The sequence below is a fragment of the Pseudomonas sp. Y39-6 genome, assembly GCF_023651955.1.
GTDB lineage: Bacteria > Pseudomonadota > Gammaproteobacteria > Pseudomonadales > Pseudomonadaceae > Aquipseudomonas > Aquipseudomonas veronii.
The window spans coordinates 1,083,780-1,138,317 of the sequence record NZ_CP069594.1; the positions used below are offsets into that span (position 1 = coordinate 1,083,780).

The following is a 54,538-nucleotide window of genomic DNA, read 5'->3' on the forward strand; positions in this document are numbered from 1 at the left end:
TCAGTGGCGTGGAGCAGATGAGCGTCAGCACCGACGACATCGCGCGCCGCTTTATCAACATGGTCGACGAGTTCTACGACCGCAACGTCAAGTTGATCATCTCGGCGGAAGTCGAGCTCAAGGACCTCTACACCGGCGGTCGCTTGAACTTCGAATTCCAGCGCACCCTGAGCCGCCTGCTGGAGATGCAATCCCACGAGTTCCTGTCGCGGGCGCACAAACCCTAAGCACGACGCAGTAAAAAGTGTGGGAGGGGGCTTGCCCCCGATAGCGGTGTATCAGTGCCAGATGTACTGACTGATACACCGCTATCGGGAGCAAGCTCCCTCCCACATTTTGTCTCTGTACAGCCCTGATTACGCGGCTTGCTGGAATTGCTGGCGGTACTGGTTCGGTGACAGCTCGGTGTGCTGCCTGAACAGCCGCGCAAAGAAGCTCGCATCGTCGTAGCCCACCTCATAACTGATGGTCTTGATGCTCTTGCGGCTGCCCGAGAGCAGCCCTTTCGCCGTCTCGATGCGCAAACGTTGCAGGTAATGCAGCGGCTTGTCGCCGGTGGCGGTCTGGAAGCGGCGCATGAAGTTGCGGATGCTCATGCCGTGCTCCCGGGCCACGTCCTCGAAGCGGAACTTGTCGGCGAAATGCTCTTCGAGCCAGTGCTGGATCTGCAGGATGATCACATCCTGGTGCAGCTTCTGCCCGCCGAAACCGATCCGTCCCGGCGAATAGTTGCGCTGCACTTCGTAAAGAATATCGCGGGCCACGGCCTGGGCGATGTTGGCGCCGCAGAAGCGTTCGATCAGATAGATATAGAGGTCGCAGGCCGAGGTGGTGCCGCCGGCGCAGTACAGGTTGTCGGCGTCGGTCAGGTGCTTGTCCTGGTTGAGCTGGACCTTGGGGAAGCGCTCGCTGAAGGCAGTGAAGAAACGCCAGTAGGTGGTCGCCTCCTTGCCATCGAGCAGCCCGGCTTCGGCCAGCCAGAACACCCCGGTCGCTTCGCCGCAGAGCACCGCGCCGCGGGCGTGCTGTTCGCGCAGCCACGGCAGCACTTGCGGGTAGCGCGTACTCAGGGCATCGAAGTCATCCCAGAAGGCCGGCAGCACGATGATGTCGGCGTCTTCCAGGCCGCCGTCCACCGGCATGATCACATCACTGAAGCTGCGCACCGATTGCCCGTCGGGGCTGACCAGGCGCGTTTCGAACGCGGGAGTCAGGCCCAGGCCTTGTTGTTTGCCGTAACGCAGGCTGGCGAGGTGGAAGAAATCCTTGGCTTGCATGAGGGTGGAAGCGAACACCCGATCAATGGCCAAAATGCTGACGCGCCGCAAGGGCGTGGAGATTTGGTTAGACATAATTTCATTTATTCTTATAGGGGAAAGTGGTCACCAGACGGCTGGATCGTCTTATTTTTTGTCGCATGTGTCCAGTGTCCTGTGACGCCTTCGCGGCATAGGCTCTGTGGTTCGTCTTTGTCCGACAATCCACGCAGGTGACCTCATGATCCCCAGAACGTTGTTCAGCCCGGAACACGAACTCTTCCGCCAGAGCGTGCGTACCTTCCTTGAAAAAGACGCTGCGCCGTTCCATGCACAATGGGAGAAGCAGGGCTATATCGACCGTGCGCTGTGGAACAAGGCCGGCGAGGCGGGGATGTTGTGTTCCCATCTGCCGGAGGAGTACGGCGGCCTGGGCGCGGACTTTCTCTACAGCGCGGTGGTGATCGAAGAGATCAGCCGCCTGGGCCTGACCGGCATCGGTTTCTCCCTGCATTCGGACATTGTCGCGCCGTATATCCTGCATTACGGCAGTGAAGCGCTGAAGCACCAATACCTGCCCCAATTGATCTCCGGCGAGAAGGTCACGGCCATCGCCATGACCGAGCCGGGCGCCGGGTCCGACCTGCAAGGGGTCAAGACCACGGCGGTGCTGGACGGCGATGAGTATGTGATCAACGGCTCCAAGACCTTCATCACCAACGGCTTTCTCGCCGACCTGGTGATCGTGGTCGCCAAGACCGACCCCAAGGCCGGCGCCAAGGGCACCAGCCTGTTCCTGGTGGAGGCCGCTACGCCGGGCTTCGACAAGGGCAAGCGCCTGGAAAAGGTCGGCATGAAGGCTCAGGACACCTCGGAGCTGTTCTTCCAGGATGTCCGTGTGCCCAAGGAAAACCTGCTGGGCCAGGCGGGCATGGGCTTCGCCTACTTGATGCAGGAGCTGCCCCAGGAGCGCTTGACCGTGGCGATTGGCGCGCTGGCGTCAGCCGAAGCGGCGCTGCAATGGACCCTCGACTACACCCGTGAGCGCAAGGCCTTCGGCAAGGCGATTGCCGACTTCCAGAACACCCGCTTCAAATTGGCGGAGATGGCCACCGAGATCCAGATCGGCCGCGTGTTCGTCGATAAGTGCCTGGCGTTGCACCTGGAGGGCAAGCTCGACGTGCCCACCGCCGCCATGGCCAAGTACTGGGCCACGGACCTGCAATGCAAGGTGCTCGACGAGTGTGTGCAATTGCACGGCGGCTACGGCTTCATGTGGGAATACCCGATCGCCCGCGCCTGGGCGGATGCGCGGGTGCAGCGGATTTATGCGGGGACCAATGAGATCATGAAGGAGATTATTGCGCGGGCGCTTTGATTTCGATGGTGTGGCTGAGGGCCTCATCGGGGGCAAGCCCCCTCCCACGTTTTACTGGGTTCACACGGCTAAGTGTGGGAGGGGGCTTGCCCCCGATAGCGGTCTAGAGATCAATCAAGGTGCTGGATTAGGATGATCCTTCTGAATCGCCTCAATCCCCTCCAGCACCTCTTTCGACAGTTTCAGGTCAGCGCTGGCAAGGTTGCTGTCCAGTTGCTCCAGGCTCGTCGCACCAATGATGTTGCTGGTCACGAACGGCTGCTGCGTGACGAACGCCAACGCCATCTGCGCCGGGTCCAGGCCGTGTTTGCGGGCCAGGGCCACATAACGGCTGCACGCTGCTTCCGACTGCGGGTTGAAATAGCGGCTGAAGCGGCTGTATTCGGTCAGGCGGGCTTTTGCCGGGCGCGCACCGCCTTCGTATTTGCCGCTGAGCATGCCGAATGCCAGGGGCGAATAAGCCAGCAGACCGCACTGTTCGCGAATGGCGATTTCCGCCAGGCCCACTTCAAAGCTGCGGTTGAGCAGGTTGTAGGGGTTCTGGATCGACACCGCGCGGGTCCAGCCGCGGGCTTCGGCCAGGGCGAGGAACTTCATGGTGCCCCACGGCGTTTCGTTGGACAGACCGATGTGGCGGATCTTGCCGGCCTTCACCTGCGCGTCCAGCGCTTCGAGGGTTTCCTCCAGCGGCGTCAGGTCGTCTTCGTCCTTGTGCTTGTAGCCCAGCTGGCCGAAGAAGTTGGTGCTGCGCTCCGGCCAGTGCAACTGGTAGAGGTCGATCCAGTCGGTCTGCAGGCGCTTGAGGCTCGCATCCAGGGCTTCGACGATGTGCTGGCGGTTGTGGCGCAGGTGGCCGCCGCGGATATAGTCGATGGTGTTGCCGGGGCCGGCGATCTTGCTGGCGAGAATCCAGTCGGCGCGGTCGCCGCGGCTTTTGAAGTAATTCCCGATGTAGCGCTCGGTGGTGGCATAGGTGTCGGCCTTGGGTGGCACCGGGTACATTTCCGCCGTGTCGAGGAAGTTGATCCCCGCGGCCTTGGCCCGTTCGATCTGCGCGAAGGCCTCTGCCTCGCTGTTCTGCTCGCCCCAGGTCATGGTGCCCAAGGCTATCGCGCTTACGTGCAGATCGGTACGGCCCAGCTGTCGATAATCCATCGGGTGCTCCTTCGGGGAAAACAATCATAAAAGCAGGTTGAATTTTTTTTCGCAATCTGCATAATTGCCCACCTCTTTCTGCAGTGGAAGTGATGCGCCGCCTGCCGAAGAATCTTGCCGTTGAACGGACGCGCCGACCCGAGCCCCCGATAGCGTCTGTATCCGGCTGCCTTTGACTTGTCAAAGTACGCACTATTCAGTAAGATCCGCCGTCTAATTTACAGGGCGGCCCCTGAGGCTATTAAAGAATGACAACTTTTACTGCAAAACCGGAAACAGTTCAGCGCGACTGGTTTGTCGTCGACGCCGCTGGTCAGACTCTGGGTCGTCTGGCCACTGAAGTCGCCAGCCGTCTGCGTGGCAAGCACAAGCCTGAATACACCCCTCACGTTGACACCGGTGACTACATCGTGATCATCAACGCTGAGCAGGTACGTGTTACCGGCAACAAAGCGCAAGACAAAATGTACTACCGTCACTCCGGTTTCCCAGGCGGCATCAAGTCTTCCAATTTCGAAGGTCTGATCGCCAAGAAGCCTGAGGCCCCGATTGAAATCGCGGTTAAAGGCATGCTGCCGAAGGGCCCACTGGGTCGCGATATGTTTCGCAAGCTGAAAGTCTATGCGGGCGCTGCTCACCCTCATGCTGCTCAGCAGCCCCAAGAACTGAAGTTTTAACGGAATAGTTCATTATGTCGGCGACTCAAAATTACGGCACTGGCCGTCGCAAAACCGCAACCGCACGCGTTTTCCTGCGTCCGGGCACTGGTAACATCTCGATCAACAACCGCACTCTGGACAACTTCTTCGGCCGCGAAACTGCCCGCATGGTAGTTCGTCAGCCGCTGGAATTGACCGAGACTGTTGAAAAGTTCGACATCTACGTCACCGTTATCGGTGGCGGTGTAAGTGGTCAAGCTGGCGCAATCCGCCACGGTATCACTCGCGCTCTGATGCAGTACGACGAAACCCTGCGTGGCGCTCTGCGCAAAGCTGGCTTCGTGACTCGTGATGCTCGTGAAGTTGAACGTAAGAAAGTCGGTCTGCGTAAAGCGCGTAAGCGTCCGCAGTACTCGAAGCGTTAATTCGCTTTACGTTCCACAAAAACGCCCAGCCTCCTTACGGAGCTGGGCGTTTTTTATTGCCTGCTATTTATGCATAAATTTCGGCGTGACAACTTGCCACAGCCGTAGACCCCCTATACTACAAGGCTTGGAGCTGGAGCTCCGGGTAATTCCCTTGTCAGGGGTGGGGCTTTTCATTACCATTCGGCAAAATTTTTATAAGTTCAGATTTAATACTTAGTAGACGCCTGATTTAACAGGCCAAAAAGCTGATGGGAGAGGACTGAATGAGCAATGACGGCGTGAATGCAGGCCGGCGTCGCTTCTTGGTAGCAGCCACATCCGTGGTGGGTGCTGCAGGAGCGGTGGGGGCTGCGGTCCCGTTCGTGGGGTCATGGTTTCCCAGTGCCAAGGCGAAAGCCGCAGGTGCACCGGTGAAGGTGAATATCAGCAAGATCGAGCCAGGCCAGCAGATGATTGCTGAGTGGCGCGGTCAGCCGGTCTTCATTGTTCGTCGAACGGAGGAAATCCTGGGAAATCTGAAAAAGATCGAAGGCCAGTTGTCTGACCCCAAATCTGAGTTTTCCGACCAACCCGCCTACGCCAAAAACGAAGCACGTTCGATCAAGCCAGAGATTCTGCTGCTGGTCGGGCTGTGTACCCACCTGGGATGCTCACCTACTTTCCGCCCTGAAGTGGCGCCGGTCGACCTGGGCAAAGATTGGGTCGGCGGCTATTTCTGCCCCTGCCACGGTTCGCACTACGACCTGGCCGGACGCGTCTACAAGTCGCAACCTGCTCCACTGAACCTACCCGTGCCTCCGCATAACTACGAATCTAACGACATCATTGTCATTGGCCTCGACAAGGAGAACGCGTGATGAGTAAGTTCATGGATTGGGTGGATGCGCGCTTCCCCGCCACCAAAATGTGGGAAGACCATCTCAGCAAGTATTACGCGCCAAAAAACTTCAACTTCTTCTACTTCTTCGGCTCCCTGGCACTGCTGGTGCTGGTCAACCAGATCGTCACCGGCGTCTGGCTGACCATGAGCTACACCCCTTCGGCGGAGGAGGCATTCGCTTCCGTCGAATACATCATGCGTGACGTCGAGTACGGCTCGATCCTGCGCCTGTTGCACTCCACCGGCGCCTCGGCGTTCTTCATCGTGGTCTACCTGCATATGTTCCGTGGTTTGCTCTACGGTTCGTACCAGAAGCCTCGTGAGCTGGTGTGGGTGTTCGGCATGCTGATCTACCTGGCGCTGATGGCTGAAGCCTTCATGGGCTACCTGCTGCCGTGGGGCCAGATGTCGTACTGGGGCGCCCAGGTGATCATCTCGCTGTTCGGTGCGATCCCGGTGATCGGCAACGACCTGACGCAGTGGATCCGTGGTGACTACCTGATCTCGGGCATCACCCTGAACCGCTTCTTCGCCTTGCACGTAGTGGCCTTGCCGATCGTGATTCTCGGTCTGGTGGTGCTGCACATCCTGGCGCTGCACGAAGTGGGTTCCAACAACCCCGACGGTGTGGACATCAAGAAGCACAAGGACGAGAACGGCATCCCGCTGGATGGCATCCCGTTCCACCCGTACTACACCGTGAAAGACATTGTCGGTGTCGTCGTGTTCCTGTTCGTGTTCTGCTCGATCGTGTTCTTTTTCCCGGAGATGGGTGGTTATTTCCTGGAAAAACCTAACTTCGAACAGGCCAACGCCTTCAAGACACCTGTGCATATTGCCCCGGTCTGGTACTTCACGCCGTTCTACGCGATCTTGCGGGCGATCCCCGACAAGCTCATGGGCGTAATCGCCATGGGTGCGGCCATCGCGGTGCTGTTCGTGCTGCCTTGGCTCGACCGAAGCCCGGTCAAGTCCATGCGCTACAAGGGCTGGCTGAGTAAGATCTGGCTGTGGGTGTTCTGCATTGCGTTCGTGATCCTGGGTGTACTGGGCGTACTGGCGCCAACCCCTGAGCGCACGTTGCTGTCGCAGGTCTGCACCTTCCTGTACTTCGCCTACTTCATTCTGATGCCGTTCTATACCCGGCTAGAGAAGACCAAACCGGTTCCGGAAAGGGTGACTGGCTGATGAAAAAATTATTCGTTGCATTGATGCTTGCGGCGCTGCCGCTACTGTCCTTCGCTTCCGAGCAAGGCCCTGAGTTGGAAAAAGTCGCTATCGACGTGTCTGACAAAGCGGCCATGCAGGACGGCGCACGCACGTTCGCCAACTATTGCATGGGTTGCCACAGCGCCAAGTTCCAGCGTTACGAGCGTGTTGCCGATGACCTGGGCATCCCGCACGAGGTGATGCTCGACAAGCTGGTGTTCACCGGCGCCAAGATTGGCGACCACATGAATATCGGCATGCAGCCAGCGGACGCCAAGAACTGGTTCGGCGCTGCGCCGCCCGACCTGACTTTGGTGGCGCGGGTTCGCGGCACCGATTGGCTCTACGGCTACCTGAAATCCTTCTACGAAGACCCTGCGCGTCCATGGGGCGTGAACAACGTGGTGTTCCCGAACGTCGGTATGCCTAACGTTCTGGTCGGCCTGCAGGGTCGCCAAGTGATAGGATGCAAGCAGGTTCAGGTAGTCGAGGGCGGCAAGAAGCAATTTGACCCGTTGACCGGCACGCCGCTGACACATGAAGCGTGCGATCAACTGACCATCGTGCCCAAGTCCGGCGCGCTGAACGAAGAGCAGTTCGACGAGAAGGTCAAGAATCTCGTGACCTTCCTGGCCTACTCGGCCAACCCGGTCAAACTGCAGCACCAGCGCATTGGTACGTATGTCTTGCTGTACCTGGCTTTCTTCTTCGTATTCGCTTATCTGCTCAAGCGCGAATACTGGAAGGATGTGCATTGATCCAACCGTAAGCAATTGCTGTTAATCTTGCGCGCCCAGCGGCATCTCTAACCCGTAGCGACCTGGTCATCAGGTACTACTGAGATGCTCTCTGGGCGCGCTCGTTTTTGAGCTTTCGATAATTTCAACAAGCGAGGAGGACCGCCATGGGCGTGACCAATCGGTTGGCCTGTTACTCCGACCCCGCCGACCACTATTCCCACCGAGTACGCATCGTGCTCGCAGAGAAGGGTGTCAGCGCCGAGATCATCAGTGTGGAGGTGGGTCGTCACCCGCCGAAGCTGATCGAAGTGAACCCTTACGGCAGCTTGCCCACCCTGGTCGATCGTGACCTGGCGTTGTGGGAGTCAACCGTGGTGATGGAATATCTGGATGAGCGTTACCCGCATCCGCCTTTGCTGCCGGTGTACCCGGTGGCGCGTGCCAACAGCCGCCTGCTGATCCATCGGATTCAGCGCGACTGGTGCGGGCTGGTGGATTTGATTCTGGATTCGCGCAGCAAAGAGGCGGCCCGTGTCGTGGCGCGCAAGGAATTGCGCGAGAGCCTGACGGGCGTTTCGCCATTGTTCGCCGACAAGCCTTTTTTCCTCAGTGAGGAACAAAGCCTGGTGGATTGCTGCCTATTACCCATACTCTGGCGCTTGCCGATTATGGGCATTGAACTGCCGCGGCCGGCCAAGCCGCTGCTTGATTACATGGAGCGCCAGTTTGCGCGTGAGGCTTTCCAGGCGAGTCTGTCTGGTGTCGAACGCGATATGCGCTAAGGCTTAAGGAGCCGTTGATGAACTCCAGTCGACCCTACCTGGTTCGCGCGCTCTATGAGTGGATTGTGGACAACGATTGCACCCCGCACATGCTGGTCAATTCCGAGTTTCCTGCGGTTCAGGTTCCGCAGGGTTTTGCCAGCGACGGGCAGATTGTGCTGAACGTATCGCCCAGCGCAGTGCGCCACCTGCACATGGACAACGAGGCAGTCAGCTTCGAAGGGCGTTTCGGCGGTGTGCCGCATACGCTGTACGTGCCGATTGGCGCCATCCTCGGGATCTACGCCCGGGAAAATGGCCAAGGCATGGTGTTCGATCTGGAGTCGCCTTTCGAGGATGACGAAGCGATCGACGGGGAAGACGGCGATGATGTGCCGCCACCGGATACCGAGCCACCGCGTCCAAGCGGCCGGCCGAGTCTGAAAGTGGTGAAGTAAGCGGCTTTTGCCTTCGGGCGCGGCTGAAAAATGCCTCGGCGGTTGCCGGGGCATTTTTTTGCCTGGCCGTTGTAGATGAAAGTCATGCCTGGAACGGTGATCGTACAACCGCCATGGGCTATGATGCCTGTTCAGTTCACCAAGAAAGATGACCCAACATGGAAAACACCAACACCGCCCCTCGTCTTCCCCGCAAGCGCCGCAGCCTTGCCCAGGAATTGGTCACGGTGTTGTCCGAGCAGATCCGCGACGGCCAACTCAAGCGTGGCGACAAACTGCCTACCGAATCGGCGATCATGGACGCCCATGGCGTCAGCCGCACGGTGGTGCGTGAAGCCATCTCACGCTTGCAGGCGGCGGGGCAAGTGGAAACCCGCCACGGTATCGGCACCTTTGTCTTGGATACGCCAAGCCCCAGCGGTTTCCGCATTGACCCGGCCACCATCGTGACCCTGCGCGATGTGCTGGCGATCCTGGAGCTGCGTATCAGCCTGGAAGTGGAATCCGCGGGCCTGGCCGCGTTGCGCCGCAGCGACGAACAACTGGCCGGCATGCGTGCCGCCCTCGACGCCTTGAATGAAAGCGCCGCCCATGCTGGCGATGCGGTGGCGTCGGACTTCCAGTTCCACCTGCAGATTGCCCTGTCCACCGGCAACCGCTACTTCACCGACATCATGACGCACCTGGGCACCAGCATCATTCCGCGTACCCGCCTGAACTCGGCACGCCTGGCCCAGGATGACCAGCAGCACTACATGAAGCGCTTGAGCCGCGAGCACGAAGAAATCTACGAAGCGATCGCGCGCCAGGATTCGGATGCGGCGCGGGCGGCGATGCGCTTGCATTTGACCAACAGTCGCGAGCGGCTGCGCCATGCTCACGAAGAAGCAGAGGCGCAGCGGGGTTAAGGGTAGGTCACGACCTCAAGCGCCACATCAGTGATGGGCTCGTTAAGATCGAACGGGACGGTGAGGAATCGTTTAACTACCTCGTATTGGGTAGCGGCACCTTCAAATTCGAGAATGTCTCCTTTGTAAATCACGCCATCAAAGGTGATCTGCTGTTTTTTGCCGTCCGGCATATTGAGCTCGTATTTCATGGTCTTCACACGCCAGTGTTGGAGGGTGGAGTGTTGCTTTATCTGCATGCGCAAACGGCCGTGAATACCGGTCCAGATACGTCCCCGGGGCAGGTCTGGTGCCTGCGACGAGAGCGATGCGGTGCGGATAAGCGCTGTGTCACTGCGAGACCGTTATCATCAACGGATCAGAATAGAACCTTCCCGATTCGCTGTTTATCGCGTATCGCACCTGCACCGTTTGGTTGACGAATTTCTTCAAGTCATCGGCAGCGATATCGAGCTTGAGATTCGACTCCTTCACGTAATCTTCCTTGTTGGGGTCGTACTGTCCGGCGTTCTTTTCCTGCCCTTCGGCTTCCGGGGACTCGGGGTCCGGTCCTACGATGATAGATACCTGGGCGCTTGCGGAAACCTCATTGGGCTCGGGGATGGAAAACTCTATGCGTGCGCCGCTTGCCAGGCTCACTTGAGCCGGGCAAGAAGCGTCGCCGCCGACAAGGCTCGGGGCTTTAATGGCCATGATTGAGTGCTCCTTTGCACAGAAGCCAGAGAGCCTGGCTCCTATGCGGGGTTATCGCCCTCGTTGAAAATCGGCGTAACTGTTAGAAATCACAGTCACGACAAACGGTACGGCTCAAGCCGGCGTATTGGGTGTGTAGTCCTTCAGCAGCAAGTACGTACTCCACCCCCACCAATCAGCGGTCCAGTGTTTGTCGTTCAGGTCATTCACGTCCTTGCGTCGCAGCACCTTGTCGCCTTCCATCTTGAACAGCGGCGAAAAGTTATTCGCCGGGTTCTGTGCTGCATTCAGGTCCGGCACATACAGCGGCGCCTTGAAGGTGGCCGGGGAGGGCGCGACACCGCTGATAAACGCGTCGAAGACCTCATCGGCCGACGCCTGCACGGCGCGTTTGACCTGCGCCCGGTTGGCCGCGTCGCCGGCGTCGAAATAGCGTTTATCGCCGTAGGCATGCCATTCGTCACCGACTGCATTGCGCACCTTGAGCCCGAACTTGCTGTCTTCATCGTGCATGAAGCGACTGATCAGCGAGCCCAGCTCCCCAGGCGTCACCACGGCGGCCAGCTGTTTGCGCGGCACGCGCAGGTGGCCGGCGGAAAACAGATCGGTCAAGAAGTGATCGGCAAAACTGTTCATCGCATAGGCCAGCTCCAGCGCCTGGTCGGTGCCGCTTTGATGGGCGATGACGGCTTGTTGCAGCGCCGCCGTATGCCCGGCCAGGTAAGCCGACAACGCCCATTCGCCAAAGTGGTCGGCGTTGTCCGCCGCCAGCTTCAAGTAGCGGCCCAGGGGGAACAGTGCCGAGACCGCGCTGCCGCCGCCGGTGATGCGGTTCCACTCTTCAGACAACGTATCTCCGAGCAAGGCGTAGGCGTCGTGGGCGGATTTGCCGTCCTTGATCGCCTGGTTGACCGCGTTGATCTCCTTTTGCATCACCGCCAGGATCTTGTGTGCTTCCTCCCGTGACGCCGGCAGTCCTGCCAGTGAGTTGAATGCGGCGTTAAAGCGTTGCACGCGTTCGGCAGGCGAGGCGCCATCACTGATGGGTTGGCCCGGGATGCCATAAAAGTCACCGCCCAGGGCGATCACTTGCCCGTAAGTCAGCGCCAGGCCGTTGGGCAGGTGCAGCTCGACGAGTCGGGCGGCAATCGCCGGGGCGTCTTTGGCGAAGCGCAACAGTGTGTCGTCGCCGATGGCAGTGTGTTCACCGCCTTCGAAACGCAGGGAGGGTAGGTTTTTTGCGGGTGCTGCGGGTGCTGCGAGTTCAAGACCGGACATGTTAGCTCCTTGCTATGTCGTAGGAATCTTCCTTTATTACTGTATGTATATACAGCTATTCGAGCATAGAGGAAAAAACTCCTACGTCAATGCGCTCTCTCTCAACAGGCGGTTCGATGAATTGCAGTTGACGAAATATTTTATAGTTGTACGATGACGTATGACATAAGCAAAACCAACAACAACCTTTCGCCAGAAAGTCTTTGCCCAGGGTGTTCGAATAATGAATCCACAAGAACTGAAGTCCATCCTCTCCCACGGTCTGCTGTCTTTTCCCGTGACCGATTTCAACGCCCAGGGTGATTTTCACCAGGCCGGCTATATCAAACGTCTGGAGTGGCTGGCCCCCTACGGCGCCACTGCGTTGTTCGCCGCCGGCGGCACCGGTGAGTTTTTCTCCCTCGCGGCCAGCGAATATTCTCAGGTTGTGAAGACCGCGGTGGATACCTGCGCCACCAGCGTGCCGATCCTCGCCGGTGTCGGCGGTTCGACCCGCCAGGCCATCGAATACGCTCAGGAAGCCGAGCGTCTCGGTGCCAAAGGCTTGCTGCTGCTCCCGCACTATTTGACCGAAGCCAGCCAGGACGGGGTTGCCGCCCACGTGGAAGCGGTGTGCAAGTCGGTCAAGATCGGCGTGGTGGTTTACAACCGCAACGTCTGCCGCCTGACTGCGCCTTTGCTGGAGCGCCTGGCCGAACGTTGCCCGAACCTGATCGGCTACAAGGACGGCCTGGGTGACATTGAATTGATGGTGTCGATCCGCCGTCGTCTGGGCGACCGTTTCAGCTACCTGGGCGGCCTGCCGACTGCAGAGGTTTACGCCGCTGCCTACAAGGCCCTGGGCGTGCCGGTGTATTCCTCGGCGGTGTTCAACTTCATCCCGAAAACCGCGATGGATTTCTATCACGCCATCGCCCGCGACGATCACGCCACCGTCGGCAAGATCATCGATGACTTCTTCCTGCCGTACCTGGACATCCGTAACCGCAAGGCCGGCTACGCGGTGAGCATCGTCAAGGCGGGCGCCAGAATCGTCGGCTATGACGCCGGCCCGGTTCGCACGCCACTGACCGATCTGCTGCCGGAAGAATACGAAGCCCTGGCCGCGCTGATCGACAAGCAAGGCCCGCAATAACTTATCTATAAGGCCGCTGAGCAATCAGCGGCCTTTTGCGTCAGGAGAAGATTCGTGTCCCAAGCCAAACGTTTTGAAAACTACATCAACGGCCAATGGGTGGCTGGCGCTGATTATTGCGTCAACCTCAACCCGTCGGAGTTGTCCGATGTCATTGGCGAATATGCCAAGGCGGATGTCGCCCAGGTCAACGCTGCCATCGATGCCGCCCGCGCTGCGTTCCCGGCCTGGTCGACGTCCGGTATCCAGGCTCGCCACGACGCACTCGATAAAGTCGGCAGCGAAATCCTCGCCCGGCGCGAAGAGCTCGGCACGCTGCTGGCTCGGGAAGAGGGCAAGACCCTGCCTGAAGCCATTGGCGAAGTGACCCGCGCCGGTAATATCTTCAAGTTCTTCGCCGGCGAGTGTCTGCGCCTGTCCGGCGACTACGTGCCGTCGGTGCGACCGGGCGTCAATGTCGAAGTCACCCGCGAAGCCCTCGGCGTGGTCGGCCTGATCACCCCGTGGAACTTCCCGATTGCCATCCCCGCGTGGAAAATCGCTCCGGCCCTGGCCTACGGCAACTGCGTGGTGATCAAGCCGGCGGAGCTGGTGCCGGGCTGTGCCTGGGCCCTGGCAGAAATCATCTCCCGCGCCGGTTTCCCCGCCGGTGTGTTCAACCTGGTGATGGGCAGCGGGCGGGTAGTGGGCGATGTGTTGGTCAACAGCCCGAAAGTCGACGGCATCAGCTTCACTGGTTCGGTCGGCGTCGGGCGTCAGATCGCGGTCAGTTGTGTCTCGCGCCAGGCCAAGGTGCAGTTGGAAATGGGCGGCAAGAACCCGCAGATCATTCTCGATGACGCCGACCTCAAGCAAGCCGTCGAGCTGTCGGTACAGAGCGCGTTCTATTCCACCGGCCAGCGTTGCACCGCCTCCAGCCGCTTGATCGTCACCGCCGGTATTCACGATCAGTTCGTCGCGGCCATGGCCGAGCGCATGAAGTCGATCAAGGTCGGCCACGCGTTGAAAAGCGGCACCGACATTGGCCCGGTCGTCTCCCAGGCCCAGTTGGACCAGGACTTGAAATACATCGACATCGGCCAGAGCGAAGGTGCGCGGCTGGTGAGCGGTGGCGGCCTGGTGACCTGCGACACCGAAGGCTACTACCTGGCGCCGACGCTGTTCGCCGACAGCGAGGCGGCCATGCGGATCAGCCGCGAAGAGATCTTCGGCCCGGTGGCCAACGTGGTGCGCGTGGCGGACTACGAGGCGGCGCTGGCCATGGCCAACGACACCGAGTTCGGTTTGTCGGCGGGCATCGCCACCACCTCGCTGAAATACGCCAACCACTTCAAGCGCCACTCCCAGGCCGGGATGGTGATGGTCAACCTGCCGACTGCCGGCGTGGACTATCACGTTCCGTTCGGTGGGCGTAAAGGTTCATCCTACGGTTCGCGCGAGCAAGGTCGCTATGCGCAAGAGTTCTACACCGTGGTGAAAACCAGCTACATCGGTTCGTAACACTGTAGGAGCGAGCTTGCTCGCGAAAAATCTCAACGAATACGCAGGCATTCAGGGGGCACGCGGTGCCTTTGAGTTTTTCGCGAGCAAGCTCGCTCCTACAACGTTCCGTTCGGTGGCCGTAAAGGTTCATCCTACGGTTCGCGTGAGCAAGGTCGCTATGCGCAAGAGTTCTACACCGTGGTGAAAACCAGCTACATCGGTTCGTAACACTGTAGGAGCGAGCTTGCTCGCGAAAAATTTCAACGAATACGCAGGTATTCAGGGGGCATGCGGTGCCTTTGAGTTTTTCGCGAGCAAGCTCGCTATGCGCAAGAGTTCTACACCGTGGTGAAAACCAGCTACATCGGTTCGTAACACTGTAGGAGCGAGCTTGCTCGCGAAAAATTTCAACGAATACGCAGGTATTCAGGGGGGCACGCGGTGCCTTTGAGTTTTTCGCGAGCAAGCTCGCTCCTACAGGGGCGGCGTCCAGCAACACATAAATATCACCCGCAAAAAAAATAATTAGTGGGAGTACTTCTACATGCAAGCGACCAAACCGACCCATGTCCGCTATTTGATCCTGCTCATGCTGTTTCTGGTGACCACGATCAACTATGCCGACCGGGCCACCATCGCAATTGCGGGTTCCAGCCTGCAAAAAGACCTCGGCATCGACGCGGTCACCCTCGGTTACATCTTCTCTGCATTCGGTTGGGCCTACGTGGCCGGGCAAATCCCCGGCGGCTGGCTGCTCGATCGGTTCGGCTCGAAAAAAGTCTATGCCCTGAGCATCTTCACCTGGTCACTGTTCACCATATTGCAAGGCTATGTCGGTGAGTTCGGTGTCTCCACGGCAGTCGTGGCGCTGTTCATGCTGCGCTTTATGGTGGGCCTGGCCGAAGCGCCATCCTTCCCGGGTAACGCGCGCATCGTGGCCGCCTGGTTCCCCACCGCCGAACGCGGCACGGCCTCGGCGATCTTCAACTCGGCGCAGTACTTCGCCACGGTGCTGTTCGCGCCGCTGATGGGCTGGATCGTCTACAGCTTCGGCTGGCAGCACGTGTTTATCGTGATGGGCGTGATCGGCGTCCTGTTCTCGCTGGTCTGGCTGAAAGTTATCCACAGCCCGCGCCAGCATCCGCTGATCAACGAAGCCGAGTTCAATCACATCGCGGCCAACGGTGCGATGGTCGATATGGACCAGGACAAGGGCAAGGGTAAGAAAACCGACGGTCCGAAGTGGGATTACATCCGCCAGTTGCTGACCAACCGCATGATGCTCGGCGTGTACCTGGGCCAGTACTGCATCAACGGCATCACCTACTTCTTCCTGACCTGGTTCCCGGTGTACCTGGTGCAGGACCGCGGCATGACCATTCTCAAGGCCGGGTTCATTGCCTCATTGCCGGCGATCTGCGGGTTTATCGGCGGTGTGTTGGGCGGGGTGATCTCCGACTACCTGCTGCGCAAAGGTCATTCCCTGACCTTCGCCCGCAAGGCGCCGATCATTGGCGGCCTGCTGATCTCCAGCAGCATCGTGGCCTGCAACTACGTGGATATCGAGTGGATGGTGGTGGGCTTCATGGCCTTGGCCTTCTTCGGCAAAGGCGTTGGCGCACTGGGTTGGGCGGTGGTGTCCGACACCTCGCCGAAACAGATCGCCGGGCTCAGTGGCGGCCTGTTCAACACCTTCGGTAACCTGGCGTCGATCACCACGCCGATTGTCATCGGTTACATCATCAGCACCACCGGTTCGTTCAAATGGGCGCTGGTGTTTGTCGGCGCGAACGCGCTGGTGGCCGTGTTCAGTTACCTGGTGATTGTCGGCCCGATCAAACGCGTGGTGCTCAAAGAGCCGCCAAGCCAAGGGCCTGAGTTGACCAACCTTACCCAAGCGCATTCCTGAAGGGGCCGTGTGATGCAGTTGATTGAACATGCTGACTCGCCGCGCTCGATTCGTTTGCACGAGCGCGACAACGTGGTGATCGTGGTCAATGACCAGGGTGTACCGGCCGGGACCGAGTTCCCGGACGGCCTGGTGACCGTGGATTTCATTCCACAAAGCCACAAAGTGACCCTCGAAGATATCCCCGAAGGCGGTCGGATCATTCGCTACGGCCAAACCATCGGTTACGCCCTGGCGCCGATCCCGCGTGGCAGTTGGGTGCAGGAAGATCAACTGCGCATGCCCACCGCGCCGCCGCTGGACAGCTTGCCGCTGTCCACCGAGGTGCCAGCGGCCCAGGCGCCGCTGGAAGGCTTTACCTTCGAGGGCTATCGCAATGCCGACGGCACCGTGGGCACGCGCAATATCCTCGGCATCACCACCACCGTGCAGTGCGTCACCGGTGTGCTGGACCATGCGGTCAAGCGCATCAAGGACGAGTTGCTGCCCAAGTACCCGCATGTCGATGACGTGGTGGCGTTGACCCACAGCTACGGCTGCGGGGTGGCGATCACCGCGACGGATGCGTATATCCCGATCCGCACCGTGCGCAACCTGGCACGCAACCCGAACCTGGGGGGCGAAGCCCTGGTGATCAGCCTGGGCTGCGAGAAATTGCAGGCCGGGCAGGTGATGCACGACAACGACAGTTCCGTCGACCTGAGCGAACCGTGGCTGTATCGCCTGCAGGATTCCAGCCACGGGTTTAGCGAGATGATCGAGCAGATCATGGCCCTGGCCGAGGTGCGCCTGAAGAAGCTCGACCAGCGCCGCCGGGAAACCGTGCCGGCGTCCGAGCTGATCCTGGGCATGCAGTGCGGCGGCAGTGATGCGTTTTCCGGCATCACCGCCAACCCGGCGCTGGGGTTCGCTTCGGACTTGTTGCTGCGAGCGGGGGCGACGGTGATGTTTTCCGAAGTCACTGAGGTGCGTGATGCCATCTACCTGCTGACTTCTCGTGCGCAAACCAAGGAAATCGCCGAGGAACTGGTACGGGAAATGGACTGGTACGACCGTTATCTGGCCAAGGGCGAGGCGGATCGCAGCGCCAATACCACGCCGGGGAACAAGAAGGGCGGGTTGTCGAACATTGTCGAGAAGTCCCTGGGCTCCATCGTCAAGTCCGGCAGCAGCGCGATCAACGGCGTGCTCGGCCCGGGTGAACGCTTCAAGGGCAAAGGCTTGATCTTTTGCGCCACGCCGGCCAGCGACTTCGTGTGCGGCACCTTGCAACTGGCGGCGGGGATGAACCTGCATGTGTTCACCACCGGGCGTGGCACGCCTTACGGGCTGGCGATGGCGCCGGTGGTGAAGGTCTCGACCCGCACGGAGCTGGCGCAGCGCTGGCCGGACCTGATCGATATCGACGCCGGGCGCATCGCCACCGGGCGTGCGAGCATTGAGGAGTTGGGGTGGGAGTTGTTCCACTTCTACCTGGATGTAGCCAGCGGCAGGAAGCAGACGTGGGCGGAGCAGCACAAGCTGCATAACGACATTACGTTGTTCAACCCGGCGCCGATTACCTGAGACCGAGTCGCCGTTATCGGGGGCAAGTCGAGTCGTCGCACCGCCCCTCCCACATAGGGTCTGCGGTGTTCATCCGTTGTGTGTCTGACGCAGATTCAGTGTGGGAGGGGCGGTGCGACGACTCGACTTGCCCCCGATAGCGGCGACCCTATGTGGGAGGGGGCTTGCCCCCGATAGCGGTCTATCAGGCGCCATTGGGCCGTATGGCTTATCATTAGCCCCCTAACGACGCCCACCAAGGTTCTCCCCGGCATGCTGGCTATCTTCCTCACCACCCTCACCATCACCGCGCCGGTGTTTGCCATGTTGTTCCTCGGTGTGCTGCTCAAGCGCATCAACTGGATCAACGACAGCTTTATCCACACGGCATCGTCCCTGGTGTTCAACGTCACCATGCCGGCGCTGCTGTTTCTCGGCATCCTGCATGCCGACCTGCATTCGGCGCTCAAGCCGGGTTTGCTGATCTACTTCGTCGTCGCCACGCTGTTGAGCTTTGCCCTGGCCTGGGGCTGGGCGATTTTGCGCTGCAAGCGTGAAGACCGGGGCATCTACACCCAGGGCGCGTTTCGCGGCAACAACGGGGTGATCGGCCTGGCGCTGGCGGCCAGTATGTACGGTGATTACGGCATCTCCCTCGGCGCGATCCTCGCGGCGCTGGTGATCCTGTTCTACAACACGCTGTCGACCATTGTGCTGGCGGTGTACAGCCCGGTGATCAAGTCCGACCCGTGGAGCATCTGCAAAAGTGTGCTGGCCAACCCGCTGATCATCAGCGTGATCGTTGCCGCGCCGTTCGCCTATTTCCAGATCGGCTTGCCGGGCTGGCTGGAAAAATCCGCGCAGTACCTGGCCGACATGACGTTGCCGTTGGCGCTGATCTGCATTGGCGGCACCTTGTCGCTGGCGGCGTTGCGCAAGAGCGGCAACATGGCGCTGAGCGCGAGCTTGATGAAGATGGTCTGGCTGCCGGTGGTCGCCACCCTGGGGGCGTGGTTGCTCGGGTTTCGCGGGCCGGAACTGGGGATTCTGTTCCTGTACTTCGGCGCACCGACGGCGGCCGCGAGCTTTGTGATGGCCAGGGCGGCGCAGGGGAATCATGAGCTGGCGGCGGCGATTATCGTGATCACCACCTTGATGGCGGCGGTGACCACGAATATCGGGATTTTTGTGTTGCAGGCGGGCGGGTGGATCTGAGCTGTGCCGGTGATAGCTACCTGACCATCACTACTTGTCCGCCTGATACGCCTCAATCACTTCCTGCGCCGCGCGAAACGCCTCGATCGCCGCCGGCACACCGGCATACACCGCGCAATGCAGCAGTGCTTCGCGGATTTCTTCGACGGTGCAGCCATTGTTCAGCGCGCCGCGCACATGGCCTTTGAGTTCCTGCGGGCACTTGAGCGCGGTGAGGGCGGCGAGGGTGATCAGGCTGCGCGTCTTCAGCGGCAAGCCTTCGCGGTTCCACACGCTGCCCCAGGCATGTTCGTTGACGAAGTCCTGCAGCGGCTGGGTGAATTCGGTGGCGTTGCCCAGGGCGCGATCGACGAACGCATCGCCCATCACCTGACGACGCATTTCAACTCCGGGCTTTTTCTGATCGGTCATTGCGATTCCCTCTTGTGTTGGCGGCGCCAGGCTCGCAGCGTGCTGAACAACAGGAAAGCCACCAGCACTGGCAGGACGTAATACAGCATCAGTTGTTCAAGTTTGTTGGCCAAGCCCATGCCGGTGGTGAATGCCATCACATGCAGCCCATACACCAGGTACAAGCCCAGCAGCACCAGACCTTCGGCACGGGTCACACGGTAGCCGGTATAAAACACCGGCAGGCACAACACCACCACGCCGAGCATCACCGGCAGGTCGAAATCCAGGGCATTGGGCGACACCGACAGCGGCGAGGGCGCGAGCAGGGCGGTCAGCCCCAGTACGCCCAGCAGGTTGAACAGGTTGCTGCCGATCACGTTACCCACGGCGATATCCCGCTGGCCGCGCAGGGCCGCGATCAGCGAGGTGGCCAGGCACGGCAGTGAAGTGCCGACGCCGATCAGCGTCAAGCCGATGATGCGTTCCGACAGGCCCAGGTCGCTCGCCACATCCACCGCCGCACCCAGCAACAAATGCCCGGCCAGCACCAGCACCAGCAAGCCGCCGAACATCAGCAATACGCTGCTCAACCAGGGCGCCTTGGCCACCGTGTCCAGTGTGCGCGGGCGCCGTGAATGGCGGGTCTGGTAGTGCAGCACGCCGAGGTAGGCCAGCAGGGCCGCGAGCAGCAGCGAACCGTCGAGTGGCGTCAGTTCTTCATTGGCCGCCAGGGTAAACACCAGCAGGCCGGCGAGGATCATCACCGGGATATCCAGGCGCACCAGTTGCCGCGAGACCCGCAGCGGAATGATCAGCGCCGACAGGCCCAGGGTGACGAGGATGTTGAAAATGCTGCTGCCGATCACACTGCCCACGGCAATGTCGGTATTGCCGGCGAGGGTGGCTTGCAGGCTGACGGTCATCTGCGGCGCACTGCTGCCGAAGGCGACGATCGTCAGGCCGATGATCAGCGGGCGGACCTTGAGGCTGGCAGCCAGGCGCACCGCGGCGCGCACCAGGATTTCGGCGCCGACGATCAGCAGCAGCAGGCCGCTGATCAATTCGATCAGGCTCCAGGGCGAGAGGGCGGTTAATCCGAAAATGGCCAGGGCTCCGTCGTCAATTGCTCAGGGCTTGCACACGAACCCGTGCGGTGCCGCTGCTCAGCATGCCCAGTTGCGCGGCGGCCTGGCGCGACAGATCGATCAGCCGCCCACGGGTGTGCGGGCCGCGATCATTGATGCGTACCACCACGGATTTGTCGGTATCGAGATTGGTCACCTTGACCTGCGTGCCGAAAGGCAGGCGCCGATGGGCGGCGGTCAGGGCGTTCTGGTTGAAAGGTTCACCGCTGGCGGTTTTTTTGCCATGGTGCTTGGCGCCGTAGTAAGACGCGGTGCCGGTTTCGTCGTAGCCGTTGGGGTCGATGAGGCTGCTGGCGCAACCGGCCAGCAAAGAGAACACGGCTAAAAGGCCAAGTAAGCGCTTCATTCAAGGTATCCCCTTATCAAATGTGGGAGGGGGCTTGCTCCCGATAGTGGAGTGTCAGTCATTGGTGTTTTGACTGAATCACCGCTATCGGGAGCAAGCCCCCTCCCACAGGAGGTCCGAGTCGAGCATGAAATCTCACTCGGCCCTTTCATCGCGATCAGCCTTCGAGCTTGCTTTTCAGCAGTTCGTTCACCTGTTGCGGGTTGGCCTTGCCCTTGGAGGCTTTCATGGCCTGGCCGACAAAGAAGCCGAACATCTTGCCGCGCTTGGCTTCGTCTGCCGCGCGGTACTGTTCGACCTGCTCCGCGTTGGCCGCGAGCATTTCATCGAGCACCGCCGAGATGGCGCCGCTGTCGGTGACTTGCTTGAGGCCGCGCTTCTCGATGATCTCGTCGCTGCTGCCCTCACCGCTGGCCATGGCTTCGAACACAGTCTTGGCGATTTTGCCGGAGATGGTGTTGTCTTTGATGCGCAGCAGCATGCCGCCCAACTGCTCGGCCGAGACCGGCGCTTCGTCGATTTCCAGGCCCTGTTTGTTCAGCAGGCTGCCCAATTCCACCATCACCCAGTTGGCCGCCAGCTTGGCGTCCCCGGCGATGCTCACGACTTTTTCAAAGTAGTCGGCTTGCTCACGGCTCGACGCCAGGACGCTGGCGTCGTAGACCGACAGGCCGAACTGCGCCTGGAAGCGCTCGCGTTTCTGCGGCGGCAATTCCGGCAGGGTGGCGCGCACGTCATTGAGGAACGAGTCCTCGATGACCACTGGCAACAGGTCCGGATCGGGGAAGTAACGGTAGTCGTTGGCTTCCTCTTTGCTGCGCATGGCGCGGGTTTCGTCTTTGTTCGGGTCGTACAGGCGAGTTTGCTGGATCACCTTGCCGCCGTCTTCGATCAGTTCGATCTGGCGACGCACCTCGGTGTTGATCGCCTTCTCGATGAAACGGAACGAGTTGACGTTCTTGATCTCGCAGCGGGTGCCGTACTCGGCCTGGCCCTTTGGCCGGACCGACACGTTGCAGTCGCAGCGCAGCGAGCCTTCGGCCATGTTGCCGTCGCAGATGCCCAGGTAGCGCACCAGCGCGTGGATCGTCTTGACGTAGGCCACGGCTTCCTTGGCGCTGCGCATGTCTGGCTCGGACACGATCTCCAGCAACGGCGTGCCGGCGCGGTTCAGGTCGATGCCGGTGGCACCGTTGAACTCTTCATGCAGGCTCTTGCCGGCGTCTTCTTCCAGGTGCGCGCGGGTTACGCCGACACGCTTGATGGTGCCGTCTTCCAGCGGGATATCCAGGTAGCCTTTGCCGACAATCGGCAACTCCATCTGGCTGATCTGATAGCCCTTGGGCAGGTCCGGGTAGAAGTAGTTCTTGCGCGCGAACACGCTGTGCTGGCCGATCTCGGCGTCAATCGCCAGGCCGAACATCACCGCCATGCGTACCGCTTCCTGGTTCAGCACCGGCAACACACCGGGCATGCCCAGGTCTACCAGGCTCGCCTGGGTGTTGGGTTCTGCGCCGAACGTGGTGGCGCTACCGGAGAAAATCTTCGATTGGGTGGCGAGCTGGGTATGAATCTCCAGCCCGATCACGACTTCCCATTGCATAGTGTTCTCCTCAGAAGCCGGTAGGGGTGCGAGTGTGCCAGTCGGTGTTCAACTGGTACTGGTGCGCCACATTGAGCAGGCGGCCTTCCTGGAAGTACGGGGCAAGCAATTGCACGCCGACCGGCAGGCCATCGACGAAACCGGCGGGCATGGACAAGCCCGGCAAGCCCGCGAGGTTGGCGGTGATGGTGTACAGGTCTTCCAGATACTCGGCGATCGGGTCGCCGGTCTTGGCGCCGATCTTCCAGGCCGGGTTCGGCGTGGTTGGGCCGAGGATCACGTCGACTTCTTCGAACGCCGCCATGAAGTCGTTCTTGATCAGGCGACGGATTTTTTGCGCCTTGAGGTAGTACGCGTCGTAGTAACCGGCCGACAGGGCGTAGGCACCGACCATGATCCGGCGCTGCACTTCGGCACCGAAGCCTTCGCCACGGGAACGTTTGTACAGGTCGTTGAGGTCTTTCGGGTTTTCGCAGCGGTAACCGAAACGCACGCCGTCGAACCGCGACAGGTTGGAGGACGCTTCGGCCGGCGCGATCACGTAGTACGCCGGAATCGCGTGCTGGTTGTTCGGCAGGCTGATTGGCTTGATCACGGCGCCGAGCTTTTCCAGCTCCTTGACGCTGTTGTGGACCAGTTCGGCGATACGCGGGTCGAGGCCGGCGCTGAAATATTCGTTCGGTACGCCGATGCGCAGGCCTTTGAGCGAGGTATTGAGGCTGGCGCTGTAGTCCGGCACCGGCTCGTCGACGCTGGTGGAGTCCTGTGCGTCGAAGCCTGCCATACCTTGTAACAATATTGCGCAGTCTTCGGCAGTGCGTGCCAGGGTACCGCCCTGATCAAGGCTGGAGGCGTAGGCGATCATGCCCCAGCGGGACACGCGACCGTAGGTCGGCTTCAGCCCGGTGAGGTTGGTGAACGCGGCGGGCTGGCGGATCGAGCCGCCGGTGTCGGTGGCCGTGGCCGCCGGCAGGAAGCGCGCGGCAACCGCCGCCGCCGAACCACCGGACGAGCCGCCTGGCACGCAGTCCAGGTTCCACGGGTTTTTCACCGCGCCGTAGTAGCTCGACTCGTTGGCCGAGCCCATGGCGAATTCGTCCATGTTGGTCTTGCCCAGGGTCACGGCCCCGGCGGCGGCCAGCTTGGACACCACGGTGGCGTCGTAGGGCGCCTTGAAGTTGTCGAGCATCTTCGAGCCGCAGCTGGTGCGAATGCCCTGGGTGCAGAACAAGTCCTTGTGGGCGATCGGTGCGCCCAGCAGCGCGCCGTTCTCACCGTTGGCGCGACGTGCGTCGGCGGCCTTGGCCTGGCTCAAGGCCAGCTCCTCGGTGATGCTGATGAAGCTGTTGACCTTGGGGTCGAGCTCGGCGATACGCGCCAGCAAGGTCTTGGTCAGCTCTTCGGAAGAAAACTTTTTGTCGGCGAGACCGCGGGCGATCTCGGCCAGAGTCATGTGATGCATGAAAGGCTCTTTCCCTTTAGTCGATGACTTTCGGAACCAGATACAGGCCGTTTTCGACCGCTGGCGCGATGGACTGGTAGGCCTCGCGATGATTGACTTCGGTCACGACGTCTGCGCGCAGGCGCTGGGTGGCTTCCAGCGGGTGAGCCAGGGGCTCGATGCCGTCGGTATTCACGGCCTGCATTTGGTCAACCAGCCCGAGAATGCTGTTCAGGGCTGCGGTGGTCTGTGGAAGATCGGCATCATTCAGGCCAAGCGAGGCCAGATGTGCGATTTTTTCCACGTCGGAGCGTTCAAGCGCCATGGGATTCTCCAGTGGAAAACAGAACGGAGGGCGTCCGTGTGTTAGATTGTCGGAACACTACCGCATTTCTACGGTCATATGGCCGCGATTGTGGGGGTTGGTGCGTAGAAAGTCGGCCAATTTAGCACATTGGCGCCTTGCCCAAAATCCCTGTCGTTGTTAGAGTTTGCCGCACTTTTTTACCCACGCGTTGCCTAGGGTCCTTTCCCCATGTTCAAGAAACTGCGTGGCATGTTTTCCAGCGATCTTTCCATTGACCTGGGCACTGCCAACACCCTTATTTACGTGCGCGAGCGCGGTATCGTCCTGAATGAGCCATCGGTTGTGGCTATTCGGACCCATGGTAATCAGAAAAGTGTCGTTGCCGTCGGCACCGAGGCCAAGCGCATGCTCGGCCGAACACCAGGCAATATCGCGGCCATTCGTCCGATGAAAGACGGCGTGATCGCCGACTTCAGTGTCTGCGAGAAGATGCTGCAGTACTTCATCAACAAGGTTCACGAAAACAGTTTTCTGCAGCCCAGCCCTCGTGTGCTGATCTGCGTACCGTGCAAGTCCACCCAGGTGGAGCGTCGTGCCATCCGTGAATCGGCCCTTGGTGCCGGTGCCCGTGAAGTGTTCCTGATCGAAGAGCCGATGGCTGCTGCGATCGGTGCCGGCCTGCCGGTTGAAGAAGCGCGCGGTTCGATGGTGGTGGATATCGGTGGTGGTACCACTGAAATCGCCCTGATTTCCCTGAACGGTGTGGTGTATGCCGAATCCGTCCGTGTGGGCGGTGACCGCTTCGACGAAGCGATCATCACTTATGTGCGTCGCAACTACGGCAGCCTGATCGGCGAATCCACCGCCGAGCGCATCAAGCAGGAAATCGGTACCGCTTATCCGGGCGGCGAAGTGCGCGAAGTCGATGTGCGCGGTCGCAACCTGGCCGAAGGCGTGCCACGTGCCTTCACCCTGAACTCCAATGAAGTGCTCGAGGCTCTGCAAGAGTCCCTGGCCACCATCGTTCAGGCGGTGAAGAGCGCGCTGGAGCAATCGCCGCCGGAGCTGGCTTCCGATATCGCCGAGCGTGGCCTGGTACTGACCGGTGGTGGCGCCTTGCTGCGCGACCTCGATAAGTTGCTGGCCCAGGAAACCGGCCTGCCGGTGATCGTCGCCGAAGACCCGCTGACCTGCGTCGCCCGTGGCGGTGGCCGTGCACTGGAAATGATGGATAAACACACCATGGACCTGCTCTCCAGCGAATAAGTGATTGCTGGTAAGCCCATGTTTCGCCCGCAGGCAGCACTTTGCAGTGCTGCCTGTTGGCGTTTATCTTCTTCAATCTGCATCCAGGCCGGTTAGATGCCGTATGAATAGAGAGAACATTTGCCTGGGAGGAGCGGCCTATTAAACCGCTTTTCGCCAAAGGCCCCTCATTGGGCGTGCGCTTATTGGTGCTGGTCGTGCTTTCGGTCGCGCTGATGGTGGTCGATGCTCGCTTTGCACTGCTCAAGCCCGTGCGTAGCCAGATGTCGCTGGTGTTGATGCAGACTTACTGGATCACCGACCTGCCGCAACGTCTCTACCAGGGCGTGGCCAGCCAATTCGGCAGCCGCACCGAGCTGGTCGCCGAGAACGAAAAACTCAAGACTGAAAACCTGCTGCTGCAGGGGCGCATGCAAAAGCTGGCGGCCCTCACCGAGCAGAACGTTCGGCTGCGCGAGTTGCTCAACTCCTCCGCTCTGGTCAACGAGAAGGTCGAAGTCGCCGAGTTGATCGGCATGGACCCCAACCCCTTTACCCATCGCATCATCATCAACAAGGGTGAGCGCGACGGAGTGGTCCTCGGCCAGCCGGTACTCGATGCCCGTGGCCTGATGGGGCAGGTGGTCGAGTTGATGCCCTACACATCGCGGGTATTGCTGCTGACGGACACTACCCACAGCATTCCGGTGCAGGTCAACCGCAACGGCCTGCGCGCGATTGCCAGCGGTACGGGTAACCCGGAGCGGCTGGAACTGCGTCATGTGGCCGACACCGCCGATATCAAGGAAGGCGACCTGTTGGTCAGTTCTGGCCTGGGTCAGCGCTTCCCGGCGGGTTATCCGGTGGCGACGGTCAAGGAAGTGATCCACGACTCCGGCCAGCCTTTCGCGATTGTCCGCGCCGTGCCGACGGCCGCGCTGAACCGCAGCCGCTACCTGTTGCTGGTCTTCAGCGACAACCGCACCCCGGAAGAGCGCGCCAACGACGCCGCTCAGGCCCAGGAAGCGGAAGACAAACGCAACGGCACCACGCCGATCATCCCGGCGACCGTACCCAAGCCCGCGCCAGCCACACCGCCTGCAACAGCGCCGGCGGTGACTGCGCCCGTGGCCACGCCAGCCAAGCCGGCCGCTCACAGCGCTCGCCCGGTGAAACCGGCGGCGACCAAACCGCCGGCCGCCGCGCCTGCGCCCGCGACGCCCGCCGCCCGGGCAACCACGCGGCAGAGGGAGGAATAATGGCCGGTACTCATTCGCGCAATGGCTGGATCGTCTGGCTGACCTTTGCTCTCGGCTTGCTGCTCAGTGTTTCACCGCTGCCGCAGTTCATGGAAATCCTGCGTCCGCTCTGGCTGGCCCTGCTGCTGGCATTCTGGTCGCTGAACCTGCCGCATAAAGTGGGCATGGTCACCGCTATGTTTCTGGGCTTGGCGGAAGATGTGCTCTATGGCACCTTGCTGGGGCAGAACGCGTTGATCCTGACCTTGATCACCTTCCTGGTGCTCTCATTGCAGCAGCGCCTGCGCATGTTCCCGATGTGGCAACAGTGCCTGGTGATCCTGGTGATCTTCGGCCTGGCGCAGTTGGTGCAGCTGTGGCTCAGTGCCTTGACCGGCAACCGACAGCCGACCTTGGCACTGGTGTTGCCGGCCCTGGTCAGCGCGTTGCTGTGGCCGTGGGTCAGTTTCGGTCTGCGCGGGTTATGTCGCCGCTATAAAATCAATTGAATGGATTGCGAGGCTCTGCCTGGTTATCGAACCCCACAGGGAGAGTCTGCAATGAATTCGCTTTATCTGGCCTCGGGCTCCCCAAGGCGGCGTGAACTGCTGACCCAGATCGGTGTGCCGTTCACTGTGGTCAGCGCCGCGATTGATGAAACGCCTCTTACCAACGAATCTCCCGTTTCCTACGTCGAGCGCCTGGCGCGCGCCAAGGCCGCGGCGGGTTTCGCTGCCCTCGGGGAAACCTCCGGGGCCTGTGTGCTGGGCGCCGACACGGCGGTGATCGTCGACGGCCAGATCCTTGGCAAACCGGTGGATCAGGCCGACGGCCTGGCCATGTTGCTGGCGCTGGCAGGGCGTGAACATGAAGTGCTGACGGCGGTTGCTCTCACGGACGGTCAGCGCTGTGACACCCGATGTGTAAGCAGTCGCGTACTTTTTCGTGGGATTTCTGTCGAGGAGGCTACAAGCTACTGGCACAGTGGCGAACCTCAGGACAAGGCCGGGGGTTATGCTATCCAGGGGCTGGGCTCGGTGTTCGTGGCCGGGCTCAATGGCAGTTATTCCGCCGTGGTCGGCTTGCCGGTGTGCGAAACCGCGCAGTTGCTTGGACAATTCGGCATACCCTGTTGGCAAAACCTTACCGCGCGCTGAACGCCGTACACCAGCGCCCAGCCTTAAGCGACCGGCCACTATTGTGAAAACGCCTGAACGAGACCCAGCCATGAGTGAAGAGATTCTGATCAATATCACGCCGATGGAATCGCGCGTGGCGGTGGTAGAGAACGGTGTTCTGCAGGAAGTTCACGTCGAGCGCACCCAGAAGCGCGGGATCGTCGGCAACATCTATAAAGGCAAGGTCGTGCGCGTATTGCCCGGCATGCAGGCCGCCTTCGTCGATATCGGCCTGGATCGCGCCGCGTTTATCCATGCCTCGGAAATTTCCCTGCGTGAAGGCCCGGCGGTGGAAAGCATCAGCGCCCTGGTGCATGAAGGGCAGAGCCTGGTGGTGCAAGTCACCAAGGACCCCATCGGCTCCAAAGGTGCGCGGCTGACCACGCAACTGTCGATTCCTTCGCGCTACCTGGTGTACATGCCGCGCACCGCCCATGTCGGCATTTCCCTGAAGATTGAAGACGAAGCCGAGCGCGAGCGCCTGAAAAAAGTGGTCAGCGACTGCGTTGCCGCCGAGGGCATCAAGGAAGCGGGTGGGTTTATCCTGCGCACCGCCGCCGAAGGCGCCGGTGCCGATGAAATCCTCATGGATATCCGCTATCTGCGGCGCCTGTGGGACCAGATCGGCACACAGATCAAGACCGTCGGCGCCCCCAGCGTGATCTATGAAGACCTGGGCCTGGCCCTGCGCACCTTGCGTGACCTGGTCAGCCCCAAGATCGAGAAAATTCGCATCGACTCGCGGGAAACCTTCCAGCGCACCACGCAATTTGTTGCCGAACTGATGCCGGAAATTGCTGACCGCCTGGAGCATTACCCTGGCGAGCGGCCGATCTTCGACCTGTATGGCGTCGAAGACGAAATCCAGAAAGCCCTCGAACGCAAAGTGCCGCTCAAGTCCGGTGGCTACCTGGTGGTGGACCCGGCCGAAGCCATGACCACCATCGACGTCAACACCGGTGCGTTCGTGGGGCACCGCAACCTTGAAGAGACCATCTTCAAGACCAACCTCGAAGCGGCCACTGCGATTGCCCGCCAATTGCGCCTGCGCAACCTGGGCGGGATCATCATCATCGACTTCATCGACATGGAAGATGAAGAGCACCAGCGTCAGGTGCTGCGCACCCTCGAGAAGCAGCTGGAACGTGATCACGCCAAGACCAACATCATCGGCATCACCGAGTTGGGCCTGGTGCAGATGACCCGCAAGCGCACCCGCGAAAGTCTCGAGCAAGTGCTGTGCGAGCCGTGCAGCAGTTGCCAGGGGCGCGGTAAATTGAAGACCCCTGAAACGGTTTGCTACGAGATTTTCCGGGAAATCCTACGAGAGGCGCGAGCCTACCAGGCTGAAGGTTATAGAGTGCTTGCCAACCAGAAAGTGGTCGACCGCTTGCTGGATGAAGAGTCCGGTAACGTGGCTGAACTGGAAGGATTTATCGGGCGCACCATTCGTTTTCAGGTCGAAACCATGTACTCCCAGGAACAATACGACGTGGTGCTGCTCTGATTTTCATTCATTGGCTTTCCCTGAACCCGACAGACCTGGATCTGCGGTCCGACTACTGCCTGAGGGTCGCTTGACATGGAGCGTCTGACACGCTTTTTTGCCGCTTTGACCCGCTGGGGCCTGGGCCTGTGCGCCCTGCTGCTGGTATTGGCGGCGGTGTACGTGAGCCTGGGGCGTGAATTGACCCCGCTGGTCGCCGAATACCGCGCAGAAATCGAAGCCAAGGCCCAGGCCGCGGTGGATATGCCGCTGCAGATCGGTCGCCTTGAAGGCCGCTGGAGCGGTTTCGCCCCTGTGTTGCTGGCCCATGACGTGATGGTGGGCGAGGGCAGCAATGCCTTGCGCCTAGATCAGGTGCAGGTGGTGCCGGACATCTGGGCCAGCCTGATGGCGCGCGACGTGCGTATTGCCCATCTGGAAGTCAGCGGCCTGCAACTGAGCGCCAGGGAAGACAAGGATGGCCACTGGGCGCTGCAAGGCCTGCCGGTGCAGGACGACCAGCCGCTGGACCCGGAACAGTTGCTCAAGCGCATGCAGAGTGTCCAGCGCGTGTCGTTGCTGGATAGCCAGGTCACGTTGCAGCCGTTCGACCAGGCGCCGCTGACCTTCACGTATGTGGGCCTGAGCTTGCAAACGGGCGCGACCCGCCAACGCCTGGACGCCCGCCTGACCCTGCCGGATGGCCAACCCCTGGCCCTGAGCCTGCGCACGCAGATCCGCGCCAGTGCCTGGAAAGACGCTGAGGTCCAGGCCTACCTGAGCCTGCCCCAGAGCGATTGGGCCAAATGGGTTCCGGCCAGGTTGACCCAGCAGTGGAAACTCACGCAGTTCAAGGCTGGCGGTGAATTCTGGCTGACCTGGGCCAAAGGCACCGTGCAAAGCGCGGTGGTGCGCCTCAACTCGCCGCAAGTGAAGGGCAGCTATGCTGACCGCAAGCCGGTCCACATTGAAAACCTCGCCCTGACCGCCTACCTGCAACGCAGTGAGAGCGGCCTCAAGGTGCTGTTCGATTCGTTGGCGATGAACATCGGCGATAGCCGTTGGGAATCGCGTCTGCAATTGCAGCAACGCCTGGCCACCGACAAGGCGCAGGAAGTCTGGAACCTGCAGGCCGACCGCCTCGACCTGACCCCGATCACCCCGTTGCTCAATGCCTTGGCGCCGTTGCCGGAAGGCTTCGCCAAGACGATCGAACACCTCAAGGCCACCGGCCTGCTGCGCAATGTGCTGGTGGATTTTCGTCCGCAGGACACGACCGATCAGAAAGTCAGCTTTGCCGCCAACCTCGAGCGGGTAGGCTTCGACGCCTACTTCGGCGCCCCTGCCGCACGCAACGTTTCCGGCAGCATCAGCGGCGACCTGGGGCAGGGCGAGCTGCGCATGGACAGCAAGGACTTTTCCTTGCACCTCGACCCGATCTTCGCCAAGCCCTGGCAGTACATCCAGGCCAATGCGCGCCTGACCTGGAAGCTCGATCAGCAAGGTTTCACCCTGATCGCGCCGTATATCAAGGTGCTGGGCGAGGAAGGCAAGGTCGCCGCCGACTTCCTGATTCGCCTGCATTTCGACAATAGCCAGGAAGACTACATGGACCTGCGGGTCGGCATGGTCGATGGCGATGGACGTTTCACGCCTAAATACCTGCCGGCGGTGCTGAGCCCGGCGCTGGATGAATGGCTGCGTACCGCGATTCTCAAAGGCGCGGTCGATGAAGGCTTCTTCCAGTACCAAGGCTCGCTGAATCACGGTGCGTTGCCGGCTTCGCGCAATATCAGCCTGTTTTTCAAGGTGCATGACGCTGAGTTGGCGTTCCAGCCGGGCTGGCCCCATGTGAGCAAGGTCAACGGCGAAGTGTTTGTCGAGGAGAGCGGTGTCCGCATCCTGGCCAGCAAGGGCCAACTGCTCGATACCGGCGTCAAGGACATCTACGTCAATATCCCCCACGCGCCCGCGGGCAAGGACAGCCACTTACTGCTCACCGGTGAGTTTGCCGGCGGCCTGGGTGATGGCCTGAAAATCCTCCAGGAAGCGCCGATAGGCACCGCTTCGACCTTTGCCGGTTGGAAAGGCGAGGGCGATCTACAGGGCAAGCTGGACCTGGATATCCCGCTGGCCAAGGGCACCGAACCGAAGATCGTGGTGGATTTCCAGACCGACAAGGCGCGCCTGCAATTGGCTGAGCCGCCTCTGGACCTGAGCCAGCTCAAGGGGGATTTCCGCTTCGACAGCGCCAAGGGCCTGAGTGGGCAGAACATCACAGCGCAAGCCTTCGATCGGCCGATCACCGCGCAGATCTTCGCGGATGGCAAGCCGGGCAGTATCAGCACCCGCGTTACCGCCAAAGGCCAGGTCACGGTCAAGCGCCTGACGGACTGGTTGAAAATCAGCCAGCCGCTGCCGGTGTCCGGTGATATACCGTACCAGTTGCAGCTCAATCTGGACGGTGCCGACAGCCAGTTGAGGGTCAGCTCCAACCTCAAAGGCGTGGCCGTGGACCTGCCGGCGCCGTTCGGCATGGCGGCCAGCCAGGGCCGTGACAGCGTGTTCCGCATGACCTTGCAGGGCGCCGAGCGCCGCTACTGGTTCGATTACGGCGACCTGGCGAACTTCACCTTTGCTGCGCCGCCGGATAAATTCAGCGACGGCCGCGGCGAGTTGTTTCTCGGCGATGGCGATGCGCTGCTGCCCGGTGGCAAGGGCCTGCGCATTCGCGGTGTGCTGTCGGAACTGGACATCGATCCGTGGAAGAAACTCATTGATCGCTACGCGGGCAACGACCCGGGAGGCAGCGCGAAACAGCTGTTGAGCGGCGCCGACTTCAAGGTGGGCAAGTTGACTGGCTTTGGGCAGCAGTTCGACCAGGTCAACCTCCAGCTTGACCGCAAACCCTCGGCTTGGGGCCTGCAGTTCGACAGCCAGCAGGCCAAGGGCACGGTCAACCTGTCGGACGCCAAGGGCGCACCCATCGCGGTCAACCTGCAGTACGTGAAGCTGCCGGCGGTGGACCCGACGGTACAGGCGGATGAAAATGCGCCGGACCCATTGGCCGACATCGATCCCAAGGATATTCCAGCGCTGGACATCAGCATTGATCAGCTGTTCCAGGGGCCGGACCTGATCGGCGCGTGGTCGCTGAAGATCCGACCGACCGCCAAGGGCCTGGCCTTCAACAACCTGGACCTGGGCCTCAAGGGCATGCTGCTCAAGGGCGCTGGTGGTTGGGAAGGCGCGCCGGGCGACAGCAGCAGTTGGTACAAAGGGCGCCTGGATGGCAAGAATATCGCCGATGTCCTCAAGGGCTGGGGCTTTGCGCCTACCGTGACCAGTGAAGATTTCCACCTGGACGTGGACGGTCGTTGGCCGGGCTCCCCCGCCTGGGTCGGGCCCAAGCGTTTTTCCGGCAGCCTGGATGCAACATTCCGCAAAGGCCAGTTCGTTGAAGTGGAAGGTGGCGCCCAGGCGCTGCGGGTGTTCGGCCTGCTTAACTTCAACTCCATCGGCCGTCGGTTGCGCCTGGACTTCTCCGACCTGCTCGGCAAAGGCTTGAGTTATGACCGGGTCAAAGGCTTGCTCGCGGCCAGCAACGGGGTGTTCGTGACCCGCGAGCCGATCACCCTGACGGGGCCGTCGAGCAACCTGGAGCTCAATGGCACCATGGACCTGGTGGCTGATCGCGTGGATGCCAAGCTGCTGGTGACATTGCCGGTGACCAACAACCTGCCGATCGCTGCGCTGATTGTCGGCGCGCCGGCCATTGGCGGCGCGCTGTTCCTGATCGACAAGCTGATCGGCGACCGGGTTTCGCGGTTTGCCAGCGTGCAGTACAAAGTCGAAGGGCCATGGAAAGACCCGAAAATCAGCTTCGACAAGCCATTTGAAAAACCAAACTGAGAGCCTGTGGAGTAGCATGGCTGCATGCCATTTATGGAGTGTCGGCCCATGTCCTTTGCGGTAATTCAAATGGTCAGCCAGAGCGATGTGCTGGCCAACCTGGCCCAGGCCCGGCGCCTGCTGGAGCAAGCGGCGGCAAAGGGGGCGCGGCTGGCGGTGCTGCCGGAAAACTTCGCCGCCATGGGCCGCCGCGATGTGGCTGACATCGGCCGCGCCGAGGCGTTGGGTGAAGGACCGATCCTGCCATGGTTGAAACAGACCGCCCGCGACCTCACCTTATGGATAGTGGCTGGCACTTTGCCGCTGCCGCCCAAGGATCAACCGAACGCCAAGGCTAACGCCTGCTCGTTGCTGATCGATGAGCATGGCGAGATCGTCGCCCGCTACGACAAGCTGCATTTGTTCGATGTCGACGTGGCGGACGCGCGCGGTCGCTATCGTGAATCCGATGACTATGCTTTCGGGAGCAACGTTGTGGTGGCGGATACGCCGGTCGGCCGCGTGGGCCTGACGGTGTGTTACGACCTGCGCTTCCCGGAGTTGTACAGCGAGTTGCGCGCGGCGGGGGCTGAACTGATTACCGCGCCCTCGGCCTTCACCGCGGTCACCGGCGCCGCCCATTGGGATGTGCTGATTCGCGCACGGGCCATCGAGACCCAGTGTTATCTGCTGGCGGCCGCCCAGGGCGGGGTGCATCCGGGGCCACGGGAGACTTATGGCCACGCGGCGATTGTCGACCCCTGGGGGCGCGTACTGACGCAACAGGATCAAGGCGAAGCGGTGTTGCTGGCCGAACGCGACAGCAGTGAACAGGCGTCGATACGGGCGCGCATGCCGGTGGTCAACCACCGGCGCTTTTTCTCGCAGGGCGCGCAGCGGCCTGCTTCAGAACGATGAATTTAAGGCCAAACCTATGAGCGAGTTGTTGTCCTCAGTCAGCGAACATCTCCTGGCACCCGGTGGCGTGACCATCGAAAGCCTGCAAACCGTGCTGGGCGATCTGGCCGGGCCGGGCATCGACGCGGCCGACCTGTATTTCCAGGGGCAGATTTCCGAGTCGTGGGCTTTGGAAGACGGGATCGTCAAGGAAGGCAGTTTCAACCTCGACCAGGGTGTCGGCGTGCGCGCGCAATCCGGTGAGAAAACCGGTTTCGCCTACAGCAACGCGATCACCTTGGAAGCCTTGGGCCTGGCCGCCCGGGCTGCTCGTTCGATTTCCCGCGCCGGCCAGAACGGTACGGTGCAGGCATTCAGCACCCAGGACGTGGCCCAGTTGTACGCGCCGGATAACCCCCTGGAAGTGATCAGCCGCGCAGAAAAAGTCGATCTGCTCAAGCGTATCGATGCCGCGACCCGCGCCCTCGACCCGCGTATCCAGCAAGTCACGGTGAGCATGGCCGGGGTGTGGGAACGCATCCTGGTGGCGTCCACCGACGGCGGCCTGGCGGCGGATGTGCGGCCGCTGGTGCGTTTCAACGTCAGCGTGATCGTCGAACAGAACGGCCGCCGCGAGCGCGGTGGGCACGGCGGCGGCGGGCGTACCGACTACCGTTATTTCCTCGCCGAGGACCGCGCCATGGGTTATGCCCGTGAAGCGCTGCGCCAGGCGCTGGTCAACCTGGAAGCCATCCCCGCACCGGCTGGCACCTTGCCGGTGGTGTTGGGCTCGGGCTGGTCTGGCGTACTGCTCCACGAAGCCGTGGGCCATGGCCTGGAAGGCGACTTCAACCGCAAGGGCAGTTCGGCCTACAGCGGGCGCATGGGCGAGATGGTCGCCTCCAAACTGTGCACCATTGTCGATGACGGCACCCTGGCCGGTCGCCGTGGCTCGTTGAACATCGATGACGAAGGCACGCCGACCGAATGCACCACGCTGATCGAAAACGGCGTGCTCAAGGGTTACATGCAAGACAAACTCAACGCCCGCCTGATGGGCGTGGCGCGTACCGGTAACGGCCGTCGCGAATCCTACGCGCACCTGCCGATGCCGCGCATGACCAACACTTACATGCTCGCTGGCGAAAGTGACCCGGCGGAAATCATCGCCTCGGTGAAACGCGGGATCTATTGCGCCAACCTCGGCGGCGGCCAGGTGGACATCACCAGCGGCAAGTTCGTGTTCTCCACCAGCGAGGCGTACCTGATCGAAGACGGCAAGATTACCGTGCCGGTCAAAGGCGCGACGTTGATTGGTAACGGGCCGGAAGCGATGAGCAAGGTGTCGATGGTCGGTAACGACCTGGCGCTGGACAGCGGCGTGGGTACGTGCGGCAAGGATGGGCAGTCGGTGCCGGTGGGCGTGGGTCAGCCAACCTTGAAAATTGATGCGATCACCGTGGGTGGCACGGGGTCGTAAGAGCGGGAGCTTCGGGTGGCGAAGACCGCCACCCGGGGAAGAGGATCAACGCAGGCCGCGTTGAGTCTCGTCCAGCTCACGGATGTACTTGAAGATTTTACGGCTGGTGGCCGGCGCCTTGTTTTGCGCCAGTTCGTGCTGGGCCTGACGGATCAGGGAGCGCAGTTGCTGGCGGTCCGCGTCCGGGTAGTCCAGTACGAATTTCTCCAGCACCGCGTCATCGCCCGAGATCAGGCGGTCACGCCAACGTTCCAGGTTGTGGAAGCGTTCGTTGTACTGGCGAGTGGAGGCATCGAGTTGATCGAGCAGGGTCAGAATCGCGTCAGTGTCCTGATCGCGCATCAGCTTGCCGATGAACATGATGTGCCGTTTACGCGCGATATTCGCGGTGTGCTTGGGTGCATCCGCCAGAGCCCGGCGCATTTCGTCGGTCAGAGGCAGTTTTGCAATCAAGTCCGGCTTGAGCGTTGTAAGGCGCTCGCCGAGGTCAACCAGAGCATGCAGCTCGCGTTTGACCTGGGTTTTGCTTTTCTCCCCATCGAGGGAGTCGTCGTAAGAATCAACCATGGTGGCAGTCCGCAAAGAAACGCCGCCATGATAACCAGTCGGGGGCCGCTTGTCCGGCCCGGTCGCTCGATGGCCTTAACCGAAAGCAGAATTTGAGTGGAGAAAACCATGAGTGCAGCCCAAAGCGTCGGTCCGCAAGCGTTACCGGCACTGCAGGAACAAGTCGAGCAGATCCTTGCCGAGGCCAAGCGCCAGGGGGCCAGTGCCTGCGAGGTGGCTGTGTCCCTGGAGCAGGGGCTGTCGACGTCGGTACGTCAGCGGGAAGTCGAAACCGTCGAATTCAACCGCGACCAGGGGTTTGGCATCACCTTGTACGTCGGCCAGCGCAAAGGCTCGGCCAGCACCTCGGCGAGTGGGCCGGAAGCGATTCGCGAGACGGTGGCCGCCGCATTGGCGATTGCCAAGCACACGTCCGAGGATGAAAGCTCGGGCCTGGCCGACAAGGCGTTGATGGCCAAGGATCTGCAGGATTTCGACCTGTTCCATGCCTGGGACATCACCCCGGAACAAGCCATCGAACAAGCGCTGACCTGCGAAGCTGCGGCGTTCGATGCCGACCCGCGGATCAAGAATGCCGACGGCACCACCTTGAGCACCCACCAGGGCTGCCGCGTGTACGGCAACAGCCATGGTTTTATCGGCGGTTATGCGTCGACGCGCCACAGCCTGAGTTGCGTGATGATCGCCGAAGCCAACGGCCAGATGCAGCGCGATTACTGGTACGACGTGAACCGTCAGGGCGAGTTGCTGGCCGACCCGGTCAGCATTGGCCGGCGTGCTGCGCAACGTGCCGCGAGCCGCTTGGGCGCGCGCCCGGTGCCGACCTGTGAAGTGCCGGTGCTGTTTTCGGCGGAGCTGGCCGGCGGTCTGTTCGGCAGTTTCCTGGGAGCGATTTCCGGCGGCAACCTGTACCGCAAATCGTCGTTCCTCGAAGGTGCGATTGGCCAGAAGCTGTTTCCGCAGTGGCTGACCATCGACGAGCGTCCACACCTGATGCGGGCCATGGGCAGTTCGTCGTTCGACGGCGATGGCCTGGCGACCTATGCCAAGCCGTTCGTCGAAAACGGTGAGTTGGTTTCCTACGTGCTGGGCACGTATGCCGGGCGCAAACTGGGCCTGCCGAGCACCGCGAACGCTGGCGGCGTGCATAACCTGTTCGTGACCCACGGCGAGGAAGACCAGGCGGCGCTGTTGCGACGCATGGGGCGTGGCCTGCTGGTGACTGAATTGATGGGTCAGGGCTTGAACATGGTCACCGGTGATTATTCCCGTGGCGCGGCGGGTTTCTGGGTAGAAAACGGTGAGATTCAGTTTGCTGTCCAGGAAGTGACCATCGCCGGCAATATGCGCGACATGTTCAAGCAGATCGTTGCCGTGGGTAACGACCTGGAGCTGCGCAGCAATATCCGTACAGGTTCGGTCCTGATCGAGCGGATGACGGTCGCCGGTAGTTAATCCTTCCGACGCTTCACCAAAAGGCGCGCCATCTGCAGGATGGCGCGCCTTTTTTTGTGGCTGCATTCCCGGTTGATTGGCTTGCCACTCTTGTGTTGATTATCAATATCATTTAATAATAAATATCATTATCGAATGAGTGCGGATCATGAATGCTGTCCTGCATGAGGACCCCTACCTGGAAAGCTGGCGTTGGATGAGTCGTCAGATTCGCTGCTGCCTCGAGCCCAATGAACCGCGCCTGATCGAACATTACCTCAATGAAGGTCGATACCTCGCCTGTTGCACCGCGACTCATCCATGGACGATCGCTGAAACGGCTTTCCGCCTGCTGATCGACACCGCCACGGACATTGCCTTGCCGTGGCATTGGCGGTCCCAGTGCCTGGACCAGGCCTGGCGCCCGCTGCGCGACCTGGAAACACTCTCCCACTGTGCCTGCCGCCTCAAGCGCTGGCAGGCCTTTGCCTGGCAATTGGCGACGTGCGAATTGCTGCCTTCGATTTCCGTTTCTGACTGGGTGCAAGGATCTTCCGATGAGTAATAACCGTATCGAACGCGACAGCATGGGTGAACTGCAAGTCCCCGCCGAGGCCTTGTACGGCGCGCAAACCCAGCGCGCGGTGAACAACTTTCCGATCAGCCACCAGCGCATGCCGGCGCCGTTCATTCGTGCGCTGATCCTGGCCAAAGTGGCAGCGGCCAAGGTCAACGTCGACCTCAAGCAGATCAGCGAAGGGCAGGGCAAGGCCATTGTCGATGCTGCCCTGGGCTTGCTGGACGGTGACTTCATGCCGCACTTTCCGGTGGATATCTTTCAGACCGGTTCCGGCACCAGTTCCAATATGAACGCCAACGAAGTGATCGCGACCCTGGCCAGCCGTTTGCTCGGTGAGGCGGTCAACCCCAACGATCACGTGAACTGCGGCCAAAGCAGCAACGACATCATCCCGACCACCATCCACGTCAGTGCGGCGTTGGTGCTGCATGAGCAAACGCTGCCGGCGTTGCTGCATCTGGTGCAGGTCATCGAACGGAAGGCCGAAGAGGTCCACCCCTTCATCAAGACCGGTCGCACGCACCTGATGGACGCCATGCCCGTGCGTATGAGCCAGGTGCTCAATGGCTGGGCGCAGCAGCTCAAGGCCAATATCGCGCACCTGCAGGACCTGTTGCCCAGCCTGCAAGCCCTGGCCCAGGGCGGCACGGCTGTCGGTACCGGGATCAACGCGCATCCGGAGTTTGCGCTGCGTTTCAGCCAACAACTGAGCAGCCTGACCGGCGTGCAATTCACGCCGGGCAAGAACCTCTTCGCGTTGATCGGCTCCCAGGACACCGCCGTCGCCGTCTCCGGCCAGTTGAAAGCGATCGCTGTGTCATTGATGAAAATCGCCAACGACTTGCGCTGGATGAATTCCGGGCCCCTGGCGGGCTTGGGCGAAATCGAACTGGAAGGGTTGCAGCCCGGTTCTTCGATCATGCCGGGCAAGGTCAACCCAGTGATTCCGGAAGCGACGGCCATGGTCGCCGCACAGGTCATCGGCAATGACACGGTGATCACCATTGCCGGGCAATCCGGCAACTTCGAGCTGAACGTGATGCTGCCGATCATCGCCCAGAACCTGCTCGGCAGCCTCGAACTGCTGGCCAATTCCAGCCGCCTGCTGGCGGACAAGGCCATTGCCAGTTTCAAGGTCAACGAGGCCAAGCTCAAGGAAGCGTTGTCGCGCAATCCGATCCTGGTGACCGCACTCAACCCGATTATTGGTTACCAAAAGGCCGCTGAAATCGCCAAGCAAGCCTATCAGCAAGGTCGCCCGGTGATTGATGTCGCCCTCGAGCACACCGACTTGCCGCGTAGCCAACTGGAAGTCCTGCTGGACCCGGAAAAGCTCACAGCCGGCGGCGTGTAATCACCGACCCTGCTTTGGAGGCTGACCATGGAGCATTGGAAACGCACGATCGAACGGGCCAATCGCTGCTTTATGCAGGGCGAGTTGGTCGACGCTCGCGAAGCCTATTTACAAGCGCTGGCCCTGGCTCAAGTGTTGTTCGAGCGCTGGGCGAACGCCGACGAAGCAGTGGCGGCTTGCGTCATTTCCCATCACAACCTGGCGGACCTGCACCTGCGCCTGAACCAGCCGGAAGAAAGCGCGGAATACCTTTGTGCCATCCACCAACGGCTGTTACAGGCGCTGCAGGACCAGCGCCTCAGCCCCCAACTGCGCGACGCGGCGTTGCGCCAGAGCAGCAAGACCTACGTCGAACTGTTGAATTTCATCAGCGATCACGGCGAATACCCCCGTACCCATCGCTTGCTGGGCGGTACTGCGGCGCAACCGACCCCTCCTCAATACGGAGCACACTGATATGTCCTACACCTTGCCTGCCTTGCCTTACGCCTACGATGCCCTGGAACCGCATATCGATGCGCAAACCATGCAAATTCACTACACCAAGCACCACCAGACTTACATCAACAACCTCAATGCCGCCGTGGAGGGCACCGAGTTTGCGGGTTGGCCGGTAGAGAAACTGGTGTCGAGCGTCCAGCAACTGCCCGAGCAACTGCGCGCCGCGGTGATCAATCAGGGCGGCGGGCATGCCAACCACTCGTTGTTCTGGGCGGTGATGTCACCCAAAGGCGGCGGCAAACCCGATGGCGCGCTGGGCCAGGCGATCGATGAGCAACTGGGCGGTTTCGACAGCTTCAAGGAGGCCTTCACCAAGGCCGCATTGACCCGCTTCGGTAGCGGCTGGGCCTGGTTGAGCGTGACCCCGCAGAAGACCCTGGTGGTGGAGAGCAGCGGCAATCAGGACAGCCCGCTGATGAGCGGCAACACACCGATCCTCGGCCTGGATGTGTGGGAACACGCCTACTACCTGCTGTACCAGAATCGGCGTCCTGAATACATCAATGCCTTCTACAGTGTCATCAACTGGCCGGAAGTCGCCGCCCGCTACCAGGCCGCCCTGGCCTGATATCACGCCGTACAACACGACCTAAGGCCGACCATGGGTACTGAAACACTGGCGATCAGCAGCGTGCGAATGTTTCGTTACGCATTTGGCTCGCTGCTGCTATTGGCAGGTATTGCATTGCTGGTGGCTCAAGGATTCGCCTGGCTGGACCTGGAGCCGCGCATCCTGCGGGCCCTGCAAGGTGGGGCGATCTGTGCGCTCGGCACCGCGTTGGGCGCCGTACCGGTGTTGGTTATCCGGCGCATGCCAGCAGCAGTGAGCGATACCTTGCTGGGCTTTGGTGCCGGCGTGATGCTCGCGGCCACGGCGTTTTCGTTGGTCGCGCCGGGCATTGCCGCCGCTGAAGGCCTGGGGCTCAGCCCTTGGGGCGCGAGTGGCTTGATCAGCATTGGCATCATGCTGGGAGCGTTCGGCTTGTACCTGGTCGATCGCAAGGTCTCCGGGGCCAGCCCGGAAATGCTGGTCGGTACGCCGGAGCATCCGGTGATCCCGCCACGTATCTGGCTGTTCGTGTTTGCCATCATCGCGCACAACATCCCGGAGGGTATGGCGGTTGGCGTGTCGGCGGGCGGCGGCATGCCGGATGCCGACAGCCTGGCCATGGGCATCGCTTTGCAGGATGTGCCCGAAGGCTTGGTGATTGCGTTGGTGCTGGCCGGAGCAGGGATGTCGCGGTTCAAGGCGTTCCTGATCGGTGCGGCTTCGGGCTTGGTCGAGCCGATATTCGCAGTGCTTTGTGCCTGGTTGGTGAGTCTGGCGCAGGTGCTGCTGCCGTTAGGCTTGGCGTTGGCTGCTGGCGCGATGCTGCTGGTGGTCACTCACGAGGTGATCCCCGAATCGCGGCGCAATGGCCATGAAAAGCTCGCCAGCCTGGGACTGTGCATCGGGTTTTGCTTGATGATGGTGATGGATACTGCATTGGGCTGAAGCTGTTGCGGCTTCAGCCTCTGTCTCGTCGGGTGGGTTTATTCACCCTCATCAAAGAAGTTATTGATCAGCTTGGTCAAGGCCGCCATCGCTTCCTGCTCTTGCTCGCCTTCGGTCTTCAAATGAATCTTGGTGCCCTTGCCGGCGGCGAGCATCATCATCGCCATGATGCTCTTGCCGTCGACCATGGTTTCCGGAGTGCGTCCAGCGCGAACCTGGCAGGGGAACTGCCCGGCAATGCCGACGAACTTGGCTGAGGCGCGGGCGTGCAGGCCCAGCTTGTTGATGATTTCAATTTCCAGAACGGGCATCGCGGGGGTGTTCCTTTCAGCTAAGGTCGCGGTGGCGAACCTGGACGTTCTTGAGGGTTTGTTGCAGCATCTGGCCCAGGCGTTCGGTCAGGTAGACGGAACGGTGGTGGCCGCCGGTGCAGCCGATGGCAATGGTGACATAGGCCCGGTTGCTTGCGGCAAAGCGCGGTAGCCATTTGAGCAGGTAGCTGGAGATGTCCTGGAACATCTCCTCGACATCCGGTTGCGCGGCCAGGTAGTCCGCCACCGGCTGATCCAGCCCCGACTGGTCCCGCAACTCCGGCTTCCAGTAAGGATTGGGCAGGCAGCGCACATCGAATACCAGATCGGCGTCCACCGGCATGCCACGCTTGAAGCCAAACGACTCGACCAGAAAGGCCGTGCCGGGCTCGGGCTGGTTCAGCAGGCGGAGCTTGATGGCATCGCGCAGTTGGTACAGGTTGAGGCTGGTGGTGTTGATCTTGAGGTCGGCGAGGTCAATGATCGGCCCCAACAGCTTGGTCTCGTCCTCGATGGCTTCGGCCAGCGAACGATGCGGGCTGCTGAGGGGGTGACGTCGACGGGTCTCGGAGAAGCGTTTGAGCAGGGTTTCTTCGTCTGCGTCCAGGTACAGCACATCACAGTGAATGTGCTTGGCGCGCACTTCCTCAAGCAGTGCCGGGAACCGCGAGAGGTGGCTGGGCAGGTTGCGGGCGTCGATCGACACGGCGACCAGCGGCTGTGCCAGTTCGGTGTGGATCAGCGCGCGCTCCGCCAACTCCGGCAGCAGGCCGGCGGGCAGGTTGTCGATGCAATAGAAGCCGTTGTCCTCAAGAACGTTGAGGGCGGTGCTTTTACCTGAGCCGGAGCGGCCACTGACGATGATCAAACGCATGATTACTGCTCGATTTGTTCAGCCAGGACAACCTGATACAACGCCTCATTGCTGCTGGCACTGCGCAGTTTGTCGCGTACTTCCTTGCGGTCAAGCATGCTGGCGATCTGCCGGAGCAGTTCCAGGTGTGCATCGGTGGCGGCTTGCGGGACCAGCAACACGAACAGCAGGTCGACCGGCGCACCGTCGATGGCGTCGAAATCGATGGGAGCGTCCAGGTGCAGCAGGGCGCTGACAGGTGTCTCGCAGCCTTTGAGGCGGCAGTGAGGAATGGCGATGCCGTTACCAAAACCGGTCGAGCCGAGTTTTTCACGGGCAATCAGAGCCTCGTAGACATCTTGCATCTCCAGCTCAGGCACTTGTTTGCTGATCAGGTTGGCAATCTGTTCGAGGGCTTTCTTCTTGCTGCCCCCCGGCGCGTTCACAAGGGAACGGCCGGGAGTCAGGATGGTTTCAAGTCGGATCATGGGTGGGGAGTGTTAGCGGCCGGTGCCCTGTAGGAGGCTCTGCTGCTTTTCCTTATGCTTTTTGATTTGGCGATCCAGCTTGTCGGTCAGGTCGTCAATGGCGGCATACATATCAGAATGCTCAGCATTGGCGACGACTTCTCCGCCGGGTATACGCAAGGTGGCTTCGATTTTCTGCTTCAGCTTTTCGACAGTCATAATGACTTGCACGTTGGTGATCTTGTCGAAATGCCCCTCAATTCGTTTGAGTTTTTCGCCGATATAGGTGCGCAGCGCGTCGGTCACTTCCAGTTGGTGTCCACTGATATTGACTTGCATACAGCTTCTCCTTCGTTGCCAGTGCATAAAGCGGCAGGCAGAGATGCCTGCCACTGGAACGCTGTGGCCTGCCCGTCACATCAAACGCTTACGCTCGCTGGAAGGCGCGATCCCAAGGGACTCGCGGTACTTGGCGACGGTTCGACGGGCGACCTGAATGCCTTGTGCCTCCAGTAAACCAGCGATCTTGCTGTCACTCAACGGCTTTTTCTGATTTTCCGCGGCAACCAGTTTTTTGATGATTGCGCGGATCGCCGTGGACGAGCATTCGCCGCCTTCGGAGGTGCTGACATGGCTGGAGAAAAAGTATTTCAGCTCATATATACCCCGTGGGGTATGCATGAATTTTTGCGTCGTTACCCGGGAAATCGTCGATTCGTGCATGCCCACCGCTTCTGCGATGTCGTGCAGGACCAGCGGTTTCATCGCTTCGTCGCCGTACTCAAGGAAGCCGCGCTGGTGCTCGACGATTTGCGTGGCCACTTTCATCAGGGTTTCGTTGCGGCTTTGCAGGCTCTTGATGAACCAGCGCGCTTCCTGCAACTGGTTGCGCATGAAGGTGTTGTCGGCGCTGGTGTCGGCGCGACGGACGAAACCGGCATATTGCGGGTTGACCCGCAGGCGCGGCACCGATTCCTGGTTCAGCTCCACCAGCCAGCGTTCGTTGTCTTTGCGCACGATCACATCGGGGACGACGTATTCGGCTTCGCTGGACTCGATCTGCGAGCCCGGGCGCGGGTTGAGGCTCTGCACCAGCTCGATGATGTGGCGCAGGTCGTCTTCCTTGAGCTTCATGCGGCGCATCAGCTGGCTGTAGTCGCGGCTGCCCAGCAGGTCGATGTAGTCGGTGACCAGGCGTTGGGCTTCAACGAGCCAAGGGGTCTTGGCGGGCAGCTGGCGCAATTGCAGCAGCAGGCACTCGCTGAGGTTGCGCGCGCCAATGCCGGCGGGCTCGAACTGCTGGATGCGGTGCAGGACGGCTTCGATCTCGTCCAGTTCGATGTCCAGTTCCGGGTCGAAGGCTTCAAGAATCTCTTCGAGGGTCTCGTCCAGATAACCCTGGTTGTTGATGCAGTCGATCAGGGTCACAGCGATCAGGCGATCGGTGTCGGACATCGGCGCCAGGTTCAATTGCCACAGCAAGTGGCTCTGCAGGCTCTCGCCGGCGGAGGTGCGGGTGGTGAAATCCCACTCGTCGTCATCATTGCTGGGCAGGCTGCTGGCGCTGGTCTGGTAGACGTCTTCCCAGGCGGTGTCCACGGGAAGTTCGTTGGGAATACGTTCGTTCCATTCGCCTTCCTCCAGGTTGTCCACCGTAGGGGCGGTTTCCTGGTAAGAGGGTTCCTGCACGTCGGAATTGGGTTTTTGCTCGATGTTGTCGGCCAGCGGGTCTGCATTATCGAAGTCGTCGCCTTCTTCCTGGCGTTCGAGCATCGGATTGGACTCCAGGGCTTCCTGGATTTCCTGTTGCAGGTCCAGTGTCGACAATTGGAGCAGGCGGATGGCCTGTTGCAGCTGCGGTGTCATCGTCAGCTGCTGGCCCATTCTCAGGACTAGCGATGGTTTCATGGCAGGGGCTTAACACCTTATTCGCCGGCGCAATGCGCCATCCACGACAGGGCGCGTGAGCGCCAAACATAAGCAAATTATATGCCTGATATCGGGGGCTTTGCCTAGAGCGCGGTAACAATAAAAATCCGGAGGTTTTCATTGACTCCCGCGCACCTTGGCGAACGGCCTGCCACCGCCTTTTTTTCCAGGCAGGCTTACAGGCGGAACTCGTGGCCCAGATACACTTCCTTGACCAGTTCGTTGGCCAGGATCGTGGCCGAATCGCCTTCGGCAATCAGTTGCCCATCGTTGACGATATACGCAGTTTCGCAGATATCGAGGGTCTCGCGGACGTTGTGGTCGGTGATCAGTACACCGATGCCCTTGGCCTTGAGGTGATGGATGATCTGCTTGATGTCGCCGACCGAGATCGGGTCGACACCGGCAAACGGTTCGTCCAGCAGGATGAACTTCGGTGCAGTGGCCAGGGCGCGGGCAATCTCCACGCGGCGGCGTTCACCACCGGACAAGCTCATGCCGAGGTTGTCGCGAATGTGGTTGATGTGGAATTCCTGCAGCAGGCTTTCCAGCTCCTTGCGGCGGCCGTCGCGGTCGAGTTCCTTGCGGGTCTCGAGGATCGCCATGATGTTATCGGCAACCGACAGTTTGCGGAAGATCGACGCTTCCTGGGGAAGATAGCCGATACCGGCGCGCGCACGGCCGTGCATCGGCTGGTGGCTGACGTCGAGGTCGTCGATCAGGATGCGACCTTGGTCCGCCTGGACCAGGCCGACGATCATATAGAAACAGGTGGTCTTGCCGGCACCGTTGGGGCCAAGCAGGCCGACGATCTGGCCGCTGTCGATCGACAGGCTGACGTCGCGCACGACCTGACGGCCTTTATAGGCCTTGGCCAGATGCTGGGCTTTCAGGGTTGCCATTACTCGGCCTTCTTCTTCGGCTGGATAACCATGTCGATACGTGGACGCGGTGCGGTGACCTTGGTGCCGTTGGCGCGACCGGCGTTGGCAACTTGCTTCACGGTGTCATAGGTGATTTTTTCACCTTCCGTGGAGTTGCCGTCGGGGCTGAGTACCTTGGCCTGGTCGATCAGCACGATGCGATTTTGCTGGGCGTGATACTGGATGGTTTTGCCGTAGCCCTTCATCGGGGCGGTGTCGGTGGCAGCCTGCTTCTGTTCGAAGTAGGCCAGGTTGCCCACCGAGGTCACGACGTCAATGTCGCCAGCAGGGGTGCGAGTCAGCGTCACCGTGTTGCCGGTGATCTTCATCGAGCCCTGGGTAATGATCACACCGCCGGTGTAGGTCGCGACGCCTTGCTTGTCATCGAGCTGTGCATCGTCGGCCGAAATGTGGATCGGTTGCTGGCTATCGTTCGGCAGAGCCCAGGCGCTCACGCTTCCCAGTGCTGCGCCCAGACTGAGCAAAATAGGGAGGGTTTTAACGAGCCTCATACTGTCCTCTTACGTTCGATAGCAGGTGTATCCTGCTTTCTTTCAAATACGCTTTCATTCCCTTGCCAGTCGATACACCGCCAGCGCCGTCGATTCTAACGTCTTGCTCGGTCTGCGCATATTGCTTCTGTGGGAATACGGTCATGCGACTGCTGGTGATGATGGTGTCGCGGTTCTGTGCGTCGGTCCGTGCGACGCGCACTGAGTCGATCAGTTCCACTTCGGTGCCGTCCGGGTTGACTTCGCCATGCTTGCTGGTGACGTGCCAGGGGAATTCGGTGCCGCGATACAGATTCAAATCGGGGTTGGTCAGCAGGGTCACTTCGGACGCTTTCAGGTGCTCGACCTTGTCCGAGTTCATTTCATACTGCACCTTGCCATCGGGCAGGAACTGCACGCTGTAGGCATTGGTGGCGTAATAGTCGATAGCGCCTTGGTCAACCTGCGCCACAGGCTGGTCGAGAAAGCGCTCCGGGCTGATATTCCAGTAGCCAACCGCCAGGAGCAGCGCGGCGATGACCCCGAATAGCAGGAAGTTGCGAATCTTTTTGCTCAGCATAAAACGCTCTATAGGTAGGCGGCGTGGGCCGCTTCAAGGCTGCCCTGGGCACGCAGGATCAACTCGCAGAACTCGCGGGCGGCGCCTTCGCCGCCACGGGCCGTGGTGATGCCGTGGGCATGCTCGCGAACAAATGCCGCCGCATTGGCGACAGCCATGCCCAGGCCCACCCGGCGGATCACCGGCAGGTCGGGCAGGTCGTCGCCCAGGTAGGCAACCTGCTCATAGCTTAGGTTCAGTTGGCCAAGAAGCTCGTCCAGAACGACTAGTTTATCCTCCCTGCCTTGATACAGGTGAGGAATCCCCAGGTTTTGTGCGCGGCGTTCCACAACCGGGGTTTTCCGACCGCTGATAATCGCGGTTTGCACGCCCGCCGCCATGAGCATCTTGATGCCCTGGCCGTCGAGGGTGTTGAACGACTTGAATTCGCTGCCGTCCTCGAGGAAGTACAGGCGGCCATCGGTCAGCACGCCGTCAACGTCGAAAATCGCCAATTTGATGTGCTTGCCGCGTTGCAACAGGTCGCTGGTCATTTACATCACTCCCGCACGCAGCAAGTCGTGCATGTTCAGGGCGCCGATCGGGCGGTCATTGCCATCGACCACCACCAGCGCGCCGATCTTATGGTCTTCCATGATCTTCAGGGCTTCGGCCGCCAGCATTTCTGCGCGTGCGGTCTTGCCGTGGGGAGTCATCACCGCATCAATGGTGGCGGTGTGGATATCGATAGTGCGGTCCAGGGTGCGGCGCAGGTCACCGTCGGTGAATACGCCGGCCAGGCGTCCGTCGGCTTCCAGGATCACGGTCATGCCCAGGCCCTTGCGGGTCATCTCCATGAGTGCGTCCTTCAGCAGGGTGCCGCGCTGTACGTGGGGCAGTTCATCGCCGGAATGCATGACGTTTTCCACTTTCAGCAGCAGGCGTCGGCCCAGTGCGCCGCCCGGATGGGAAAACGCGAAGTCTTCCGCCGTAAACCCACGTGCTTCCAGCAGCGCCACGGCCAGGGCATCGCCCATGACCAGCGCGGCGGTGGTGGAAGAGGTTGGCGCCAGGTTCAGCGGGCAGGCCTCAGCGGTCACATGAACATTCAGGTTCACTTCGGCGGCCTTGGCCAGCGTCGACTCCGGGTTGCCGGTGATGCTGATCATCTGGATGCCCAGGCGTTTGATCAACGGCAGCAAGGTCACGATTTCGTTGGTGGTGCCGGAGTTGGACAGTGCAAGGATGATGTCATCCTTGGTGATCATGCCCATGTCGCCGTGGCTGGCTTCGGCCGGGTGGACGAAAAACGCCGTGGTCCCGGTGCTTGCCAGGGTGGCGGCGATCTTGTTGCCGACGTGACCGGACTTGCCCATGCCGACCACGACAACGCGGCCTTTGCTGGCCAGAATCATCTCGCAGGCGCGTACGAAATCCACGTCGATATGGGCCAGCAAGCCTTCTACGGCTTCAAGCTCGAGGCGGATGGTGCGTTGTGCGGATTGGATAAGATCGCTGGATTGGCTCATGTCTGAAATCGTATAGCCTGACGAAAAGTCGGCGATTATAGCGGTAATGATCAATTCCCTCACGCAAGTTCGTCAGCCTTTAGTCGTCAGGCGCTTCAGATTCATTCCTCGGTAACATAGTCGGCAACTATTTTTCCCTGTCTCCAATCTGAACAAGCGCTGTTCCGGCCTTGGGGGCTCCGCACCAGCAGTGATATAGTTCGCCGCCAGTTCGGTCCGCCCAGCCCATGTGGCTAACTGTTGTTGCGCAACCGTTGCAAACGTTTGTCGCCAACGTGGTGTCTGAGTGAGAGGCTGCATCCCAAGGAGTTTAGATGAGTGCCGATAACGCCTACGCGGTCGAGCTGAAGGGCCTTACCTTCAAGCGCGGGACGCGCAGCATCTTCAATAACGTCGATATTCGCATTCCCCGCGGTAAGGTCACGGGCATCATGGGGCCTTCCGGTTGCGGCAAGACCACCCTGTTGCGCTTGATGGGCATGCAATTGCGCCCCAGTGCCGGTGAAGTGTGGGTCAACGGCCAGAACCTGCCGACGTTGTCGCGCAGCGATCTGTTCGATGCGCGCAAGCACATGGGGGTGCTGTTCCAGAGCGGTGCGTTGTTCACCGACCTCGATGTGTTCGAGAACGTAGCGTTTCCGCTGCGGGTACATACCCAACTGTCCGACGAGATGATTCGTGACATTGTGTTGCTGAAGCTGCAGGCCGTGGGCCTTCGCGGCGCCATCGACCTGATGCCGGATGAACTGTCCGGCGGCATGAAGCGTCGTGTCGCCCTGGCGCGTGCCATTGCCCTCGATCCGCAGATTCTCATGTATGACGAACCCTTCGTGGGCCAGGACCCGATCGCCATGGGTGTGCTGGTGCGCCTGATCCGCCTGCTCAACGATGCGTTGGGGATCACCAGTATCGTGGTCTCCCACGACCTGGCCGAAACCGCGAGCATCGCCGACTACCTCTATGTAGTCGGTGATGGCCAGGTGCTGGGGCAGGGTACGCCGGAAGAACTGATGAACGCCGACAACCCGCGCATTCGCCAATTCATGACCGGCGATCCCGATGGCCCGGTGCCTTTTCATTTTCCGGCAGCGGACTACCGCTCAGATCTTCTGGGGAAGCGCTGATGCGCAAGACATCTCTTATCGAAAAGGTGCGCCTTTTCGGGCGTTCCGGCATCGACATCATCGAAGTGCTCGGACGTTCGACGATATTCCTGTTTCACGCCTTGCTCGGCCGTGGCGGCATTGGCGGCAGCTTCGGCCTGCTGATCAAGCAACTGCACTCCGTTGGTGTGATGTCCCTGGTGATCATCGTGGTTTCCGGGGTTTTCATCGGCATGGTGCTGGCGTTGCAGGGCTTCAATATCCTGTCCAGCTACGGCTCGGAGCAGGCGGTGGGGCAGATGGTCGCCCTGACGCTGTTGCGTGAACTCGGCCCGGTCGTCACGGCCCTGTTGTTCGCCGGGCGTGCCGGTTCCGCGCTGACCGCCGAAATCGGCAACATGAAGTCCACCGAGCAGTTGTCCAGCCTCGAGATGATCGGCGTGGACCCGCTCAAGTACATTGTTGCCCCGCGCCTGTGGGCCGGCTTCATTTCCCTGCCGCTGCTGGCGATGATCTTCAGCGTGGTGGGTATCTGGGGCGGTTCGTGGGTGGCGGTGGACTGGCTGGGGGTCTATGAAGGCTCCTACTGGTCCAACATGCAAAACAGCGTGAACTTCAGCGGCGATGTGTTCAATGGCATCATTAAGAGCATTGTCTTCGCCTTTGTCGTGACCTGGATCGCCGTATTCCAAGGCTATGACTGTGAGCCCACTTCAGAAGGGATCAGTCGCGCCACCACCAAGACCGTTGTGTACGCCTCGCTGGCGGTACTGGGCCTTGACTTTATTTTGACCGCCTTGATGTTTGGAGATTTCTGATGCAAAACCGCACTGTGGAAATCGGTGTCGGCCTTTTCTTGCTGGCTGGCATCCTGGCTTTACTGTTGCTGGCCCTGCGAGTCAGCGGCCTTTCGGCCAGCCCCACCGCCGATACCTATAAACTTTACGCGTACTTCGACAATATCGCGGGTTTGACTGTCAGAGCTAAAGTGACCATGGCCGGTGTAACCATCGGCAAGGTCACGGCGATCGATCTGGACCGCGACAGCTTCACCGGGCGTGTGACGATGCAACTGGACAAGAAGGTCGATAATCTGCCGACTGACTCCACGGCATCTATCCTCACCGCGGGTCTGCTGGGCGAGAAATACATCGGTATCAGCGTAGGCGGGGAAACCGCTCTGCTCAAGGATGGTTCGACCATCCACGACACGCAGTCGTCGCTGGTGCTTGAGGACCTGATCGGTAAATTCCTGCTCAATACGGTCAATAAAGACGCTAAATGAGGAATCTGTTCATGATCTCTACCTTGCGACGTGGTCTGCTGGTACTGCTTGCAGCACTGCCGTTGATGGCCAACGCGGCAGGTTCTGCGCACGAACTGGTGCAGGACACGACCAGCAGAATGCTGGCTGACCTGAAGGCCAATAAAGAACAGTACAAGCAAGACCCTACCAAGTTCTACGACTCGCTCAACACCATTGTCGGCCCGGTCGTGGATGCCGAAGGCATTTCGCGCAGCATCATGACGGTGAAGTATTCGCGCAAGGCGACGCCTGCGCAGATGCAGACATTCCAGGAAAACTTCAAGAAGGGCCTGTTTCAGTTCTACGGCAACGCCCTGCTCGAGTACAACAACCAGGGGATCACTGTCGACCCTGCCAAGGATGAGTCGGGCGATCGCACCAGCGTCGGCATGACCGTCAAGGGCAGCAACGGCGCCATCTATCCAGTGCAATACACTCTGGAGAAGGTCAGCGGTGAGTGGAAGCTGCGTAACGTGATCATCAACGGCATCAACATCGGCAAACTGTTCCGTGATCAGTTCGCCGACGCGATGCAGCGCAATGGCAACGACCTCGACAAGACCATCAATGGTTGGGCCGGTGAAGTGGCCAAGGCCAAGGAAGAGACCGATAAAGCCGCCGGGAAGCCCGCGCAATGACCGAGGCGGCTGTTCGTATCGGCGATGCCGGCGAGTTGTTCCTCAGCGGCGTGCTGGATTACCGCACCGGGCCCGACCTGCGCAAGCAGGGGCAGGCGCTGATCCAGGCGAGCACCGCACCGTCGCTGGTGCTCGATTGCTCGGCGGTGACCAAGTCCAGCAGCGTCGGCTTGTCGTTGCTGCTGTGCTTCATGCGCGACGCCGAGGCGGCCAAAAAGCCGGTGAGCATTCGTGCGTTGCCCGACGACATGCGTGAAATTGCCGACGTTTCCGGTCTGACCGAGCTGTTGGCGCATCCTTAATACACATATTCAAGAAAGCCCCCCGTCAGAGTCCTGCTATGCGGGGTTCGCAGGCGCGGGGCTTTTTTGTATGATGTGCGACCCGCGCGCACTGGGCGCCGATAGAGGTTGAGCATGCAGGCCCTAGAAGTTAAGAGCTTCCTTGAAGGAAAGCTGCCGGAAACGAACGTAGAAGTTGAAGGCGAAGGCTGCAACTTCCAGCTGAATGTGATTAGCGATGAACTGGCGGCATTGAGCCCGGTCAAGCGTCAACAGCAGGTCTATGCCCATTTGAACCCGTGGATCACCGATGGCAGCATCCATGCGGTCACTATGAAATTTTTCAGCCGCGCGGCCTGGGCCGAGCGCACCTGAGCCCCCAAGGCGTCGAGATTCTTATGGATAAATTGATTATTACCGGTGGTGCCCGCCTTGATGGCGAGATCCGCATTTCCGGTGCGAAAAACTCCGCCTTGCCGATCCTGGCAGCGACCTTGCTGTGTGATGGCCCTGTGACCGTGGCCAACCTGCCGCACCTGCACGACATCACCACCATGATCGAACTGTTCGGTCGCATGGGCATTGAGCCGGTGATCGACGAAAAACTGTCGGTTGAAATCGACCCGCGCACCATCAAGACCCTGATCGCCCCGTATGAGCTGGTGAAAACCATGCGTGCGTCGATCCTGGTGCTCGGCCCGATGGTTGCCCGTTTCGGCGAAGCCGAAGTGGCCTTGCCTGGCGGTTGCGCGATCGGTTCGCGTCCGGTCGACCTGCACATCCGTGGCCTTGAAGCCATGGGCGCCACCATCGACGTCGAAGGCGGCTACATCAAGGCCAAGGCGCCGGAAGGCGGCCTGCGTGGCGCCAACTTCTTCTTTGATACCGTCAGCGTGACCGGTACCGAGAACATCATGATGGCCGCTGCCCTGGCCAACGGCCGCAGCGTCTTGCAAAACGCCGCGCGCGAGCCGGAAGTGGTCGACCTGGCCAACTTCCTGATCGCCATGGGCGCCAATATCAGCGGCGCCGGCACCGACACCATCACCGTCGAAGGTGTAAAACGCCTGCATTCGGCCACCTACAAGGTGATGCCGGACCGCATCGAGACCGGGACCTACCTGGTTGCCGCCGCCGTCACCGGTGGCCGCGTCAAGGTCAAGGACACTGATCCGACCATCCTTGAGTCCGTGCTGGAAAAACTCAAGGAAGCCGGCGCTGAAATCACCACCGGTGAAGATTGGATCGAGCTGAACATGCACGGCAAGCGGCCAAAAGCCGTCAACGTGCGGACCGCTCCGTACCCGGCGTTCCCGACCGACATGCAAGCGCAGTTCATCTCCCTGAACGCGATTGCCGAAGGCACCGGCGCAGTGATCGAGACCATCTTCGAAAACCGCTTCATGCACGTGTACGAACTGCACCGCATGGGCGCGAAGATCCAGGTCGAAGGCAACACGGCCATCGTGACCGGCATCGACAAGCTCAAGGGCGCGCCCGTCATGGCCACCGACCTGCGGGCTTCGGCCAGCCTGGTGATCTCCGCGCTGTGCGCAGAGGGCGACACCCTGATCGACCGCATCTACCACATTGACCGTGGCTACGAGTGCATCGAAGAAAAACTGCAGATGCTCGGCGCGAAGATCCGCCGCGTACCGGGCTAGTCCCCGCTGCACGGGCGCAGGGATGCGCCCGCCCGGGGTGTGCAATTGCGTATTCCGGCTGAATGTGTTTCAAATCGAGGCTGTAATGGCCTCGATCTGTGTCTGGCGCCGTTTGCGACCAGACCGCAATAGCCTGATGAAGGACTGACGTTTCCCATGTTGACCATCGCACTGTCCAAGGGCCGCATCCTTGACGACACTTTGCCGCTTCTGGCTGAAGCGGGCATCGTGCCGACCGAGAATCCGGACAAGAGCCGCAAGCTGATCATCCCTACGACCCAGGACGACGTTCGCCTGCTGATCGTGCGGGCTACCGATGTGCCGACCTATGTTGAACACGGTGCCGCCGACCTGGGTGTCGCCGGTAAAGACGTATTGATGGAATACGGCGGCCAGGGCCTGTACGAGCCGTTGGACCTGCGTATTGCCCTGTGCAAGCTGATGACCGCCGGCCGTGTCGGTGATGTCGAGCCTAAAGGTCGCCTGCGGGTGGCCACCAAGTTCGTCAATATCGCCAAGCGTTACTACGCCGAGCAAGGCCGTCAGGTCGATATCATCAAGCTGTACGGCTCGATGGAGCTGGCGCCGCTGATTGGCCTGGCCGACAAGATCATCGACGTGGTCGACACCGGCAACACCCTGCGCGCCAACGGCCTGGAGCCCCAGGATTTCATTGCTGACATCAGCTCCCGGCTGATCGTCAACAAGGCATCGATGAAGATGCAGCACGCGCGTATCCAGGCGTTGATCGACACCCTGCGCAACGCAGTGGAGTCTCGACACCGCGGTTGACTCACCCGCGTAGCCAAACGGC

General features: G+C 60.6%; 59 protein-coding genes and 1 pseudogene (1 of these 60 running past the window's edge). 38 read left to right on the forward strand and 22 right to left on the reverse strand.

Annotated elements, in window-relative coordinates:
• Window positions 1–227, forward strand: partial view of a cell division protein ZapE gene (gene zapE / locus JN756_RS04860; RefSeq protein ID WP_046384701.1) — the 3' portion only. The gene continues 868 nt to the left of window position 1, outside the view; only the last 227 of its 1,095 coding nucleotides appear in the window; its start codon lies beyond the left edge, outside the window; its stop codon occupies window positions 225–227.
• A 129-nt stretch (window positions 228–356) separates the two neighbouring features.
• Here the strand turns inward: zapE and JN756_RS04865 are convergent, their stop codons facing one another.
• The gene (locus JN756_RS04865; RefSeq protein WP_169850558.1) at window positions 357–1,277 is read right to left on the reverse strand and encodes a GlxA family transcriptional regulator; all 921 of its coding nucleotides are present in this window, start codon (window positions 1,275–1,277) and stop codon (window positions 357–359) included.
• 220 nt (window positions 1,278–1,497) lie between these two features.
• Here JN756_RS04865 and JN756_RS04870 point away from each other — a divergent pair, with 220 nt between their 5' ends.
• Complete coding sequence (locus JN756_RS04870; protein WP_017845424.1) at window positions 1,498–2,634, forward strand: acyl-CoA dehydrogenase family protein; 1,137 nt, start codon at window positions 1,498–1,500, stop codon at window positions 2,632–2,634.
• A 114-nt stretch (window positions 2,635–2,748) separates the two neighbouring features.
• On the opposite strand, the gene JN756_RS04875 is transcribed toward JN756_RS04870, so the two are convergent.
• The gene (locus JN756_RS04875) at window positions 2,749–3,789 is read right to left on the reverse strand and encodes an NADP(H)-dependent aldo-keto reductase (protein WP_057004245.1); all 1,041 of its coding nucleotides are present in this window, start codon (window positions 3,787–3,789) and stop codon (window positions 2,749–2,751) included.
• A 248-nt stretch (window positions 3,790–4,037) separates the two neighbouring features.
• On the opposite strand from JN756_RS04875, the gene rplM reads away from it, so the two are divergent.
• The 8 genes from rplM to JN756_RS04915 all read left to right on the forward strand — a co-directional run bounded on the left by rplM (window position 4,038) and on the right by JN756_RS04915 (window position 9,832).
• Window positions 4,038–4,466 (forward strand): 50S ribosomal protein L13, encoded by a 429-nt coding sequence (gene rplM / locus JN756_RS04880; RefSeq protein WP_010568039.1) that lies wholly within the window; start codon window positions 4,038–4,040, stop codon window positions 4,464–4,466.
• Between the two features lie 14 nt (window positions 4,467–4,480).
• Complete coding sequence (rpsI, locus tag JN756_RS04885) at window positions 4,481–4,873, forward strand: 30S ribosomal protein S9 (protein ID WP_003171743.1); 393 nt, start codon at window positions 4,481–4,483, stop codon at window positions 4,871–4,873.
• Window positions 4,874–5,139: 266 nt separating this feature from the next.
• On the forward strand, window positions 5,140–5,733 hold the full coding sequence (gene petA / locus JN756_RS04890; RefSeq protein ID WP_026139825.1) for a ubiquinol-cytochrome c reductase iron-sulfur subunit: 594 nt from the start codon (window positions 5,140–5,142) through the stop codon (window positions 5,731–5,733).
• Window positions 5,733–6,944 (forward strand): cytochrome b, encoded by a 1,212-nt coding sequence (locus JN756_RS04895; RefSeq protein WP_017845421.1) that lies wholly within the window; start codon window positions 5,733–5,735, stop codon window positions 6,942–6,944. The genes petA and JN756_RS04895 overlap by 1 nt, the downstream gene beginning before the upstream one ends.
• A complete protein-coding gene (locus tag JN756_RS04900) occupies window positions 6,944–7,723 on the forward strand; it encodes a cytochrome c1 (protein WP_046384697.1) in 780 nt (259 codons plus the stop codon). Before JN756_RS04895 ends, JN756_RS04900 begins: the two co-directional genes overlap by 1 nt.
• Before the next feature lie 146 nt (window positions 7,724–7,869).
• Window positions 7,870–8,487, forward strand: coding sequence for a glutathione S-transferase N-terminal domain-containing protein (locus tag JN756_RS04905; RefSeq protein WP_010568030.1), 618 nt, complete (start codon window positions 7,870–7,872; stop codon window positions 8,485–8,487).
• A gap of 17 nt (window positions 8,488–8,504) precedes the next feature.
• Window positions 8,505–8,924 (forward strand): ClpXP protease specificity-enhancing factor, encoded by a 420-nt coding sequence (locus JN756_RS04910; protein WP_017845419.1) that lies wholly within the window; start codon window positions 8,505–8,507, stop codon window positions 8,922–8,924.
• Window positions 8,925–9,082: 158 nt separating this feature from the next.
• A complete protein-coding gene (locus tag JN756_RS04915; protein WP_017845418.1) occupies window positions 9,083–9,832 on the forward strand; it encodes a FadR/GntR family transcriptional regulator in 750 nt (249 codons plus the stop codon).
• Here JN756_RS04915 and JN756_RS04920 read toward each other — a convergent pair.
• The 3 genes from JN756_RS04920 to JN756_RS04930 all read right to left on the reverse strand — a co-directional run bounded on the left by JN756_RS04920 (window position 9,829) and on the right by JN756_RS04930 (window position 11,803).
• A complete protein-coding gene (locus tag JN756_RS04920; protein ID WP_227778786.1) occupies window positions 9,829–10,023 on the reverse strand; it encodes a hypothetical protein in 195 nt (64 codons plus the stop codon). The two genes, JN756_RS04915 and JN756_RS04920, sit on opposite strands and share 4 nt — an antisense overlap.
• Before the next feature lie 139 nt (window positions 10,024–10,162).
• A complete protein-coding gene (locus JN756_RS04925) occupies window positions 10,163–10,525 on the reverse strand; it encodes a hypothetical protein (protein ID WP_057004246.1) in 363 nt (120 codons plus the stop codon).
• Between the two features lie 114 nt (window positions 10,526–10,639).
• On the reverse strand, window positions 10,640–11,803 hold the full coding sequence (locus JN756_RS04930) for a hypothetical protein (protein ID WP_046384695.1): 1,164 nt from the start codon (window positions 11,801–11,803) through the stop codon (window positions 10,640–10,642).
• Between the two features lie 223 nt (window positions 11,804–12,026).
• Between JN756_RS04930 and kdgD the strand changes: the two genes are divergently transcribed.
• The 6 genes and pseudogenes from kdgD (at window position 12,027) to JN756_RS04960 (ending at window position 19,089) form a co-directional block, all read left to right on the forward strand.
• Window positions 12,027–12,938, forward strand: coding sequence for a 5-dehydro-4-deoxyglucarate dehydratase (gene kdgD / locus JN756_RS04935; RefSeq protein ID WP_177031520.1), 912 nt, complete (start codon window positions 12,027–12,029; stop codon window positions 12,936–12,938).
• A gap of 54 nt (window positions 12,939–12,992) precedes the next feature.
• On the forward strand, window positions 12,993–14,438 hold the full coding sequence (locus JN756_RS04940) for an aldehyde dehydrogenase family protein (RefSeq protein ID WP_201021900.1): 1,446 nt from the start codon (window positions 12,993–12,995) through the stop codon (window positions 14,436–14,438).
• Between the two features lie 99 nt (window positions 14,439–14,537).
• Window positions 14,538–14,648: pseudogene (locus JN756_RS32185) on the forward strand (hypothetical protein); the annotation flags it as partial.
• A 316-nt stretch (window positions 14,649–14,964) separates the two neighbouring features.
• Window positions 14,965–16,329 (forward strand): MFS transporter, encoded by a 1,365-nt coding sequence (locus JN756_RS04950; protein ID WP_046384693.1) that lies wholly within the window; start codon window positions 14,965–14,967, stop codon window positions 16,327–16,329.
• 12 nt (window positions 16,330–16,341) lie between these two features.
• A complete protein-coding gene (garD, locus tag JN756_RS04955) occupies window positions 16,342–17,895 on the forward strand; it encodes a galactarate dehydratase (protein WP_046384692.1) in 1,554 nt (517 codons plus the stop codon).
• A 252-nt stretch (window positions 17,896–18,147) separates the two neighbouring features.
• Window positions 18,148–19,089, forward strand: coding sequence for an AEC family transporter (locus JN756_RS04960; RefSeq protein ID WP_201021901.1), 942 nt, complete (start codon window positions 18,148–18,150; stop codon window positions 19,087–19,089).
• Window positions 19,090–19,119: 30 nt separating this feature from the next.
• Here the strand turns inward: JN756_RS04960 and JN756_RS04965 are convergent, their stop codons facing one another.
• The 6 genes from JN756_RS04965 to gatC form a co-directional block, all read right to left on the reverse strand.
• Window positions 19,120–19,500, reverse strand: a complete 381-nt coding sequence (locus tag JN756_RS04965; RefSeq protein ID WP_201021902.1) for a carboxymuconolactone decarboxylase family protein — start codon at window positions 19,498–19,500, stop codon at window positions 19,120–19,122.
• Window positions 19,497–20,543: a calcium/sodium antiporter gene (locus tag JN756_RS04970; protein WP_046384690.1), complete on the reverse strand. Its 1,047-nt coding sequence runs from the start codon at window positions 20,541–20,543 to the stop codon at window positions 19,497–19,499. The genes JN756_RS04965 and JN756_RS04970 overlap by 4 nt, the downstream gene beginning before the upstream one ends.
• 58 nt (window positions 20,544–20,601) lie before the next feature.
• A complete protein-coding gene (locus tag JN756_RS04975) occupies window positions 20,602–20,973 on the reverse strand; it encodes a septal ring lytic transglycosylase RlpA family protein (protein WP_046384689.1) in 372 nt (123 codons plus the stop codon).
• 157 nt (window positions 20,974–21,130) lie between these two features.
• Complete coding sequence (gene gatB / locus JN756_RS04980; RefSeq protein WP_128191586.1) at window positions 21,131–22,576, reverse strand: Asp-tRNA(Asn)/Glu-tRNA(Gln) amidotransferase subunit GatB; 1,446 nt, start codon at window positions 22,574–22,576, stop codon at window positions 21,131–21,133.
• A 10-nt stretch (window positions 22,577–22,586) separates the two neighbouring features.
• Window positions 22,587–24,038 (reverse strand): Asp-tRNA(Asn)/Glu-tRNA(Gln) amidotransferase subunit GatA, encoded by a 1,452-nt coding sequence (gatA, locus tag JN756_RS04985; RefSeq protein ID WP_017845405.1) that lies wholly within the window; start codon window positions 24,036–24,038, stop codon window positions 22,587–22,589.
• Between the two features lie 16 nt (window positions 24,039–24,054).
• Complete coding sequence (gene gatC / locus JN756_RS04990) at window positions 24,055–24,342, reverse strand: Asp-tRNA(Asn)/Glu-tRNA(Gln) amidotransferase subunit GatC (protein WP_017845404.1); 288 nt, start codon at window positions 24,340–24,342, stop codon at window positions 24,055–24,057.
• Window positions 24,343–24,552: 210 nt separating this feature from the next.
• Between gatC and mreB the strand changes: the two genes are divergently transcribed.
• The 8 genes from mreB to tldD all read left to right on the forward strand — a co-directional run bounded on the left by mreB (window position 24,553) and on the right by tldD (window position 35,739).
• Window positions 24,553–25,590, forward strand: coding sequence for a rod shape-determining protein MreB (gene mreB / locus JN756_RS04995; RefSeq protein WP_002555108.1), 1,038 nt, complete (start codon window positions 24,553–24,555; stop codon window positions 25,588–25,590).
• Window positions 25,591–25,730: 140 nt separating this feature from the next.
• A complete protein-coding gene (mreC, locus tag JN756_RS05000) occupies window positions 25,731–26,828 on the forward strand; it encodes a rod shape-determining protein MreC (RefSeq protein WP_082643815.1) in 1,098 nt (365 codons plus the stop codon).
• Window positions 26,828–27,316: a rod shape-determining protein MreD gene (gene mreD, locus JN756_RS05005; RefSeq protein ID WP_046384686.1), complete on the forward strand. Its 489-nt coding sequence runs from the start codon at window positions 26,828–26,830 to the stop codon at window positions 27,314–27,316. The genes mreC and mreD overlap by 1 nt, the downstream gene beginning before the upstream one ends.
• Before the next feature lie 51 nt (window positions 27,317–27,367).
• Entirely contained in the window at window positions 27,368–27,964 is a 597-nt protein-coding gene (locus JN756_RS05010) for a Maf family protein (protein ID WP_057004251.1), read from the forward strand.
• 70 nt (window positions 27,965–28,034) lie between these two features.
• Complete coding sequence (rng, locus tag JN756_RS05015; protein WP_046384684.1) at window positions 28,035–29,492, forward strand: ribonuclease G; 1,458 nt, start codon at window positions 28,035–28,037, stop codon at window positions 29,490–29,492.
• A 75-nt stretch (window positions 29,493–29,567) separates the two neighbouring features.
• On the forward strand, window positions 29,568–33,383 hold the full coding sequence (locus tag JN756_RS05020; RefSeq protein WP_177030188.1) for a YhdP family protein: 3,816 nt from the start codon (window positions 29,568–29,570) through the stop codon (window positions 33,381–33,383).
• 48 nt (window positions 33,384–33,431) lie between these two features.
• Window positions 33,432–34,280, forward strand: a complete 849-nt coding sequence (locus JN756_RS05025) for a carbon-nitrogen hydrolase family protein (RefSeq protein WP_046384682.1) — start codon at window positions 33,432–33,434, stop codon at window positions 34,278–34,280.
• Window positions 34,281–34,296: 16 nt separating this feature from the next.
• Window positions 34,297–35,739: a metalloprotease TldD gene (tldD, locus tag JN756_RS05030; RefSeq protein ID WP_046384681.1), complete on the forward strand. Its 1,443-nt coding sequence runs from the start codon at window positions 34,297–34,299 to the stop codon at window positions 35,737–35,739.
• 45 nt (window positions 35,740–35,784) lie between these two features.
• Here tldD and yjgA read toward each other — a convergent pair whose 3' ends face one another.
• The gene (yjgA, locus tag JN756_RS05035) at window positions 35,785–36,306 is read right to left on the reverse strand and encodes a ribosome biogenesis factor YjgA (RefSeq protein ID WP_010567685.1); all 522 of its coding nucleotides are present in this window, start codon (window positions 36,304–36,306) and stop codon (window positions 35,785–35,787) included.
• Between the two features lie 108 nt (window positions 36,307–36,414).
• On the opposite strand from yjgA, the gene pmbA reads away from it, so the two are divergent.
• From pmbA to JN756_RS05065, 6 genes are all read left to right on the forward strand, one after another.
• A complete protein-coding gene (gene pmbA / locus JN756_RS05040) occupies window positions 36,415–37,761 on the forward strand; it encodes a metalloprotease PmbA (RefSeq protein WP_017845992.1) in 1,347 nt (448 codons plus the stop codon).
• 148 nt (window positions 37,762–37,909) lie between these two features.
• A complete protein-coding gene (locus tag JN756_RS05045; protein WP_057004254.1) occupies window positions 37,910–38,305 on the forward strand; it encodes a hypothetical protein in 396 nt (131 codons plus the stop codon).
• Window positions 38,298–39,674, forward strand: coding sequence for a class II fumarate hydratase (locus tag JN756_RS05050; RefSeq protein ID WP_017845990.1), 1,377 nt, complete (start codon window positions 38,298–38,300; stop codon window positions 39,672–39,674). The genes JN756_RS05045 and JN756_RS05050 overlap by 8 nt, the downstream gene beginning before the upstream one ends.
• A 27-nt stretch (window positions 39,675–39,701) precedes the next feature.
• A complete protein-coding gene (locus tag JN756_RS05055; protein WP_017845989.1) occupies window positions 39,702–40,130 on the forward strand; it encodes a DUF2753 family protein in 429 nt (142 codons plus the stop codon).
• Between the two features lies 1 nt (window position 40,131).
• Window positions 40,132–40,743: a superoxide dismutase gene (locus JN756_RS05060; RefSeq protein WP_079442869.1), complete on the forward strand. Its 612-nt coding sequence runs from the start codon at window positions 40,132–40,134 to the stop codon at window positions 40,741–40,743.
• Between the two features lie 33 nt (window positions 40,744–40,776).
• Window positions 40,777–41,670 carry a ZIP family metal transporter gene (locus JN756_RS05065; RefSeq protein WP_057004256.1) on the forward strand — a complete coding sequence of 298 codons (894 nt, stop codon included), beginning with the start codon at window positions 40,777–40,779 and terminating at the stop codon, window positions 41,668–41,670.
• A 38-nt stretch (window positions 41,671–41,708) separates the two neighbouring features.
• On the opposite strand, the gene JN756_RS05070 is transcribed toward JN756_RS05065, so the two are convergent.
• The 10 genes from JN756_RS05070 to JN756_RS05115 form a co-directional block, all read right to left on the reverse strand.
• Window positions 41,709–41,981, reverse strand: a complete 273-nt coding sequence (locus tag JN756_RS05070) for an HPr family phosphocarrier protein (protein ID WP_046384677.1) — start codon at window positions 41,979–41,981, stop codon at window positions 41,709–41,711.
• 16 nt (window positions 41,982–41,997) lie between these two features.
• Window positions 41,998–42,855, reverse strand: coding sequence for an RNase adapter RapZ (gene rapZ / locus JN756_RS05075; protein WP_017845985.1), 858 nt, complete (start codon window positions 42,853–42,855; stop codon window positions 41,998–42,000).
• Window positions 42,856–42,857: 2 nt separating this feature from the next.
• Complete coding sequence (gene ptsN / locus JN756_RS05080) at window positions 42,858–43,322, reverse strand: PTS IIA-like nitrogen regulatory protein PtsN (protein ID WP_057004257.1); 465 nt, start codon at window positions 43,320–43,322, stop codon at window positions 42,858–42,860.
• A 12-nt stretch (window positions 43,323–43,334) separates the two neighbouring features.
• Window positions 43,335–43,640: a ribosome hibernation-promoting factor, HPF/YfiA family gene (gene hpf, locus JN756_RS05085; protein ID WP_017845983.1), complete on the reverse strand. Its 306-nt coding sequence runs from the start codon at window positions 43,638–43,640 to the stop codon at window positions 43,335–43,337.
• Between the two features lie 75 nt (window positions 43,641–43,715).
• A complete protein-coding gene (locus JN756_RS05090; RefSeq protein ID WP_026139902.1) occupies window positions 43,716–45,209 on the reverse strand; it encodes an RNA polymerase factor sigma-54 in 1,494 nt (497 codons plus the stop codon).
• 197 nt (window positions 45,210–45,406) lie between these two features.
• Entirely contained in the window at window positions 45,407–46,132 is a 726-nt protein-coding gene (gene lptB / locus JN756_RS05095) for an LPS export ABC transporter ATP-binding protein (RefSeq protein WP_017845981.1), read from the reverse strand.
• Complete coding sequence (gene lptA, locus JN756_RS05100; protein WP_046384676.1) at window positions 46,132–46,665, reverse strand: lipopolysaccharide transport periplasmic protein LptA; 534 nt, start codon at window positions 46,663–46,665, stop codon at window positions 46,132–46,134. Before lptA ends, lptB begins: the two co-directional genes overlap by 1 nt.
• Window positions 46,652–47,224, reverse strand: coding sequence for an LPS export ABC transporter periplasmic protein LptC (gene lptC, locus JN756_RS05105; protein WP_126587539.1), 573 nt, complete (start codon window positions 47,222–47,224; stop codon window positions 46,652–46,654). Before lptC ends, lptA begins: the two co-directional genes overlap by 14 nt.
• Before the next feature lie 8 nt (window positions 47,225–47,232).
• Complete coding sequence (locus JN756_RS05110; protein WP_017845978.1) at window positions 47,233–47,757, reverse strand: KdsC family phosphatase; 525 nt, start codon at window positions 47,755–47,757, stop codon at window positions 47,233–47,235.
• A complete protein-coding gene (locus JN756_RS05115) occupies window positions 47,758–48,732 on the reverse strand; it encodes a KpsF/GutQ family sugar-phosphate isomerase (protein WP_017845977.1) in 975 nt (324 codons plus the stop codon).
• A 314-nt stretch (window positions 48,733–49,046) separates the two neighbouring features.
• On the opposite strand from JN756_RS05115, the gene JN756_RS05120 reads away from it, so the two are divergent.
• From JN756_RS05120 to hisG, 8 genes are all read left to right on the forward strand, one after another.
• Entirely contained in the window at window positions 49,047–49,856 is an 810-nt protein-coding gene (locus JN756_RS05120) for an ATP-binding cassette domain-containing protein (RefSeq protein ID WP_003171811.1), read from the forward strand.
• Window positions 49,856–50,653 carry a lipid asymmetry maintenance ABC transporter permease subunit MlaE gene (mlaE, locus tag JN756_RS05125; RefSeq protein WP_017845976.1) on the forward strand — a complete coding sequence of 266 codons (798 nt, stop codon included), beginning with the start codon at window positions 49,856–49,858 and terminating at the stop codon, window positions 50,651–50,653. Before JN756_RS05120 ends, mlaE begins: the two co-directional genes overlap by 1 nt.
• On the forward strand, window positions 50,653–51,120 hold the full coding sequence (gene mlaD, locus JN756_RS05130; RefSeq protein ID WP_017845975.1) for an outer membrane lipid asymmetry maintenance protein MlaD: 468 nt from the start codon (window positions 50,653–50,655) through the stop codon (window positions 51,118–51,120). The genes mlaE and mlaD overlap by 1 nt, the downstream gene beginning before the upstream one ends.
• Before the next feature lie 11 nt (window positions 51,121–51,131).
• The gene (locus JN756_RS05135; protein ID WP_046384674.1) at window positions 51,132–51,779 is read left to right on the forward strand and encodes an MlaC/ttg2D family ABC transporter substrate-binding protein; all 648 of its coding nucleotides are present in this window, start codon (window positions 51,132–51,134) and stop codon (window positions 51,777–51,779) included.
• The gene (locus JN756_RS05140) at window positions 51,776–52,081 is read left to right on the forward strand and encodes an STAS domain-containing protein (protein WP_017845973.1); all 306 of its coding nucleotides are present in this window, start codon (window positions 51,776–51,778) and stop codon (window positions 52,079–52,081) included. The genes JN756_RS05135 and JN756_RS05140 overlap by 4 nt, the downstream gene beginning before the upstream one ends.
• A 114-nt stretch (window positions 52,082–52,195) precedes the next feature.
• Window positions 52,196–52,435 carry a BolA family protein gene (locus tag JN756_RS05145; RefSeq protein WP_017845972.1) on the forward strand — a complete coding sequence of 80 codons (240 nt, stop codon included), beginning with the start codon at window positions 52,196–52,198 and terminating at the stop codon, window positions 52,433–52,435.
• Window positions 52,436–52,458: 23 nt separating this feature from the next.
• Complete coding sequence (gene murA / locus JN756_RS05150; protein WP_017845971.1) at window positions 52,459–53,724, forward strand: UDP-N-acetylglucosamine 1-carboxyvinyltransferase; 1,266 nt, start codon at window positions 52,459–52,461, stop codon at window positions 53,722–53,724.
• Window positions 53,725–53,880: 156 nt separating this feature from the next.
• Window positions 53,881–54,516 (forward strand): ATP phosphoribosyltransferase, encoded by a 636-nt coding sequence (gene hisG / locus JN756_RS05155; RefSeq protein ID WP_017845970.1) that lies wholly within the window; start codon window positions 53,881–53,883, stop codon window positions 54,514–54,516.
• The last annotated feature ends 22 nt before the right edge of the window (window positions 54,517–54,538 follow it).

Bases quoted from the DNA above. Each gene is read 5' to 3' on its own strand.
- JN756_RS04865 (WP_169850558.1), bottom strand. From the start codon at position 1,277: ATGCAAGCCAAGGATTTCTTCCACCTCGCCAGCCTGCGTTACGGCAAA.
- JN756_RS04870 (WP_017845424.1), top strand. From the start codon at position 1,498: ATGATCCCCAGAACGTTGTTCAGCCCGGAACACGAACTCTTCCGCCAG.
- JN756_RS04875 (WP_057004245.1), bottom strand. From the start codon at position 3,789: ATGGATTATCGACAGCTGGGCCGTACCGATCTGCACGTAAGCGCGATA.
- rplM (WP_010568039.1), top strand. From the start codon at position 4,038: ATGACAACTTTTACTGCAAAACCGGAAACAGTTCAGCGCGACTGGTTT.
- rpsI (WP_003171743.1), top strand. From the start codon at position 4,481: ATGTCGGCGACTCAAAATTACGGCACTGGCCGTCGCAAAACCGCAACC.
- petA (WP_026139825.1), top strand. From the start codon at position 5,140: ATGAGCAATGACGGCGTGAATGCAGGCCGGCGTCGCTTCTTGGTAGCA.
- JN756_RS04895 (WP_017845421.1), top strand. From the start codon at position 5,733: ATGAGTAAGTTCATGGATTGGGTGGATGCGCGCTTCCCCGCCACCAAA.
- JN756_RS04900 (WP_046384697.1), top strand. From the start codon at position 6,944: ATGAAAAAATTATTCGTTGCATTGATGCTTGCGGCGCTGCCGCTACTG.
- JN756_RS04905 (WP_010568030.1), top strand. From the start codon at position 7,870: ATGGGCGTGACCAATCGGTTGGCCTGTTACTCCGACCCCGCCGACCAC.
- JN756_RS04910 (WP_017845419.1), top strand. From the start codon at position 8,505: ATGAACTCCAGTCGACCCTACCTGGTTCGCGCGCTCTATGAGTGGATT.
- JN756_RS04915 (WP_017845418.1), top strand. From the start codon at position 9,083: ATGGAAAACACCAACACCGCCCCTCGTCTTCCCCGCAAGCGCCGCAGC.
- JN756_RS04920 (WP_227778786.1), bottom strand. From the start codon at position 10,023: ATGAAATACGAGCTCAATATGCCGGACGGCAAAAAACAGCAGATCACC.
- JN756_RS04925 (WP_057004246.1), bottom strand. From the start codon at position 10,525: ATGGCCATTAAAGCCCCGAGCCTTGTCGGCGGCGACGCTTCTTGCCCG.
- JN756_RS04930 (WP_046384695.1), bottom strand. From the start codon at position 11,803: ATGTCCGGTCTTGAACTCGCAGCACCCGCAGCACCCGCAAAAAACCTA.
- kdgD (WP_177031520.1), top strand. From the start codon at position 12,027: ATGAATCCACAAGAACTGAAGTCCATCCTCTCCCACGGTCTGCTGTCT.
- JN756_RS04950 (WP_046384693.1), top strand. From the start codon at position 14,965: ATGCAAGCGACCAAACCGACCCATGTCCGCTATTTGATCCTGCTCATG.
- garD (WP_046384692.1), top strand. From the start codon at position 16,342: ATGCAGTTGATTGAACATGCTGACTCGCCGCGCTCGATTCGTTTGCAC.
- JN756_RS04960 (WP_201021901.1), top strand. From the start codon at position 18,148: ATGCTGGCTATCTTCCTCACCACCCTCACCATCACCGCGCCGGTGTTT.
- JN756_RS04965 (WP_201021902.1), bottom strand. From the start codon at position 19,500: ATGACCGATCAGAAAAAGCCCGGAGTTGAAATGCGTCGTCAGGTGATG.
- JN756_RS04975 (WP_046384689.1), bottom strand. From the start codon at position 20,973: ATGAAGCGCTTACTTGGCCTTTTAGCCGTGTTCTCTTTGCTGGCCGGT.
- gatB (WP_128191586.1), bottom strand. From the start codon at position 22,576: ATGCAATGGGAAGTCGTGATCGGGCTGGAGATTCATACCCAGCTCGCC.
- gatA (WP_017845405.1), bottom strand. From the start codon at position 24,038: ATGCATCACATGACTCTGGCCGAGATCGCCCGCGGTCTCGCCGACAAA.
- gatC (WP_017845404.1), bottom strand. From the start codon at position 24,342: ATGGCGCTTGAACGCTCCGACGTGGAAAAAATCGCACATCTGGCCTCG.
- mreB (WP_002555108.1), top strand. From the start codon at position 24,553: ATGTTCAAGAAACTGCGTGGCATGTTTTCCAGCGATCTTTCCATTGAC.
- mreD (WP_046384686.1), top strand. From the start codon at position 26,828: ATGGCCGGTACTCATTCGCGCAATGGCTGGATCGTCTGGCTGACCTTT.
- JN756_RS05010 (WP_057004251.1), top strand. From the start codon at position 27,368: ATGAATTCGCTTTATCTGGCCTCGGGCTCCCCAAGGCGGCGTGAACTG.
- rng (WP_046384684.1), top strand. From the start codon at position 28,035: ATGAGTGAAGAGATTCTGATCAATATCACGCCGATGGAATCGCGCGTG.
- JN756_RS05020 (WP_177030188.1), top strand. From the start codon at position 29,568: ATGGAGCGTCTGACACGCTTTTTTGCCGCTTTGACCCGCTGGGGCCTG.
- JN756_RS05025 (WP_046384682.1), top strand. From the start codon at position 33,432: ATGTCCTTTGCGGTAATTCAAATGGTCAGCCAGAGCGATGTGCTGGCC.
- tldD (WP_046384681.1), top strand. From the start codon at position 34,297: ATGAGCGAGTTGTTGTCCTCAGTCAGCGAACATCTCCTGGCACCCGGT.
- yjgA (WP_010567685.1), bottom strand. From the start codon at position 36,306: ATGGTTGATTCTTACGACGACTCCCTCGATGGGGAGAAAAGCAAAACC.
- pmbA (WP_017845992.1), top strand. From the start codon at position 36,415: ATGAGTGCAGCCCAAAGCGTCGGTCCGCAAGCGTTACCGGCACTGCAG.
- JN756_RS05045 (WP_057004254.1), top strand. From the start codon at position 37,910: ATGAATGCTGTCCTGCATGAGGACCCCTACCTGGAAAGCTGGCGTTGG.
- JN756_RS05050 (WP_017845990.1), top strand. From the start codon at position 38,298: ATGAGTAATAACCGTATCGAACGCGACAGCATGGGTGAACTGCAAGTC.
- JN756_RS05055 (WP_017845989.1), top strand. From the start codon at position 39,702: ATGGAGCATTGGAAACGCACGATCGAACGGGCCAATCGCTGCTTTATG.
- JN756_RS05060 (WP_079442869.1), top strand. From the start codon at position 40,132: ATGTCCTACACCTTGCCTGCCTTGCCTTACGCCTACGATGCCCTGGAA.
- JN756_RS05065 (WP_057004256.1), top strand. From the start codon at position 40,777: ATGGGTACTGAAACACTGGCGATCAGCAGCGTGCGAATGTTTCGTTAC.
- JN756_RS05070 (WP_046384677.1), bottom strand. From the start codon at position 41,981: ATGCCCGTTCTGGAAATTGAAATCATCAACAAGCTGGGCCTGCACGCC.
- rapZ (WP_017845985.1), bottom strand. From the start codon at position 42,855: ATGCGTTTGATCATCGTCAGTGGCCGCTCCGGCTCAGGTAAAAGCACC.
- ptsN (WP_057004257.1), bottom strand. From the start codon at position 43,322: ATGATCCGACTTGAAACCATCCTGACTCCCGGCCGTTCCCTTGTGAAC.
- hpf (WP_017845983.1), bottom strand. From the start codon at position 43,640: ATGCAAGTCAATATCAGTGGACACCAACTGGAAGTGACCGACGCGCTG.
- JN756_RS05090 (WP_026139902.1), bottom strand. From the start codon at position 45,209: ATGAAACCATCGCTAGTCCTGAGAATGGGCCAGCAGCTGACGATGACA.
- lptB (WP_017845981.1), bottom strand. From the start codon at position 46,132: ATGGCAACCCTGAAAGCCCAGCATCTGGCCAAGGCCTATAAAGGCCGT.
- lptA (WP_046384676.1), bottom strand. From the start codon at position 46,665: ATGAGGCTCGTTAAAACCCTCCCTATTTTGCTCAGTCTGGGCGCAGCA.
- lptC (WP_126587539.1), bottom strand. From the start codon at position 47,224: ATGCTGAGCAAAAAGATTCGCAACTTCCTGCTATTCGGGGTCATCGCC.
- JN756_RS05110 (WP_017845978.1), bottom strand. From the start codon at position 47,757: ATGACCAGCGACCTGTTGCAACGCGGCAAGCACATCAAATTGGCGATT.
- JN756_RS05115 (WP_017845977.1), bottom strand. From the start codon at position 48,732: ATGAGCCAATCCAGCGATCTTATCCAATCCGCACAACGCACCATCCGC.
- JN756_RS05120 (WP_003171811.1), top strand. From the start codon at position 49,047: ATGAGTGCCGATAACGCCTACGCGGTCGAGCTGAAGGGCCTTACCTTC.
- mlaE (WP_017845976.1), top strand. From the start codon at position 49,856: ATGCGCAAGACATCTCTTATCGAAAAGGTGCGCCTTTTCGGGCGTTCC.
- mlaD (WP_017845975.1), top strand. From the start codon at position 50,653: ATGCAAAACCGCACTGTGGAAATCGGTGTCGGCCTTTTCTTGCTGGCT.
- JN756_RS05135 (WP_046384674.1), top strand. From the start codon at position 51,132: ATGATCTCTACCTTGCGACGTGGTCTGCTGGTACTGCTTGCAGCACTG.
- JN756_RS05140 (WP_017845973.1), top strand. From the start codon at position 51,776: ATGACCGAGGCGGCTGTTCGTATCGGCGATGCCGGCGAGTTGTTCCTC.
- JN756_RS05145 (WP_017845972.1), top strand. From the start codon at position 52,196: ATGCAGGCCCTAGAAGTTAAGAGCTTCCTTGAAGGAAAGCTGCCGGAA.
- murA (WP_017845971.1), top strand. From the start codon at position 52,459: ATGGATAAATTGATTATTACCGGTGGTGCCCGCCTTGATGGCGAGATC.
- hisG (WP_017845970.1), top strand. From the start codon at position 53,881: ATGTTGACCATCGCACTGTCCAAGGGCCGCATCCTTGACGACACTTTG.